The organism is Shinella sp. WSC3-e (assembly GCF_945994535.1).
Taxonomy (GTDB): domain Bacteria; phylum Pseudomonadota; class Alphaproteobacteria; order Rhizobiales; family Rhizobiaceae; genus Shinella; species Shinella yambaruensis.
Genome location: NZ_OZ000535.1, coordinates 283,489 through 341,159, shown reverse-complemented (window position 1 = coordinate 341,159; position 57,671 = coordinate 283,489). Strand labels below are relative to the sequence as shown.

General features: G+C 67.6%; 45 protein-coding genes and 1 pseudogene (2 of these 46 only partly in view). 28 read left to right on the top strand and 18 right to left on the bottom strand.

From position 1 onward, the window contains the following. The 6 genes from AABF56_RS33875 to AABF56_RS33850 form a co-directional block, all read left to right on the top strand. On the top strand, positions 1 to 1,146 hold the 3' portion of the coding sequence (locus AABF56_RS33875) for a hydantoinase B/oxoprolinase family protein (protein ID WP_272809005.1). It extends 1,047 nt beyond the left edge of the window; 1,146 of the gene's 2,193 nt are visible here — the last part of the coding sequence; its start codon lies off the left edge, out of view; the stop codon is at positions 1,144 to 1,146. A gap of 3 nt (positions 1,147 to 1,149) precedes the next feature. Further along, positions 1,150 to 1,659 (top strand): acetone carboxylase subunit gamma, encoded by a 510-nt coding sequence (locus AABF56_RS33870; protein WP_272809004.1) that lies wholly within the window; start codon positions 1,150 to 1,152, stop codon positions 1,657 to 1,659. Further along, the gene (locus AABF56_RS33865; RefSeq protein WP_272809003.1) at positions 1,656 to 2,486 is read left to right on the top strand and encodes an SDR family NAD(P)-dependent oxidoreductase; all 831 of its coding nucleotides are present in this window, start codon (positions 1,656 to 1,658) and stop codon (positions 2,484 to 2,486) included. Before AABF56_RS33870 ends, AABF56_RS33865 begins: the two co-directional genes overlap by 4 nt. Before the next feature lie 46 nt (positions 2,487 to 2,532). Then, positions 2,533 to 3,495, top strand: a complete 963-nt coding sequence (locus tag AABF56_RS33860; protein ID WP_443021281.1) for a choline ABC transporter substrate-binding protein — start codon at positions 2,533 to 2,535, stop codon at positions 3,493 to 3,495. Positions 3,496 to 3,620: 125 nt separating this feature from the next. Continuing rightward, the gene (locus tag AABF56_RS33855) at positions 3,621 to 3,962 is read left to right on the top strand and encodes a helix-turn-helix domain-containing protein (RefSeq protein ID WP_272809002.1); all 342 of its coding nucleotides are present in this window, start codon (positions 3,621 to 3,623) and stop codon (positions 3,960 to 3,962) included. Continuing rightward, positions 3,962 to 5,242 (top strand): type II toxin-antitoxin system HipA family toxin, encoded by a 1,281-nt coding sequence (locus AABF56_RS33850; RefSeq protein ID WP_272809001.1) that lies wholly within the window; start codon positions 3,962 to 3,964, stop codon positions 5,240 to 5,242. Before AABF56_RS33855 ends, AABF56_RS33850 begins: the two co-directional genes overlap by 1 nt. A 52-nt stretch (positions 5,243 to 5,294) precedes the next feature. On the opposite strand, the gene AABF56_RS33845 is transcribed toward AABF56_RS33850, so the two are convergent. The 4 genes from AABF56_RS33845 to AABF56_RS33830 form a co-directional block, all read right to left on the bottom strand. After that, entirely contained in the window at positions 5,295 to 5,930 is a 636-nt protein-coding gene (locus tag AABF56_RS33845) for an RBBP9/YdeN family alpha/beta hydrolase (RefSeq protein ID WP_272809000.1), read from the bottom strand. Between the two features lie 270 nt (positions 5,931 to 6,200). Further along, positions 6,201 to 7,214: an NAD-dependent epimerase gene (locus AABF56_RS33840; RefSeq protein ID WP_272808999.1), complete on the bottom strand. Its 1,014-nt coding sequence runs from the start codon at positions 7,212 to 7,214 to the stop codon at positions 6,201 to 6,203. Continuing rightward, positions 7,211 to 8,554: a UDP-glucose dehydrogenase family protein gene (locus AABF56_RS33835; protein WP_244768984.1), complete on the bottom strand. Its 1,344-nt coding sequence runs from the start codon at positions 8,552 to 8,554 to the stop codon at positions 7,211 to 7,213. Before AABF56_RS33835 ends, AABF56_RS33840 begins: the two co-directional genes overlap by 4 nt. A gap of 425 nt (positions 8,555 to 8,979) precedes the next feature. After that, positions 8,980 to 9,942 carry a glycosyltransferase family 32 protein gene (locus tag AABF56_RS33830; RefSeq protein ID WP_272808998.1) on the bottom strand — a complete coding sequence of 321 codons (963 nt, stop codon included), beginning with the start codon at positions 9,940 to 9,942 and terminating at the stop codon, positions 8,980 to 8,982. 246 nt (positions 9,943 to 10,188) lie between these two features. On the opposite strand from AABF56_RS33830, the gene AABF56_RS33825 reads away from it, so the two are divergent. The 9 genes and pseudogenes from AABF56_RS33825 to AABF56_RS33785 all read left to right on the top strand — a co-directional run bounded on the left by AABF56_RS33825 (position 10,189) and on the right by AABF56_RS33785 (position 23,523). Further along, positions 10,189 to 12,099 carry an ABC transporter ATP-binding protein gene (locus AABF56_RS33825; protein WP_272808997.1) on the top strand — a complete coding sequence of 637 codons (1,911 nt, stop codon included), beginning with the start codon at positions 10,189 to 10,191 and terminating at the stop codon, positions 12,097 to 12,099. Beyond that, positions 12,096 to 14,000: an ABC transporter substrate-binding protein gene (locus tag AABF56_RS33820; RefSeq protein WP_272808996.1), complete on the top strand. Its 1,905-nt coding sequence runs from the start codon at positions 12,096 to 12,098 to the stop codon at positions 13,998 to 14,000. Before AABF56_RS33825 ends, AABF56_RS33820 begins: the two co-directional genes overlap by 4 nt. A gap of 241 nt (positions 14,001 to 14,241) precedes the next feature. Beyond that, the gene (locus tag AABF56_RS33815) at positions 14,242 to 15,240 is read left to right on the top strand and encodes an ABC transporter permease (RefSeq protein ID WP_244768980.1); all 999 of its coding nucleotides are present in this window, start codon (positions 14,242 to 14,244) and stop codon (positions 15,238 to 15,240) included. Then, positions 15,237 to 16,412, top strand: a complete 1,176-nt coding sequence (locus tag AABF56_RS33810) for an ABC transporter permease (RefSeq protein ID WP_272808995.1) — start codon at positions 15,237 to 15,239, stop codon at positions 16,410 to 16,412. The genes AABF56_RS33815 and AABF56_RS33810 overlap by 4 nt, the downstream gene beginning before the upstream one ends. 73 nt (positions 16,413 to 16,485) lie before the next feature. Beyond that, positions 16,486 to 17,688, top strand: coding sequence for a glycosyltransferase family protein (locus AABF56_RS33805; RefSeq protein WP_272808994.1), 1,203 nt, complete (start codon positions 16,486 to 16,488; stop codon positions 17,686 to 17,688). Positions 17,689 to 18,445: 757 nt separating this feature from the next. Beyond that, positions 18,446 to 19,126, top strand: a pseudogene (locus tag AABF56_RS37850) (glycosyltransferase); the annotation flags it as partial. Next, complete coding sequence (locus AABF56_RS33795) at positions 19,123 to 20,274, top strand: glycosyltransferase family protein (RefSeq protein ID WP_272808992.1); 1,152 nt, start codon at positions 19,123 to 19,125, stop codon at positions 20,272 to 20,274. The pseudogene AABF56_RS37850 and the gene AABF56_RS33795, both read left to right, overlap by 4 nt. Before the next feature lie 70 nt (positions 20,275 to 20,344). Continuing rightward, complete coding sequence (locus tag AABF56_RS33790; protein ID WP_272808991.1) at positions 20,345 to 23,056, top strand: ABC transporter transmembrane domain-containing protein; 2,712 nt, start codon at positions 20,345 to 20,347, stop codon at positions 23,054 to 23,056. Positions 23,057 to 23,103: 47 nt separating this feature from the next. Next, positions 23,104 to 23,523 (top strand): cyclic nucleotide-binding domain-containing protein, encoded by a 420-nt coding sequence (locus tag AABF56_RS33785; RefSeq protein WP_023512973.1) that lies wholly within the window; start codon positions 23,104 to 23,106, stop codon positions 23,521 to 23,523. A gap of 646 nt (positions 23,524 to 24,169) precedes the next feature. Here the strand turns inward: AABF56_RS33785 and AABF56_RS33780 are convergent. After that, entirely contained in the window at positions 24,170 to 24,904 is a 735-nt protein-coding gene (locus AABF56_RS33780; RefSeq protein ID WP_272808990.1) for a polysaccharide deacetylase family protein, read from the bottom strand. Then, positions 24,901 to 25,998: a glycosyltransferase family 4 protein gene (locus AABF56_RS33775; RefSeq protein ID WP_272809012.1), complete on the bottom strand. Its 1,098-nt coding sequence runs from the start codon at positions 25,996 to 25,998 to the stop codon at positions 24,901 to 24,903. Before AABF56_RS33775 ends, AABF56_RS33780 begins: the two co-directional genes overlap by 4 nt. A gap of 166 nt (positions 25,999 to 26,164) precedes the next feature. On the opposite strand from AABF56_RS33775, the gene AABF56_RS33770 reads away from it, so the two are divergent. From AABF56_RS33770 to AABF56_RS33735, 8 genes are all read left to right on the top strand, one after another. Continuing rightward, positions 26,165 to 27,508 carry a nucleotide sugar dehydrogenase gene (locus AABF56_RS33770; RefSeq protein ID WP_272808989.1) on the top strand — a complete coding sequence of 448 codons (1,344 nt, stop codon included), beginning with the start codon at positions 26,165 to 26,167 and terminating at the stop codon, positions 27,506 to 27,508. Positions 27,509 to 27,516: 8 nt separating this feature from the next. Then, complete coding sequence (locus AABF56_RS33765; protein ID WP_272808988.1) at positions 27,517 to 28,002, top strand: class I SAM-dependent methyltransferase; 486 nt, start codon at positions 27,517 to 27,519, stop codon at positions 28,000 to 28,002. A gap of 5 nt (positions 28,003 to 28,007) precedes the next feature. Next, on the top strand, positions 28,008 to 29,633 hold the full coding sequence (locus AABF56_RS33760) for a metallophosphoesterase family protein (protein ID WP_272808987.1): 1,626 nt from the start codon (positions 28,008 to 28,010) through the stop codon (positions 29,631 to 29,633). Between the two features lie 329 nt (positions 29,634 to 29,962). Further along, entirely contained in the window at positions 29,963 to 30,907 is a 945-nt protein-coding gene (locus tag AABF56_RS33755; RefSeq protein ID WP_272808986.1) for a hypothetical protein, read from the top strand. Further along, positions 30,904 to 31,776 carry a ThiF family adenylyltransferase gene (locus AABF56_RS33750; protein ID WP_272808985.1) on the top strand — a complete coding sequence of 291 codons (873 nt, stop codon included), beginning with the start codon at positions 30,904 to 30,906 and terminating at the stop codon, positions 31,774 to 31,776. Before AABF56_RS33755 ends, AABF56_RS33750 begins: the two co-directional genes overlap by 4 nt. Continuing rightward, a complete protein-coding gene (locus AABF56_RS33745; protein ID WP_272808984.1) occupies positions 31,773 to 32,975 on the top strand; it encodes a hypothetical protein in 1,203 nt (400 codons plus the stop codon). Before AABF56_RS33750 ends, AABF56_RS33745 begins: the two co-directional genes overlap by 4 nt. Next, positions 32,959 to 34,062, top strand: coding sequence for a GNAT family N-acetyltransferase (locus AABF56_RS33740; protein WP_272808983.1), 1,104 nt, complete (start codon positions 32,959 to 32,961; stop codon positions 34,060 to 34,062). The genes AABF56_RS33745 and AABF56_RS33740 overlap by 17 nt, the downstream gene beginning before the upstream one ends. Then, a complete protein-coding gene (locus tag AABF56_RS33735) occupies positions 34,059 to 35,057 on the top strand; it encodes a hypothetical protein (RefSeq protein WP_272808982.1) in 999 nt (332 codons plus the stop codon). Before AABF56_RS33740 ends, AABF56_RS33735 begins: the two co-directional genes overlap by 4 nt. A 198-nt stretch (positions 35,058 to 35,255) precedes the next feature. Here the strand turns inward: AABF56_RS33735 and AABF56_RS33730 are convergent, their stop codons facing one another. The 3 genes from AABF56_RS33730 to AABF56_RS33720 all read right to left on the bottom strand — a co-directional run bounded on the left by AABF56_RS33730 (position 35,256) and on the right by AABF56_RS33720 (position 39,807). After that, positions 35,256 to 38,654, bottom strand: a complete 3,399-nt coding sequence (locus AABF56_RS33730) for an acyl-[ACP]--phospholipid O-acyltransferase (protein ID WP_272808981.1) — start codon at positions 38,652 to 38,654, stop codon at positions 35,256 to 35,258. A gap of 175 nt (positions 38,655 to 38,829) precedes the next feature. Continuing rightward, entirely contained in the window at positions 38,830 to 39,108 is a 279-nt protein-coding gene (locus AABF56_RS33725) for a YiaA/YiaB family inner membrane protein (protein ID WP_244768964.1), read from the bottom strand. 21 nt (positions 39,109 to 39,129) lie between these two features. Further along, complete coding sequence (locus AABF56_RS33720) at positions 39,130 to 39,807, bottom strand: PspA/IM30 family protein (RefSeq protein WP_272808980.1); 678 nt, start codon at positions 39,805 to 39,807, stop codon at positions 39,130 to 39,132. A gap of 106 nt (positions 39,808 to 39,913) precedes the next feature. Between AABF56_RS33720 and AABF56_RS33715 the strand changes: the two genes are divergently transcribed. Continuing rightward, positions 39,914 to 40,510, top strand: a complete 597-nt coding sequence (locus AABF56_RS33715; RefSeq protein WP_272808979.1) for a TetR/AcrR family transcriptional regulator — start codon at positions 39,914 to 39,916, stop codon at positions 40,508 to 40,510. A 3-nt stretch (positions 40,511 to 40,513) separates the two neighbouring features. Here the strand turns inward: AABF56_RS33715 and AABF56_RS33710 are convergent, their stop codons facing one another. The 5 genes from AABF56_RS33710 to cyoA form a co-directional block, all read right to left on the bottom strand. Next, positions 40,514 to 41,233: an SURF1 family protein gene (locus AABF56_RS33710; RefSeq protein ID WP_272808978.1), complete on the bottom strand. Its 720-nt coding sequence runs from the start codon at positions 41,231 to 41,233 to the stop codon at positions 40,514 to 40,516. Positions 41,234 to 41,538: 305 nt separating this feature from the next. After that, a complete protein-coding gene (gene cyoD / locus AABF56_RS33705; protein WP_244768960.1) occupies positions 41,539 to 41,937 on the bottom strand; it encodes a cytochrome o ubiquinol oxidase subunit IV in 399 nt (132 codons plus the stop codon). Then, positions 41,934 to 42,557, bottom strand: a complete 624-nt coding sequence (cyoC, locus tag AABF56_RS33700; RefSeq protein ID WP_244768959.1) for a cytochrome o ubiquinol oxidase subunit III — start codon at positions 42,555 to 42,557, stop codon at positions 41,934 to 41,936. The genes cyoD and cyoC overlap by 4 nt, the downstream gene beginning before the upstream one ends. Before the next feature lie 4 nt (positions 42,558 to 42,561). Further along, the gene (gene cyoB / locus AABF56_RS33695) at positions 42,562 to 44,565 is read right to left on the bottom strand and encodes a cytochrome o ubiquinol oxidase subunit I (RefSeq protein ID WP_272808977.1); all 2,004 of its coding nucleotides are present in this window, start codon (positions 44,563 to 44,565) and stop codon (positions 42,562 to 42,564) included. 84 nt (positions 44,566 to 44,649) lie between these two features. Further along, positions 44,650 to 45,744, bottom strand: coding sequence for a ubiquinol oxidase subunit II (gene cyoA / locus AABF56_RS33690; RefSeq protein WP_244768957.1), 1,095 nt, complete (start codon positions 45,742 to 45,744; stop codon positions 44,650 to 44,652). A gap of 296 nt (positions 45,745 to 46,040) precedes the next feature. Here cyoA and AABF56_RS33685 point away from each other — a divergent pair, with 296 nt between their 5' ends. Beyond that, on the top strand, positions 46,041 to 47,366 hold the full coding sequence (locus AABF56_RS33685) for an MFS transporter (RefSeq protein ID WP_272808976.1): 1,326 nt from the start codon (positions 46,041 to 46,043) through the stop codon (positions 47,364 to 47,366). Positions 47,367 to 47,791: 425 nt separating this feature from the next. Here AABF56_RS33685 and AABF56_RS33680 read toward each other — a convergent pair whose 3' ends face one another. Beyond that, a complete protein-coding gene (locus tag AABF56_RS33680; RefSeq protein ID WP_272808975.1) occupies positions 47,792 to 48,730 on the bottom strand; it encodes a LysR family transcriptional regulator in 939 nt (312 codons plus the stop codon). 141 nt (positions 48,731 to 48,871) lie between these two features. Between AABF56_RS33680 and AABF56_RS33675 the strand changes: the two genes are divergently transcribed. The 3 genes from AABF56_RS33675 to AABF56_RS33665 all read left to right on the top strand — a co-directional run bounded on the left by AABF56_RS33675 (position 48,872) and on the right by AABF56_RS33665 (position 54,430). After that, entirely contained in the window at positions 48,872 to 49,693 is an 822-nt protein-coding gene (locus tag AABF56_RS33675) for an alpha/beta hydrolase fold domain-containing protein (protein ID WP_244768954.1), read from the top strand. Positions 49,694 to 49,738: 45 nt separating this feature from the next. Beyond that, complete coding sequence (locus AABF56_RS33670; RefSeq protein WP_272808974.1) at positions 49,739 to 50,929, top strand: efflux RND transporter periplasmic adaptor subunit; 1,191 nt, start codon at positions 49,739 to 49,741, stop codon at positions 50,927 to 50,929. A gap of 318 nt (positions 50,930 to 51,247) precedes the next feature. Next, positions 51,248 to 54,430, top strand: a complete 3,183-nt coding sequence (locus AABF56_RS33665; protein ID WP_244768952.1) for an efflux RND transporter permease subunit — start codon at positions 51,248 to 51,250, stop codon at positions 54,428 to 54,430. A gap of 322 nt (positions 54,431 to 54,752) precedes the next feature. On the opposite strand, the gene AABF56_RS33660 is transcribed toward AABF56_RS33665, so the two are convergent. The 3 genes in view from AABF56_RS33660 to AABF56_RS33650 are tightly spaced (at most 14 nt apart) and all read right to left on the bottom strand, a layout consistent with a single transcriptional unit that may run on beyond the window. Next, a complete protein-coding gene (locus tag AABF56_RS33660; RefSeq protein WP_244768951.1) occupies positions 54,753 to 56,372 on the bottom strand; it encodes a dihydroxyacetone kinase subunit DhaK in 1,620 nt (539 codons plus the stop codon). A 14-nt stretch (positions 56,373 to 56,386) separates the two neighbouring features. Beyond that, positions 56,387 to 57,382, bottom strand: a complete 996-nt coding sequence (locus AABF56_RS33655; protein WP_244768950.1) for an ABC transporter ATP-binding protein — start codon at positions 57,380 to 57,382, stop codon at positions 56,387 to 56,389. After that, positions 57,375 to 57,671, bottom strand: the 3' portion of a protein-coding gene (locus AABF56_RS33650; protein ID WP_272808973.1) for an ABC transporter ATP-binding protein. 801 nt of this gene lie beyond the right edge of the window; only the last 297 of its 1,098 coding nucleotides appear in the window; its start codon lies beyond the right edge, outside the window; it ends in the stop codon at positions 57,375 to 57,377. The genes AABF56_RS33655 and AABF56_RS33650 overlap by 8 nt, the downstream gene beginning before the upstream one ends.

Here is a 57,671-nt window from a genome sequence, read left to right as displayed (position 1 = left end):
GAAGGCCTCGTCAATGACGGCGCCTGGATGGCGACCGAGATCAACATCCCGCACGGCACCTGGACCAACCCCGACAACGAGATGGCGGCGACCGCCACCTCCTGGGCGCTGCTGCTGCCGGCCTACGGCGTCTTCCAGCGGCTCCTGTCGCGCGGCTTCATCGCCCGCGGCTTCGTGGAGGAGGCCTTCGTCGGGCAGGTGAACTCGCCGATGATCGAGATGGGCGGCATCAGCCAGTACGGCACGCAGTTCGGCATGGCGCATTTCGAATGCGCGGCCGCCGGCTCCGGCGCGCTCGCCATCAAGGACGGGCTCGACACGGCCTATGTCGGCTGGAACCCGGAATCCGACATGGGCAATATCGAGATCTGGGAACAGAACATGCCGATGGTCTATATCGGCCGCTCGATCGTGCCCAATTCCGGGGGCGCGGGCAAATATCGCGGCGGCTGCGCCTTCTCCTCGACCTGGCTGATCAACAAAACGGAGCACCTGCGGCTCGTCACCTCGGAACATTCCTCCCGCGTCTTCGACAATGGCGGCCTGTGCGGCGGCTATCCGGCGCCGACCTGCGAGAAGCACCATGCCGTGCGCGGCTCGGACATCTTCGAGAAGGCCGCGCGCGGCGAGGCGCTGGCGCACGGGCCGGGCACCGATCCCGTCACCTCGGATTTCGAGCGCGCCTACAAGGGCGAGCAGGTCTTCGAGGAGGGGCCCTACATCACCCGGCCGCACAAGTCGGGCGACATCTTCAGCCATGCCTACAATGGCGGCGGCGGCTTCGGCGACGTGCTGGAGCGCGATCCGGTGAAGACGGCCCTGGACGTGGAAAACGGCTTCCTCACCCGCGAGGCGGCGGAGACGGTCTTCGGCATCATCCTCAGGGACGACGCGGAAGGCTATCCGCAGGCCGATATCGACGCCACCGTCGCGCGGCGGGCCGAAATGCGCAAGGCGCGGCTGGAAAAGGCCATTCCCGTATCCGACTGGATCGCCGGGGAGGCCGCGCGCGTGAAGCGGCAGGACTTTGCGCCGGAGGTCACCAGGATGTATCGCAGCGCGATGCAGCTTTCACCGAGATTCGCCAGCGAATTCAAAAGCTTCTGGGGTCTCGACGCCGATTATGCCTTTGCCGGGGAGACGTGAGCCATGAGTGCCTATTCCAAGGATGTCATCCGCGAGCTGGTCGAGGGCACCTTGCCCTGGCCGCAGACCCGCCGGATCATGAGCGCCTACAAGGACGACGACAGATTCGATAAATATATCAGTGTGTTGCAGGACCGTGTGGCATGGGACGACACGATCCTGCTACCCATCGGCGACCGGCTGTTCATCTGCGACGGCGGGGAGGGGCGGGTGACCCGCTGCGAATGCGGCCATTCCTTCGGCGACTACCGGGAGAACTGGAAGCTGAAGGCCGTGATCAACGTGCGCAACACCGAGGCGAGCCTGCGCGAGATCTATCCCAATTCCGACCTGCCGGACCCGGACTGGATGGAAATCCGCGAGTTCTTCTGCCCTGCCTGCGCCCATCTGCACGAGGTGGAGGCGGCCGCGCCCGGCTATCCCATCGTGCACGACTTCCAGCCGGACCTCGAGGGCTTCTACCGCGACTGGCTTGGAAAACCCCTGGGCAAACCGCTGAAGGAGACGGCATGACGGACCATCTTGCGGGCCGCAGCGCGGTCATCACCGGCGGGCTGACGGGGCAGGGGCTGGCGATCGCCGAGGCCCTTGCCGGGGCGGGCGCCAATGTCGCGGTCGGCTCCTTCGTGCGCGAGGCGGCGGGGCGGCAGGGCGATGCCGCCGCCTATCCGGACCCCGGGGAGATCCTCGCCGTGCGGGAGAGGCTGGAGCGCTTCGGCACGAAGGTCCATGCCGGCCATCTCGACGTGCGCGACGCGGCGGGTATCGCCGGTTTCGCGGCGGCGGCGGAGGCCGCCTGCGGGCCGGCGGACATCCTCGTCAACGCCGCCGGCACGACGGCCGAGCAGCCGGTCAGCGGCCATTCGGACGAGCTGTGGCTGAAGATCATCGACACCAACCTCAACGGCGCCTTCCGCATGATCCGGACCTACCTGCCGGGCATGATGGCGCGCGGCTGGGGCAGGGTGATCAATATCGGCTCGACGGCGGCAACGGTCGGCTGGAAGGACAACCCGGCCTACTGCGCCTCGAAGGCCGGCCTGCTCGGGCTCACCCGCTGCGTGGCGCTGGAGGGCGCGCCGCACGGCGTGACGGCGGTGATGATCAGCCCGACCTGGGTGGAGACGGAGCTGATGCGCCGCAACGTGCAGCAGGTCATCGACCGGGAGGGCGGCGGGCGCGCGCTGGAGGACGCCATGGCCGACATCGCCCGGCAGAACCCGCAGAACCGCATCATCCAGCCGAGCGAAATCGCCGCCCTTGCCGTCTTCCTCTCGGGGGAGGGGGCCAGGGGCATCACCATGGAGAACATACAGATCTCGGGCGGCGCACTCTGGTGAGCCGCCCTTTCGCATGAAACGGAGAAAACAAGAAAGGGAACAGCAGATGTACAGACTGAGGACAATGACGCTTGCCCGACTGACCCTCGCCATGGCCGCCGGCCTGCTTGCGCCCCTCGGCGCGGCCGAGGCGGCCGATCCGGAAAGCTGCAAGGCGGTGCGCTTCTCCGATGTCGGCTGGACCGACATCACCTCGACGACCGCCGTCGCCTCGGCGATCCTGGAAGCGCTCGGCTATGCGCCGGAGAGCAAGCTGCTCTCCATCCCCGTCACCTATACCAGCATGAAGAACAAGGACATCGACGTCTATCTCGGCGACTGGCAGCCGAGTATGGAGGCCGACCGCAAGCCCTTCCTCGAGGACAAGTCGATCGAGGTCTTCGGCCCGAACCTGACGGGCGCCAAATACACCTTCGCCGTGCCGAAATACGTCGCCGATGCCGGCGTCAGGGATTTTGCCGACCTGCAGAAATTCGCCGAGAAGTTCGGCAGCAAGATCTTCGGCATCGAGCCCGGCAACAACGGCAACCGCATGATCACCGAGATGATCGAGAAGAAGGCCTTCGGCCTCGGCGGCTGGGAGCTCGTCGAGAGCTCGGAGCAGGGCATGCTGGCCGAGGTCGGCCGGGCGATCGGCGAGAAGCAGTGGATCGTCTTCCTCGGCTGGGCGCCGCATCCGATGAACTCGGTCTACGCCATCGACTATCTTTCCGGCGGCGACGACTATTTCGGCCCCAATTACGGCGGCGCCGACATCTACACCAATATCCGTGCCGGCTACGCGCAGGAATGCCCGAACGCCGCGCGGTTCGTGACCAACCTGCGCTTCACGCTCGACATGGAAAACGAGATCATGGGCGCCATCCTGAACGACGGCAAGGACGCCAAGGACGCCGCCACCGAATGGCTGAAGGCCCATCCCGACGCGGTGAAGCCCTGGCTCGACGGCGTGACCACGCTGGACGGCCGGCCTGCGGCGGAGGCGGTGAACGGGTTGCTGAACGGATAGAAAACGCCCAAGGGCATGCGGAATTCCGCTCTTTTTGTATCAGGAAGCGGAATTCCGCTTCTGCGGCGACTTTTTTCATGATATGCGGAATTCCGCTTGTTCTTAGAAAAAGAGCGCTTTTCCGCATGAAGCCACCGATAGCAGAACAACTGGGCGCGCAGCTGCGCCGGGCCCGCAAGGGCCGCGACCTCACCCAGCCGGCGCTGGCGGCGCGGCTGGGACGGGACAGGGCGCGCATTTCGGAGCTGGAGCGCGACCTCCTGCAGGCCCGCCGCGGGCGCGACCGGCTGGCGCTGCTCCTGGAGATCTGCGACGCGCTGGATCTTGCGCCCGTACTGGTGCCGGCCGAAAGGCTGGCGGCCGTGCAGGCGCTGCTTGCGCCCGCCGGGGCGGGGGAGGGCGCGGCGGCCCCCGGCGGCACCGCCTTCGACGACGTCTTCGTCGATCTTTCCGACGGAGAGGCGTGATGGCGCGCGCGGCGGTGCTCGGGGTGCATCTCCTCGATTTTGCAGGCCTGCCCCGGCGGGTCGGCACGCTGACGCGCGACGGGGAGGGGGCGACGGCCTTCCTTATCGACGAGGCCTATCTGCGCGATCCGGCGCGGCCGGTGCTGAGCCTCGGCTGGCAGGTGCCGGGCGACGCGGCGGCGACGCGCGGCCGGCTTGCCGCGCGCGGCGACAAGATCGGCCTCAACGGCCACCTGCCGCCCTGGTTTGCCGGGCTCTTGCCGGAAGGGGCGCTGCGCGACCTCGTGCTCGCCGAGATGGGGCCGGGCCGGCACGACCAGTTCGACCTCCTGACGCGGCTCGGCGCGGACCTGCCCGGCGCCGTGCTGGTGACGCCCGAGACGGCCCTGCCCGAAACCGCCGGCCCGCTCCATCTCGAACGGCTCGCCGGGCTCGACCTGCCGCAGCCGGAGGGGCTGATAAAATTCTCACTGGCCGGCGTGCAGCTGAAATTCTCCGCCGCCCCCGCCGGCGCGCGGCTGACCGTGCCGGCGCGGGGAGGGGAGGGGAGGGCGATCCTCAAGGTGCCGGCGGCGCGCTATCCCGGCCTGCCAGAGGCCGAATTCGCCGCCATGACGCTCTGCCGGATGATCGGCGTGACGGCGGCCGACTGCCGGCTGGTGCCGGTGAACGCGATCGACGGCCTGCCGGCGGGCTTCCTCCCGGGCGGGGCGATGGCGCTTTCCGTCGACCGCTTCGACCGGCCGGGGGAGGGCAGGCGCCTGCACATGGAGGATGCCGGCCAGGTGGTGGGCGCCGTCGGCGAGCGCAAATACACGATGGCGACCTACGAGACGATCCTCAACATGATCCGCCGCTTCAGCACCGACTGGCGCGCCGACGTGCTGGAGGGCATCCGCCGCATCGTCGCCGACGTGCTCGTCGGCAATGGCGACAACCACCTGAAGAACTGGTCCTTCCTGTTTCCCGGCGGCGGGGCGGTGCGCCTGTCGCCGGCCTACGACATCGTGCCGACCGTGCTCTTCGCGCCGGCCGACCAGCTGGCGCTGCGCTTCGTCGGCACCCATGCCTTCGCCGCCGTCACGCTGCATCGCTTTCGCCGCGTCGCCGCGTTTCTCGGGCTCGATCCGGACTGGATCGAGCGGGAGGTGCGGGAGACCGTGCTCCTGGCGCTCGACCTCTGGCCGGCGGCCGCGCACGACCATCTCGGCGCCGCGCGGGCGGAGCGCCTGATCACGCGGCTCGAAACGCTGGCGCTGGTGCGCGAGGCGCGGGACTGAGGCGCGCCGCTGCGCACTTTTGCGCGGCATGCGTCAAGGCCGCACGCGCCGTTCAGTGGGGAACCGGCCCGCTGCCGGCAAGGGCCGCGGGGGAGGGGCGGGGAAGGGGAATGCGGCCGAAGTCCGCGTCGCTCGCCCGCGTCTTCAGGAGGTCGAGGAAATCGTAGCCGGCCGTCCAGCGGCCGAAACCGCTGGCGATGTTGATATGGCCGGCATGGCCGATATCGACGAGGTCGCTGCCCCAGGCGCGCGCCGTCTGGCGCAGCCGCTCGACCGGCATGTAGGGATCGTCGAGGCTGCCGACGACGAGCGAGGGAAAGGGCAGCCGCCGCGCCGGCATGGCGCCGAACCTGACGATACAGGGATGCAGCGCCTCCGTCGTCTCAAGGTCGCAGGGCGCCACCAGCAGCGCGCCGCGAATGCGCCCGGCCAGCCGGCTTTCGGCGAAATGCGCCGCCAGGACGCAGCCGAGGCTGTGGGCGACCAGCCAGACGTCGTTGCCGACCATCTCCACCACCCGCTCCAGCCGCACGAGCCAGTCCCGCTGCTCCGGGCAGGACCAGTCATGCTGCTCGACGACGCGGCTTTCCAGGTTGTCGCGCGCCCAGTGACGCTGCCAGTGCGCCTCCGGCGAGCCGTTGAGGCCCGGCAGGATGAGCGTATCGACGGGAATATCGAGCGACGGCATGGCGGCCTCCTTAGCCTTTCCAGGCGCCACGGCGGGGATCGCCGCAGGCGACGGCATATCGGGAGGATACAGCGTCCCGCCACCGGGCATAGGAATTCTATCATCTATATAGACTAATTTCGAAAAAGCCTTTTCCCGCCGCCAGCCGGGCTTGCCGGGACGATAAGGACCTGGCGGCGGGCAAGTTCCATAAATCGCCTTATGCAACCCGTGACCGGGCCGGGCGGCGTCCCGTTCGACGGGCGGCCTGCGGCAACGGGCGGTGCGGCGCTACCGGGCCCGCCACTCCAGATACCAGGCCGCGAAGGCCGCGATGCCCTCCTCCAGCGTCACGCGCGGGGAAAAGCCGGTGAGATGGGCGAGGATCTCGGTGGAGGCGAAGGTGCGGGGCACGTCGCCGGGCTGCATCGGCAGGTAGTTGCGCAGGGCGGGCCGGCCGAGCGCCCTCTCGATCGTCTCGATGAAGGTCATCAGCCCGACCGGCTGGCCGCCGCCGATATTGACGGTGCGGAAGGGCGCGCCGGCCGAGAGCGTGTCGAGGATGCCGGGCGCCGTGACGCGGCTTTCCTCCCGCGGCACGACGTCGACGAGCCGCACGATCGCCTCGACGATGTCGTCGACATAGGTGAAGTCACGGCTCATCTTCCCCTCGCCGTAGACGTCGATCGGGCGGCCGGAGAGGATGGCGTCGGAGAACTTGATCGGCGCCATGTCGGGCCGGCCCCAGGGGCCGTAGACCGTGAAGAAGCGGAAGGCCGTCGTCGGCACCGCGTAGAGGTGGGCGTAGGAATGCGCCATCAGCTCCATGGATTTCTTCGAGGCGGCATAGAGCGTCATCGGCTCGTCGGCGCGGTCGGCCTCGGCGAAGGGGATCTTCTCGTTGGCGCCGTAGATCGACGAGGTCGAGGCGAGCAGCAGGTGTTTCGGCTGCAGGGCCCTTGCCAGTTCCAGCACGTTCCACGAGCCGACGAGGTTGGAGTCCACATAGGCGCCGGGATTTTCCAGGCTGTAGCGCACGCCGGCCTGCGCGGCGAGGTGGAGGATGACGTCGGGCGCCTTCAGCGCGGCCGCGGCATCGAGCGCGGCGCGGTCCTCCAGCCGGCCCGTGACCTGGCGGAAGCCCGCATGGGGCGTGAGCAGCGCGAGGCGCTGTTCCTTCAGCGTGACGTCGTAATAGGGCGTCATGCCGTCGAAGCCGGTGACCGTGTGGCCGTCCGCAAGCAGGCGCCGCGCGAGGTGGAAGCCGATGAAGCCCGCGGTGCCGGTGACGAGGAAATGCGTCATTCCGCCGCCTCGCAGACCGGCGCGACCATGGCGCATGTGCCGCGGCCGATGCTCGAATAGGCAAAGCCGTGGCGGGCCACCTCCTCCGGCTTGTAGACATTGCGCAGGTCCACCAGGACGGGCCTTGCCATGCTCGCCTTCAGCCGCTGGAAATCGAGCGCGCGGAACTGGTTCCATTCCGTGACGATGACCAGCGCCTCCGCGCCCTCGGCGATGTCGTAGGGCGAGGCGCCGTAGGTCACGTCGTCGAGCACGGCCCTCGAGGCCTCCATGCCCTCGGGATCGTAGGCGAAGATCTTCGCGCCGCCGTCCTGCAGGGCCTGGATGATGGAGATCGACGGGGCGTCGCGCATGTCGTCGGTCTCCGGCTTGAAGGTGAGGCCGAGCACGGCGATCTTCTTGCCGCGCACCTCGCCGCCGAGCGCCGCGACGACCTTGCGGGCCATGGCGCGCTTGCGCGTGTCGTTGATGGCGATGGTGGTCTCGATCAGCCGCACGGGGCTGTCATTGTCCTGCGCGGTCTTGACCAGCGCCAGCGTGTCCTTGGGGAAGCACGAGCCGCCATAGCCGGGGCCGGCATGCAGGAACTTCGCGCCGATGCGCCCGTCGAGGCCGATGCCGCGCGAGATCTGCTGCACGTCCGCGCCGACCTTCTCGCACAGGTCCGCGATCTCGTTGATGAAGGTGATCTTCATGGCGAGGAAGGCGTTGGCGGCGTATTTGATCAGCTCGGAGGTGCGGCGGGTGGTGAAGAGCAGCGGCGACTGGTTGAGATAGAGCGGCCGGTAGACCTCGGTCATCACCTCGCGCGCCCGCTCGTCCTCGATGCCGACGACGATGCGGTCCGGCCGCTTGAAATCGCCGATCGCCGCGCCCTCGCGCAGGAATTCCGGGTTCGACACGACGGCGATGTCCGCCTCGGGGCGGGTCTCGCGCAGGATGCGCTCCACCTCGTCGCCGGTGCCGACGGGCACGGTCGATTTCGTCACGACGACGGTGAAGCCCTTGACCGACCGGGCGATCTCGCGGGCGGCGGCGTAGACGTAGGAAAGGTCCGCATGGCCATCGCCGCGCCGCGAGGGCGTGCCGACCGCGATGAAGACGACGTCGGCCTCGCCGACAGGCCCCGCGAACTCGGTGGTGAAGGAGAGCCGCCCCGCCTTGACGTTCTCCGCCACCAGCGCCTCCAGGCCCGGCTCGAAGATCGGCATCTCGCCGCGCTTCAACGCCTCGATCTTCGCCTCGGCCTTGTCGATGCACACGACGGTGTGGCCGAAATCGGCAAAACAGGCGCCCGATACCAGGCCGACATAACCCGAACCGATCATCGCGATCTTCATGGTGCTTCTTCTCCGGATGGGACCTTTGTCGCGGCTGTCCTGGCCGTCATTCGTCACAGATGGAACATGGTGCCGGGCAAAGCACGGAACAGGGCCGGCTTCAAGGGCAATGCGGGCGGTTATCTAGGAAGAGGCCCCGGCCTTTGCCACCCCTTCTGGCCTGCCGGCCATCTCCCCTTGAAGACAGGTATAGGGGCAGGACGATGCCGCAATCCCTTCTCCCCCCGGGGGAGAAGGTGGCCCGAAGGGTCGGATGAGGGGGTGAGGCAGGCGGGATATTGCAATCATTTACGCCTTCGGTCTCCCCCTCATCCGCCTGCCGGCACCTTCTCCCCCCGGGGGGAGAAGGGGTTGGGGCAACGGTTTCCGTCCACAGGCAAGTACCCTGCCCCCCAGGGAAGATATCCGGCAGGCCAGAAAATGCCTCACCACGACTTCCACGCCAGCAACAACCCGCCATCATCACGCTCGGCCGCCCGGCAGGCCGCCTCGACATCGGCAGGCGGCGCGCCGCGCGGCAGGGTGCCGGCGACCAGCCCGGCATCGGCGAGCGTGACGGCGCCGCCGCGGGCGACGACGGTGAAGATCAGCGGGCCGGTGGACCACCAGGCGGGCGCCCCGGGCATCGCCGCGACGACCTCGGGCAGCACGGCGTTGAGGCGCACCAAGACCGGGTGATGGGCCGGCGCTGCCAGGAAGGAATTGGCGAGCAGCAGGCTGCCGCGGCCGGTCTTGCGCGGAATGTCCTCCGCCATGGCGGTCAGCCCGGTCATCGGCAGGAGATCGTGGAAGCTGATGTCGGCGCGGGCGGGATACCAGTCGCAGTCGAGGTAGACGCCGCCCTCCTGCTCGACGAGCAGGTAGCGCGCGATATCGACGGCGCCGGGATAGTCCCCCCGCTCCAGCATGGCGCGGAACGCCGTGTTCTCATGGATGCCGGCCTCTTCCAGGTCCTTTTCCCGCCAGAGGAAATGGCCGTAGCCATGGGCCTTGGCGTGCTGCTCCCAGGCCTTGGCCGCGGGCGGCACGGCCCCTTCCCCGATCCAGACCTGGTGGATGACGGGCGGGATCGCGGCGCGGTTCGCCTCGGCGATCGCCCGCCGCTCGGCCGAGGAGAAGCGTCCGTGCGCGGACAGCAGGTCCGGGTCGGGCACGAGGTGATACTGGTAGCCGATGCGCTCGAGGGGATCGCCTTCCGCCTTCGCGAGCTTGAGGAAGGCCGAATGCAGGCGGCGCGGCAGGCCGAGCGCCGTTTCCGGCCCGAGGGCGGCCCGCTCGGGATCGATGGAGACCTCTTCCAGCACCTGCCAGGCGGCGCCGAAATCGCCGGCCTCGCGATATTCGGCGGCTTTTTCCAGTTGTTCGTTCAATCGTTGCTTGGCTGACATCAAGCTGTCCTAGAGGAAGTCCGGCAAAAGTGCGACGCGGTTTTGCATCCGGCGCCGGGGGCAAGGCAAGAGCGAGGTCGCCCGCCGGAGACGTTCCTTCATATTCGGCCCCGGCCGAAGCAACGACAACCCCCAACCTTGCCCGGAGTAAGGCGTGGACAGAAAAAAGTGCGCGCGCTAGTGTCACTGTGGGGAACATCAAGAAAAGGCCGCGTGGATAAAAATCCGTCAGGCGAGAAAGCACATATGAACTCGAATGCGAGGCGCCGGCCGAGGGACCTGCTGCGGATCGAAGACCTGCACGTCTCCTTCTCCCTGATGGGCGCGAGGATCACCGCCGTCAGGGGCGCAAGTCTCAGGGTGTTGCCCGGAAAGGTGACCGCCCTGGTGGGCGAATCCGGCTCCGGCAAGTCCGTCATCAGCCAGACCGCCATGGGCCTGCAGCCGCCGACCGCGCGCGTTTCCGGCAGGATCCTCTTCGACGACCCGCTCTCCGACGAAGGCCCCATCGACATCCTGCCCCTGCCGCGCGACGGCAGGAAGATCCGCTCCATCCGCGGCGGGCGCATGGGCATGATCTTCCAGGAGCCGATGACCTCGTTTTCGCCGCTGCACACGATCGGCGACCAGATCAGCGAGTCCCTTGCCATCCACAGCGGCCTTGCCGGCGCGGAGATGCGCGAGCGCTGCGAGGACATGCTGTCCCGCGTCGGCTTTGCCGACCCGCGCAAGGTCTACGACATGTACTCCTTCGAGCTGTCGGGCGGCATGCGCCAGCGCGCGATGATCGCCATGGCGCTCGTCTGCGGCCCGGCGCTCCTCATCGCCGACGAGCCGACCACGGCGCTCGACGTGACCATCCAGGCGCAGATCCTCAAACTGCTGCGCGACCTGCAGCAGCAGATGGACATGGCCGTGCTGCTCGTCACGCACGATCTCGGCGTCGTCGCCAACATCGCCGACGAGGTGGTGGTGATCTACCAGGGCGAGATCATGGAAGCGGGGCCGGTCGAGACGATCTTCCACCGGCCCGCCCATCCCTATCTCAAGGGCCTGATGGCGGCGATCCCGCATTTCGGCATGCAGCGCGGCGACCGGCTGAAGCCGCTGCGCGAGATCGAGGTCGACCAGGACAGCCTGCTCTCCAAGAAATACCAGGCCCGCACCGGGCCGGATATCATCCTGTCGGTCCGCGACCTCAGCAAGACCTTCGCGACCCGCAAGGACAACTGGGGCCTGCCGGGCCGGCACAAGGAAAAGCCCCGGCCCGCCGTCGACGGCGTCAGCTTCGACATCCGGCGCGGCGAATGTCTCGGCCTCGTCGGCGAAAGCGGCTGCGGCAAGACCACCGTCAGCAAGATCCTGATGCGCGCCATAAAGCCGGATGCCGGCTCCGTGCTGTTCGACGACGGCAAGGGGCCGGTCGACGTCTTGAACGCCAGCGGCGCGGAGCTGCAATCGCTGCGCACGCGCATGCAGATGGTGTTCCAGGACCCGCAATCCTCGCTCTCGCCGCGCATGACGGTCGGCGACATCCTGCGCGAGCCCCTCGACATCCACGACTATGGCGATGCGGCCAAGCGCAGGATGGCCTCCAAGGCGCTGATCCGCGCCATCGGCCTCGACGAGGCCTCGCTGAAGCGCTACCCGCACAGCTTTTCCGGCGGCCAGCGCCAGCGCATCGGCATCGCCCGGGCGCTGGCGCTGGGGCCCAGCATGATCATCTGCGACGAGCCGGTCTCCGCGCTCGACGTCTCCGTGCAGGCGCAGATCCTCAATCTCCTCAAGGACCTGCAGAAGGATCTCGGGCTTACCTATCTCTTCATCTCGCACAACCTCGCCGTGGTCGACTACATGGCCGACCGGGTCGCCGTGATGTGGGCCGGGCGCATCGTCGAGATCGCGCCGCGCGAGATCATCATGACCGCGCCGGTGCATCCCTATACGCGGGCGCTGCTCGACGCCGTGCCCTTCCCCGACCTCGAACGCCCCTTGAACTTCGAGACGGCCGGCCGGACCAGCGCCGTCTCGCGCGAGAGCTGGGCGCGCGTCTTCCGCGACGAGGAGGGCAGCGAGGGCCTGGCGCCGGCCGATCTCGGCGGCGGCCATTTCGTGCTCGCCCGCAGGAATGCCGACATGCGGGAACTCTCCTCGTGATCACGCGCCGCGCCACCCTCGGCCTCCTGGCCACCGCCTTCGTTCCGGGCCTTGCCCGCAGCGCCGCCGCCGGCGACACCGCCTATTTCAAGGAGAAGATCGCGGCGGGCGAGCTGCCGCCGGTCGCCGAGCGGCTGCCGAAGGTGCCGCGCGTCATCAACACCGCCGCGCTCGGCGGCGCCCCCGGCACCCAGGGCGGCAGGCTGCGCATCCTGATCGGCGGCCAGCGCGACGTGCGCCTCGTGCCGATCAACAGCTATTCGCGCCTCGTCGGCTACGACCGGGACCTGAAGCTCCAGGCGGACATCCTCGAGAGCTTCACGGTGGAGGAGGAGCGCATCTTCACCTTCCGCCTGCGCGAAGGGCACAGATGGTCGAGCGGCGATCCCTTCACGGCGGAGGATTTCCGCTATTGCTGGGAGGAGGTCATCCTCAACCGCGAGCTCCTGAAGGGCGGCCCGCCGACCGACCTGCTCGTCGAGGGCAAGCCGCCGGCCTTCGAGGTGATCGACCCCGTCACGGTGCGCTACACCTGGGAAAAGCCGATCCCGGACTTCCTGCCGAAGCTCGCCTCGCCCATTCCGCTGGTGCTGGCGCTGCCGTCCGCCTACATGCGGCAGTTCCACAAGAAGTTCCAGACCGCGGAGGAGCTGGAAAAGCACATCAAGACGCAGCGCGTCGACGACTGGCGCGGCCTGCACATCAAGATGTCGCGCCAGACGCGCCCGGAAAACCCGGACCTGCCGACGCTGGAGGCCTGGCGGCCGCGCACCGCACCGCCGGCCGAGCAGTTCATCTTCGAGCGCAATCCGTTCTTCCACCGGGTCGACGAGAACGGGACGCAGCTGCCCTATGTCGACCGGCTGGTGCTGAACGTCTCCTCGCCGGACCTCATCTCGGCCAAGACGGCGACGGGCGAGAGCGACCTCCAGCTCGCCAATCTCGACTTCACCGACTACACGCTGCTGAAGAACGCCGAGACGATGTATCCGATCAAGGTGATGCTGTGGAAGCGCACGCTCGGTTCGCGCGTCGCCCTGATCCCCAATCTCAACTGCGGCGACAAGGGCTGGCGCGACATGCTGCGCGACGTGCGCGTGCGCCGGGCGATGTCACTCGCCATCAACCGCACGGAGATCAACAAGGCCGTGTTCTACGGCCTCGGCCAGGAAAGCGCCAACACGGTGCTGCCGGAAAGCCCCCTCTTCAAGCCGGACTATGCCAGGGCCTATGCCGGCTATGACCCGGAGGAAGCCAACCGCCTGCTCGACGCGGCCGGCCTCGACAAGCGCGACGAGGAAGGCACGCGCCTTCTGCCGGACGGCCGCCCCGCCCATGTCGTCATCGAGAGCGCCGGGGAGAGCACGCTGGAAACGGACGTGCTGGAGCTCGTCACCGACTATTTCCGCGAGATCGGCCTCGGCCTCTTCGTGCGCGTCTCCCAGCGCGACATCTTCCGCAGCCGCGCCATCGGCGGCGAGGTGGTGATGTCCGTCTGGTACGGGCTCGACAACGGCGTGCCGACGCCGGAAATGTCGCCCGCCGAGCTCGCCCCGAGCGCCGACGACCAGTACCAGTGGCCGGTCTGGGGCATGTATTACGCGACCGTCAAGACCAAGGGCGAGCCGCCGGACATGCCCGAGGTGCAATATCTCGTCGACAAGCTCGCCGCCTGGGAAATGACGACGACGGAGGAGGAACGCGCGGCGATCTGGCACGACATGCTCGCCCACCACGCCGACCAGGTCTTCACCATCGGCACCGTCAACGGCATCTCGCAGCCCGTCGTGCGGTCGCGCCGGCTGCGCAACATGCCGGAAAAGGCCCTCTGCGGCTTCCAGCCGACCAGCTTCCTCGGCGTCTACATGCCGGACACGTTCTGGTACGAGGAGGAGGCGTGATGGGGCCGATGATCTTCCATGCACGGTCGTCGGCCGGCCGGATGCCCCTCATCCGCCTGCCGGCACCTTCTCCCCGCAAGCGGGGAGAAGGGATTTGCGGCACGGGCGCGGCCCATGCAGGCACCTGGCACAACAGCGCCACATCCTCCTTCTCCCCGTTCACGGGGAGAAGGTGCCGGCAGGCGGATGAGGGGCGGCCGGGAACGAAGCCCCATCGGCCCCATCCCCAGGAGCCCGCCCGATGATCCGCTACATCCTCTGGCGCATCGCCGTCATGGTTCCGACGCTGGCGCTCATCTCGGTGCTGGTCTTCACCATCATCGAACTGCCGCCGGGCGACTATTTCGAGAGCTACATCGCCGAGCTGCGCGCCATGGGCGAGGCCACCGACATGGCCGAGATCGAGGAGCTGCGCGAGCGCTACGGCTTCGACAAGCCGCCGGCGCTGCGCTATGTCTACTGGGTCGGCGGCATGCTCACCGGCGATTTCGGCTATTCCTTCGAATACCGCCTGCCCGTCTCCGAGGTGGTGGGCGACCGGCTCTGGCTGACGGTGCTGGTCTCGTTCGTCACGATCATCTTCACCTGGCTCATCGCCTTCCCGATCGGCATCTACTCCGCCACCCACCAGTACAGCTGGGGCGACTACGGCCTGACGCTCGCCGGCCTCATCGGCATCGCCGTGCCGAACTTCATGCTGGCGCTGGTCGTCATGTATTTCGCCAATATCTGGTTCGGCGTCTCGATCGGCGGGCTGATGGACCGCCAGTTCCTCGGCGCGCCGATGAGCTGGGAAAAGTTCCGCTCCATCCTCTCGCATATCTGGATCCCGGTCATCATCATCGGCACGGCGGGCACGGCGGCGATGGTGCGGCGCCTGCGCGCCAACCTGCTCGACGAGCTCAACAAGCAATATGTGGTGACCGCGCGGTCCAAGGGCCTGCATCCGATGCGGGTCCTCACCAAATATCCGCTGCGCATGTCGCTCAACTTCTTCATCTCCGACATCGGCTCCATCCTGCCCTCGATCATCTCCGGCGCGGAGGTGACCGCCATCGTGCTGTCGCTCGAGACGACCGGTCCCATGCTGATCAAGGCCCTGCAGACACAGGACATGTATCTCGCCGGCTCCTTCCTGATGTTCCTCGCCTTCCTGACCGTCATCGGCGTGCTGGTCTCCGATATCGCGCTCGCCATCCTCGACCCGCGCATCCGGCTCGGCGGAGGCGCCCGCAAGTGAAGACGCCCCTTCCCGAACCCGGCGCCCCGCTCGGCCATTTCGTCTCGGACAAGCCGTTCGATCCCTATGCCGCCGAGCGCAAGACCGAGGAGCTGAAGAAGGTCGCCCAGGCCTCGCAGTTCCAGCTGATGTGGTGGCAGTTCCGCCGCCACCGGATGGCGCTGGTCTCCGGCATCTTCCTCATCGTCATCTACCTGATGATCGCCGTCAGCGAGTTCCTGGCGCCCTACAACCTGCACACCCGCAACATCGACTTCATCTATTCCCCGCCGCAGACCCTGCGCTTCATGCATGAGGGCCAGTTCGTCGGTCCCTTCGTCTACGGCCAGAAGATGACGCTCGACATGGACAACCTCCGGCGCGTCTACACCGACGACAGGACGGACGTGCAGAAGCTGCGCTTCTTCTGCCGCGGCGACAGGTACAGGTTCTGGGGCCTCTTCACCTCCGACGTCCACCTCGTCTGCCCGGCGAAAGACGGCCAGTTCTTCTTCCTCGGCACCGACCGGCTGGGGCGCGACATGCTCTCGCGCATCCTCTACGGCGCGCGCATTTCGCTCACCATCGGCGCGCTCGGCGTTGCCATGAGCTTCGTGCTGGGCATCGTCATCGGCGGGCTTGCCGGCTATCACGGCGGCGTCTTCGACCTCATCGTGCAGCGCGTCATCGAGGTGTTGCAATCGATCCCCAGTATTCCGCTGTGGATGGCGCTCGCCGCGATCATCCCCGTCACCTGGAGCCCCATTCTCGTCTATATCGGCATTACGATCATCCTCGGCATGCTCGACTGGACCGGACTTGCGCGCGCCGTGCGCTCGAAACTTCTTGCCTTGCGCGAGGAAGATTATGTATTGGCGGCCCAGGTCATGGGCGCGGGCAGCGCCCGCATCATCCGCCGCCATCTCATACCCGGCTTCATGTCCCACCTGATCGCCAGCGCGACGCTGACCATTCCGGGCATGATCCTCGGGGAGACGGCACTGAGTTTCCTCGGGCTCGGCCTCAGGCCGCCCATCACCAGTTGGGGCATCCTGCTGACGGAAGCCCGCAGCATCAACATTATCGCTCTCTATCCTTGGCTGCTCTTTCCGGTGGTACCCGTCGTTTTGGTCATTCTGGCTTTCAACTTCCTTGGCGATGGACTGCGTGATGCGGCTGACCCCTATAAGTGAAATCGGGATTACGAATGCAGAAGAATCGCCCCTCCTCGACGGCGGGCCCGGCGGATACCGGGAGGTCGTGCCCTTGAGCCGCAGTTTCGAGCACGCCCGCATCCTCATGTACAGCCACGACACGTTCGGCCTCGGGCACCTGCGCCGCTGCCGCACGATCGCCCATGCGCTGGTGGAGGAATATCGCGGCCTCAACGTCCTCATCATCTCCGGCGCGACGATCGCCGGCGCCTTCGATTATCGCGCCCGCGTCGATTTCGTGAAGATCCCCAGCGTCATCAAGCTGCGCAACGGCGAATACACCTCGCTGGAGCGCCATATCGACCTGGAGGACACGCTGACCATGCGCCGGTCGATCATCCGCCACACGGCCGAGACGTTCAATCCGGACATCTTCATCATCGACAAGGAGCCGATGGGCCTTTCCGGCGAGGTGGAGGAGACGCTCGCCTACCTCAAGGGCTGCGGCACGCGGCTGATCCTCGGCCTGCGCGAGGTGATGGATTCCCCGCACCTGCTCGACGCCGAGTGGAAGCGCAAGGACGTCATGCACAAGATCGCGCGGTTCTACGACGACATCTGGGTCTACGGCCCGCCGGATTTCTACGATCCGCTGGTCGGCCTCGACGTGCCGCAAAGCGTGCGCGACAGGCTGAACTTCGTCGGCTTCCTGCAGCGCAACGCGCTGAAGATGGACCGCGCCCAGTACCAGCCGTCGGGCGACTACATCCTGGTGACCACCGGCGGCGGCGGCGACGGGGCGGAGCTGGTGGAGGACGTGCTGCGCGCCTACCGGCACGATGCCGGCCTCACCCACCGCGCCCTCATCGTGCTCGGCCCCTACATGCCGCAGGGCGAGCGCACCAAGCTGACGCAGGAAGCCGCGAAGATCCCCTATGTCGAGGTGATCGAGTTCGATTCACGCATGGAGGATCTCGTCGCCGGCGCGAAGGCGGTGGTGGCGATGGGCGGCTACAACACCTATTGCGAGATCCTCTCCTTCGACAAGCCGGCGCTCATCGTGCCGCGCGTGCAGCCGCGCGAGGAACAGCTCATCCGCGCCACCCGCGCCGCCGAGCTCGGCCTCGTCGACATGCTGCTGCCGGAGGAATCGGCCGATCCCGCACGCCTTGCCGCCGCGCTGAGGACCCTGCCGGAACGCCGCCCGCCCTCCAGCGGCAACCCGGAGCTCCGGCTCGAAGGCCTGCGCAACATCGCCCGCATCGTCGGCGAGGAGCTTTCCGCGCGGGAGCTCACCCCGCCCTCCGTCGCTTGAAGAGGCCACGCCCGCCGTGTCGCTGCCGCATAAGATCGTCGTGCTGCTGAAGGGCTATCCGCGCCTTTCGGAAACCTTCATCGCCCAGGAACTGCTCGGGCTGGAGCGCGCCGGGCTCGACCTCGTGCTCGTCTCGCTCCGTCGCCCGACGGACAAGAAACGCCATCCCGTGCACGACGAGATCAAGGCCCCGGTGTCCTACCTGCCGGAATACCTGCATGAAGAGCCTTTTCGCGTGCTGCGCGGCCTGTTCAAGAGTCTTCGCGCCCCCGGCTTCGGCGCGGCCATCCGCCAGTTCCTGAAGGACCTGCCGCGCGATTTCAGCCGCAACCGGTTCCGCCGCTTCGGCCAGGCGGCGGTGCTCGTCGGTGAATTTCCCGAGGCCGGCGGCTGGCTGCACGCCCATTTCATCCACACGCCCGCCTCCGTCGCCAATTACGCGGCCCGCATGCTCGCCCTGCCCTTCTCCGTCTCGGCCCATGCCAAGGACATCTGGACGTCGAAGGACTGGGAACTCGCCGACAAGCTCTCGACCGCCGACTGGGCGGTGACCTGCACCAAATCCGGCCACGCCCACCTCCAGGCGCTCGCCGGCCCGAACCGCGACCGGGTGCATCTCAGCTACCACGGCCTCGATCTCGACCGCTTTCCGCCGCTGGAGGACGGGGCCTACCCCCCTCTGGCCTGCCGGCCATCTCCCCCTCAGGGGGGGAGATTGGCTGGGAGTGAAACCCTTGCTCAATCGGCAACGTCGGAGGGGGAGATGGCCGGCAGGCCAGAGGGGGGTGACGCACGCCACGCCCCGCATCCGGAAGCCTGCGACTGCGCCGGGGCCGCAAACCCCCGCCCGCCCCGCGACGGCTCCGACCCGGAAAATCCCGTCACCATCATCAGCGTCGGGCGCGCGGTGCCGAAGAAAGGCTATGACGTCCTGCTGGAGGCTCTCGCCCGGCTTCCCGGGGATTTGCAGTGGCGTTTCGTCCATGCCGGCGACGGCGGGGAGCGGGCGAAGCTGCAAAAACTCGCCGACGAACTCGGCATCGCGCAAAAGATCACCTGGCTCGGCGCGGTCGACCAGAAGGACGTGCTCGCCGCCTATCGCCGCGCCGATATCTTCGCGCTCGCCTGCCGCATCACGCCGGACGGCGACCGCGACGGCCTGCCGAACGTGCTGGTGGAGGCGGCAAGCCAGCAGCTCGCCTGCGTGGCGACCGACATTTCCGGCATTCCCGAGCTTTTCGAGACCGAGGAGAACGGCCTGCTCGTGCCCTCCGAGGATGCGGCGGCGTTTTCCCGCGCGCTGGAGCGGGCGATCCGCGATCCCGCCCTTCGCCACAGGCTCGGCGCGGCCGCCGAGGCGAAGGTGCGCGGGAGCTTCGACCACCATACCAGCATCGCGCAGCTGAAGGCGCTATTTACGACCGGAGCCCGCCGATGAGCGGCCCGCGCGTCCTCTTCTACGTCCAGCACCTGCTCGGCATCGGCCATCTCGCCCGCGCCAGCCGCATCGTGCGCGCGCTCGTCGACGACGGCTTTGCCGTCACCCTCGTCACCGGCGGCATGCCGGTCGACGGCTTTCCCGGCCCCGGCATCGACCATGTCGCCCTGCCGGCCATCGCGGTGGGCGACGGCGGTTTTTCCGCGCTCGTCGACGCGAACGGCACGGTCATCGACGAGGTCTTCAAGGCCGCGCGGCGCGACCGGCTGCTCGCCGCCTATCACGCCATGCGGCCCGACATCGTCATCGTCGAGGCCTTCCCCTTCGGCCGCCGCCAGGTGCGCTTCGAGCTCCTGCCGCTGATCGCGGCGATCGAAGCGAGCACGCCGCGTCCCCTCCTCCTCACCTCGCTGCGCGACATCCTGCAGGAGCGCGCCAAGCCGGGCCGCGACGAGGAGACGATCGACCTCGTGCTGCGCCATTTCGACGGGGTTCTCGTGCATGGCGACCCCGCCTTCGTGCGCCTGGAGGACACCTTTCCGCTAGCCGATGCCATTGCCGGACGCGTGGTCTATACCGGCCTCGTCGGCAGCCCGGCGGCAGGACCCGCCGCGGAACGCTACGACGTCGTCGTCTCGGCCGGCGGCGGGGCGGTGGGCGCCGGCCTCGTGGAGGCCGCGCTCGCGGCATCCGGCCGTCGCACCGGCAGCGGCCGCTGGCTGGTCATCACCGGTCCCAACCTGCCGCAGGCCGATTTCGCGCGGCTGTCCGCCGCGCGCCCCGCGCATGTCGATCTCGTGCGCTTCCGCACCGACTTCCGCAACCTGCTGGCGGCGGCAAGGCTCTCGGTCTCGCAGGCCGGCTACAACACGGTCTGCGACGTGCTGCAGGCCGGCTGCGGCGCGGTGCTGGTGCCCTTCGCCTCGGGCGGCGAGAGCGAGCAGACGGCGCGCGCCGAGCGGCTGGAACGGCTCGGCCGGGCGGTCGTGCTGCGCGAGGACATTCTTTCCGGGGAAACGCTGGCGGACGCAATCTTGCGGGCCGAAGAGGCCGGGACGGAGAAAAATGTGCCTGTTTTGCAACTGGATGGCGCCAATCGTACCGCGAAAATCCTGAGGGACCTACTAAAACGGCGGGTGACTTCCTAGCTCTTGCGGTATTGCGGCTGTCTTATAATCTTCACACGCGACAGCGGCCGTTCACGCACAGAAGCTCTTCATGGAAAAAAGTCTCGCCCGGTACATTTGGGATCACACCCGGCCGCAGCAGCTCTTCATCCTGCTGATCGTCGCCCTGTCCATGATCCCCTACTACATGGCCTTCGATCTGCCCAAGCAGATCGTCAACGGCCCGATCCAGGGAACGGGGTTCGAGCAGCCCGGCAATACCCAGCTCTTCATGCCGATCGCCTTCGACCTGCCGTTCTTCGGCCATGTCGAGCTTTTCGCCGGCCTGCCGCTGGAGCGCATGCCCTCGCTGCTCGCCCTCAGCCTGACGTTCCTCGTGCTCGTCATCATCAACGGCCTGTTCAAGTATTTCATCAACACCTACAAGGGGCGTCTCGGCGAGCGGCTGCTGCGGCGCATCCGCTACGAGCTGGTCGACCGCATCCTTCGCTTCCCGCCGCGCTACTTCAAGCACATCAAGGCCGGCGAGGTCTCCTCGATGGTCAAGGACGAGGTGGAGCCGCTCGGCGGCTTCACCGCGGATGCCTTCGTGCAGCCGGCGCTGCTCGGCGGCCAGGCGCTGACGGCGCTGGTCTTCATCTTCATCCAGCATTTCTGGCTCGGCTTCATCGCCTTCGCCATGGCCGCCATCCAGGTCGGCATCATCCCGCGCATGCGCCGCCGGCTCATCGAGCTCGGCCGCGAGCGCCAGCTCACCGCCCGCCAACTCGCCGGCCGCGTGGCGGAGATCGTCGACGGCATCGGCACGATCCACGCCTACGACACCTCCAACTACGAGCGCGCCGACATCGCCGCCCGCCTCGGCCGCATCTTCAAGATCCGCTACGACATCTACCAGTGGAAATTCCTGGTCAAGTTCCTCAACAACTTCCTCGCCCAGCTGACGCCGTTCCTGTTCTACTGCATCGGCGGCTACCTCACGATCGTCGGCAAGCTGGACGTCGGCCAGCTCGTCGCCGTCATCAACGCCTACAAGGAACTGCCCGGCCCGCTGAAGGAGCTGATCGACTGGGAGCTGGTGCGCCAGGACGTGCAGGTCAAATACGAGCAGGTCGTCGAGCAGTTCGAGGCCGACGAGATGATCGCGCCCGAGATCCAGGCCATCGACGCGGGGAACGAGCCGGTGCTGCACCATCCGCTCAGCACCACGAACCTGCTGGTCGACGACGATATCGGCGGGCGGGCCTTGGAGCATGTGACGGTGAAGATCGCCCCCGGCGAGACCGTCGCCATCATCGGCACGGCGGCCAGCGGCGGCGATCGCCTCGCCGAGGCGCTGGCGCGCGTCGTCTGGCCGGCCGGCGGCAAGGTGACGGCGGGCGACGACGACCTCTTCGCCCTGCCGGAGGCGGTGACCGGCCGGCGCATCTCCTATGCCTCGCCCGAGGCCTATTTCTTCCACGGCAGCCTGAAGGACAACCTGCTCTACGGCCTCAAGCACGCGCCGATCGAGCCGGCCGCCTACAAGGGCCAGGCCGCCGACCAGCGCAAATGGGACGTGCTGGAGGCGCGCCGCTCCGGCAATCCGGACTTCGACCTCAACGGCAACTGGATCGACCTCGCCACGCTCAATGCCAACGGCAAGGACGGGCTCTTCGGCGCGATGATGGCCGTGCTGGACGTGGTGGAACTGTCCGACGACGTGCTGCAGCTGGCGCTGCATTCCTCGATCGCGGTCAACAACGACCCGGACGTCGCCGCCCAGATCGTCGAGATGCGCCATGACCTGCGCGAGGAGCTGGACCGCCGCGACCTCAACAGCCTCATCGTGCCGTTCCGCGACAACGAGTACAACACCGAGGCGCCGGTCGCCGAGAACCTGTTCTTCGGCATGATGCCCGACCCGAAGGCCTCCACCAAGGCGATCGTCAAGACGCCCTATTTCCGCAACATCATGCGCGAGAGCGGCCTCGGCACGGCGCTGTTCGAAATGGGCAAGGCCATCGCCGAGAGCACGGTGGAACTCTTCAAGGACCTGCCGCCCGACCACCCGTTCTTCGAGCAGCTGACCTTCATGCGGGCGGAGGAGATCCCGACCTATCAGCACCTGCTGCAGAAGCTGCGGCACAATGCCGCACCGAGCGAGGAGGACCGGATCGCGCTGATCAAGCTCAGCTTCTTCTATGTCGAGCCGCGGCACCGTTTCGGCGTGCTCGACGAGAAGCTGATGCGCAAGATCGTCGAGGTGCGCCACCAGTTCCACGCGAACCTGCCGGTCGAACTCCAGGCCCACATTGAACGTTACAATCCGGATGCCTATCTGACATCGGGAACGCTGGTGGACAATATCGTGTTCGGCAAGCTCAACCATCGCTTCAGCGACGCGATTTCCAAGCTGAGGGAGATCGGCGGGGAGCTTCTGGCCAAGCGGCCGGAACTCTACCGCGCGTTGATGGCGCTGGGGTTGGAATCGAATATCGGGGCCGGCGGCCGGCGATTGAACAACCTGCAGCGCCTGAAGCTGGGCCTGGCCCGCGCCCTCATCCGCCGCTCGGACTACTACATCTTCAACCGTGCGTTCTCGGGCGTCGACCACCACCTGCAGGAGCACATCGTGGAGGCCGCCCTTGCGTTCCTGGCCAAGAGCGGTGATAATCCGGCTGTTGTCTGGGTTTTGTCAAATACCCCGCTTGCAAAACACTTTAAAAGGGTGCTTGCTTTTGATGGCGGAAGTTTGGTGGAAGACGGAACCTACGACACGATCGTCGAAAGCGGTACGGTATACAAGCAACTGATAGCATGACTGGTATGAAGTGATCAGATAACCGGAATTCGAGGCGGTTGACTGTTATGATCTTGAACGACGAAGTGCAGATGTTACGACGGGTCCCGCTGTTCTCGGGCATCGATGCAGGCAAGCTGAAACTGCTCGCCTTCGCTTCGGACCGGGTGAGCTACCGTGAAGGCCAGGAACTCTTCCACCAGGGCGATGAGGGCGACGCCGCCTATGTCGTCCTTTCGGGCGTCGTCGACGTCTACAAGGAAGGGCCCTCGGGAGACGAGAAGATCGCATCGACCGGCAGCTGCTCGGTCGTCGGCGAGATCGCCATCCTTTGCGGCACGACCCGCAATGCCACCGTCAAGGCCTCCACGGTCGTGGAAGCACTGCGCATCCGCAAGGACTGCTTCCTCAAGGTCCTCTCGTCCTGCCCCCGCAGCATGGCCGAAACCATGCGCGTGATGGGCGAACGGCTCGCCACCGCGCACTGAGGACCGCTCCGTCGGCCTTTACTGCCGGCATCTCCTGAACGTCCCTTTCGGGCCGACAGGACGGCTGCTGCGTGCGGCCTCTTTCCTCATCCTTTTCCGAAAGCCTTTTCGCGCGCTGCAAAGGCGTTACGTTGCCGGATTTTCCGCCGTTGCGGCGGGAGGACCCCGTTCCGCGAAGCAGCGAAGCACCTTGCGGCGCCGGCTGGATTTGCCAAGGAATTGCGGCAGAAACAAGGGACTAGCCGCCTTCGCCACGCTCTTGCGCCTTCATATTTCTGTGATCATCCGCTCGCTGCCTGCGAAGGCTGCGATCTGGGCATGTAGCGCAATGCAGGAACGGTGGGTTACTTGCGGGGGTCGTTTCCTGCGGCGCGACAAGCGGCGGGCACCCCCCTCTGCCCTGCCGGGCATCTCCCCCTCAAGGGGGGAGATTGGATGGAGAGCCGTTTCGCCCTTTCCAGCGCTGCTGATGAAGCGAGGCTTTCACCTCTTGCCGATCTCCCCCCTTGAGGGGGAGATGCCCGGCAGGGCAGAGGGGGGTGGTCATGGCGCCCTCGCTTCTTTCCTGCACGGCCAACCCACCGCCCTTGCAAGCAGCGCCAGAAGGGCAAAGCGGCGCTGGAGGAGGCCCCCGCAAACCGCCGCCCTACCCGACCAGATCCTCCGCACGCTCCCAGACGCACCCCGCGTGCCCGGCCGTCGCCTCGAAAATCAGCGCCATCAGCGCCCAGGCCGCCGTGTCGTGCACGAGGTGGTGGGTGAGGAGGCCGATCGGGCCGTCATGGGTCTGCGAGACGCGCACGAGATCGGCGATCACCGCCTCGGCCGGCCGGGCACCCCGCGTGCCGCGCCAGTCGATGATGTCGACATGGGTGTTGCACACGGCGAGCGGCGCGGGCTTTTCCGGGCCGAAGACGGAGAGCACCTTGAAGCCAAGGGACGGCAGGCCGTCGACGACGGCCGGCGCGATGCGGTTCCACGGCGGCACCAGCATGGGCACGAAGCGCCCGGCATGGAGCGCGGAAAGCCGTTCGAAGCCTTGGCCGAGCTCGGCAAGCACCGCCTCCGCCGGCCGGTGGGCGCCGAGCTCCTGGCTCTTCTCGCCGGGTCCCGCATGGTTCTCATGCGCCCAGCCGTGCACCGCCACGCGCGCCAGCGGGGCCTCGGCCAGCCGCACCGCCAGCGCCGCGCCGGTGAAGGCCGGGATGACGGCGATGAGCACGGGTACCGCGTGGCGCGCGGTCAGCGCCAGAAGCGTGTCGAGCGCCGCGGTCGGCGCCACCGCATCGTCGTCGCGCAGCCACAGCCGGAGCGGTCTGCCCGCCGCGGCCCGGCGGGCGATCTCCTCCGTAAGGGGTCTTGCGCAGGCAGGCAGCGTCATCCCGTCTCTCCAACAGTGTTCCGCAGGACGGCATCCAGCACCGCGGCGGCGGCCGGCAGCGAATGCTCGGCCAGCACGCGGGCGCGGGCCTTTTCCGCAAGGCGCCGGCGCTCCGCCGTATCGTCCAGGAGGGCCGCGATGGCCGCCGCATAGGCGGCGGGATCGCCCGGCGCGGTAAGGCGCCCCGTCTCGCCGTCCTCGACCACTTCCGGAACGCCCGCCGTTTGCCAGGCGACGACCGGAAGGCCGGCGGCCTGGGCCTCCAGATAGGCGAGCCCATAGGCTTCGCCGCAGCCCGGCCAGACATAGAGCGCGCCCCCGGCCAGGACCTCCGCCACCGCGGCCTGCGGCTTCTGCCCGAGCCAGGTGATGCGCCCGTCGCCAAAACCGGAAAACAGCGCCTCCACCTCGGCCCTGAGCGGCCCGTCGCCCACCACCGAAAGGCGCCAGGGCCGGTCCTCGATCAGTCGCAACGCCGCAGAGAGCGCGCGAAAACTCTCCAGCTTGTCGCCGGCCCGCATCATCGCCACGGTGACGAGGTGGCCCGGCTCCGGCCGTGCGGCCTGCCCGGTGAACGGCGCCGCGTCGATGAAGGGTTTCAGCGCCGCAATGACCGCATCCGGCGCAGCGGCGGCAAGGCCCGCCCGGTCGCGGGCGGTGAGCCCGATATTGACGGCCGCGCCGCGCACCGCCTCCAGCACCCGCGCCTGCATGTCGCGCCAGATGCCGACATTGCGGCGCCCGGAATAGGAGGCCTCCGCCGTGGCATAGGCGACGCCGAAGCGCTCGCAGAGCGGAGGGCCGATCAGGTCCGGCGCCTTGTAATAGGGATGGTAGCAGAACCAGAGGTCCGGCACGCGCTCCGCCCGCCAGAGTGCCGAAAGCCGCTCGACCTCCGCCGCCGCCCGCGCGCCGAGCGCGGCATAGGCCGCCGCATCGTCGCTGTCGCCGCAAAAGGCGCGCAGCTGCGAGGCGAGCGTGACCGCATGGCCGGCATGCCTCAGGCAGTCCATAAGCTGGCGGGCCATCAGCCGGTCGCCCGAGGGCACGGCATGGTCCGGCGATTTCAGCGGGGCGTAGAACGCGATCTTCATGCTCGCCCGCAGGCCCTTTCTCATCGTCGCCCTGGCGCCGCGAGCCGCGGCACGGCTTTGCGGCCCACCATGCTGCGCGCCCGGCGAGGCCGGACGGCAAGGGTTGACAGGCCGGCCAAACTCTCCCATCTCAACGCGCGGTCCTGTATATGTGCGCGGAGTGCCGATGCCAACTGCCTTGCTTTCCCACGAGACGCTGCTGGCCCGAATAACGTCTCGTGAAGCGCGCGTCGGCGTCATCGGCCTCGGCTATGTCGGCCTGCCGCTCGCCATCACCGCCGCCCGCGCCGGCTTTGCCGTGACGGGTTTCGACACCGATCCCGGCAAGATCACCGCGATCGAGGCCGGGCGCAGCTATATCGAGGCGGTGCCGAGCGATATCCTTGCCGCCGAGCACCGCGCCGGCCGCTTTGCCGCGACGAGCGATTTCTCCCGGCTCGGCGCATGCGACGTCATCGCCATCTGCGTGCCGACGCCGCTGACGCGCCACCGCGACCCCGACATGCGCTATGTGGAGCAGACCTGCCGCGACATCGCCGCGACGCTGCGCCCCGGCCAGCTCGTCGTCCTGGAATCGACCACCTATCCCGGCACGACCGACGGCCTGGTGCGCCGCACGCTGGAGGCCGGAGGCCTGACGTCCGGCACGGATTTCTTCCTCGGCTTCTCGCCGGAGCGCGAGGACCCCGGCAACCGCCAGTTCCAGACCTCGACCATCCCGAAGGTCGTCGCCGGCGACGGCGCGGCGGCGCAGGCGCTCGTCACCGCCTTCTACGGCGCGGTGGTCAAGACGGTCGTACCCGTCTCCTCCACCGCCACGGCCGAAGCGGTGAAGCTGACGGAGAACATTTTCCGCGCGGTGAACATCGCCCTGGTGAACGAGCTGAAGGTCGTCTACGAGGCCATGGGCATCGACATCTGGGAGGTGATCGACGCCGCAAGCTCAAAACCCTTCGGCTACATGCCCTTCTATCCCGGCCCGGGCCTCGGCGGCCATTGCATCCCGATCGATCCCTTCTACCTCACCTGGGCCTCGCGCGCCCACGAGCTGCCGACCCGTTTCATCGAGCTCGCCGGCGAGATCAACTCTTCCATGCCCCGCCATGTGGTGGGCAGGCTGGCCGAGGCGCTCGACCGGCGCGCCGGCAAGGCGCTGAGCCGCTCGAAGGTGCTGGTGATCGGCCTTGCCTACAAGAAGAACGTGCCCGACATCCGCGAAAGCCCGTCGCTGAAGCTGATCGAGCTGATCGAGGAGCGCGGCGGCGCGGCGAGCTACTACGATCCGCATGTGCCGGAAATCCCGCCGACCCGCGAATACGGCGCCTTCCGCGGTCGCCCGTCGGTCGCCTGGGACGAGGCGGATATCCGCGCCTTCGACGCGATCCTGATCGCTACCGACCATGACGATGTCGACTATGCGGCGCTGGCCGAATGGGGCGCGCTGATCGTCGACACGCGCAACGTCTTCGCCCGGCGCGGCATCGCCGCCGACACGATCCTCAAGGCCTGAGATCCCGCATGAGCCGCCTCGAAAGCTTCATCCGCCGCATGTCCGCCCAGCGCGACGTCATCGACCATGTCGCGCAGGCCCTGCACCTGCCAGAGGACGGCGCGATCCTCGAGATCGGCCTCGGCAACGGCCGGACCTTCGATCACCTGCGCGAGAAATTCCCCGGCCGGCGCATCGTCGCCTTCGACCGGGCGCTCGGCGCGCATTCCTCCTCCACGCCGCCGCCGGGCGACCTGGTGCTCGGCGAGATCGTCGAGACGGCAAGGGCCTTTGCCGGCACGGATGCCGCGCTCGTCCACGCCGATATCGGCACCGGCTATGACGACAGGGACGCGGTCACGCTGACCTGGCTGCCCGACATCGTCGCCCGCGCGCTCGGCGCCGGCGGCATCGCCATCAGCGGCCTGCCGCTCGACCACGCGGCGCTGGAGCCCCTGGCGCTGCCCGCCACCGTCGACAGCAAGCGCTACTTCCTCTACCGCAGGCGGGCCTGAGCCCCATGGCCCGCGTCGCCGTCATCGCGGACGCCCATTTCCACGATATCGAAGGCGACTACGATTTTCCCGGCATCGTCGTGAACGGGCGCAGGCTGACGGTGCGCACCTTCGCCGACACCGTCCGCTCCACCCGCGTCTTCAACGAGAGTTTTACCGCCCTCCCCGCGGCGCTCGACCGGATCGTCGCCATGGGCATCCGCCACGTCGTCCTGCTCGGCGACTATACCGACGACGGCCAGCGCGGCACGGTGGCGAGCCTCGTGCGGCTGCTTGCCGCCTATCGCGACCGCCACGGCCTCAACTTCTACGCCACACCGGGCAACCACGACGTCTTCGGCCCGCTCGGCAAGCACCGCGACACCCGCTATGTGCATGCCGGGGGCGGCACGGTGCTGGTGACGAGCGATGCGGAGAAGGCCGCGGAGGATCCGGGCCATCCGGTCGTGACGGAGAAGATGTATTGCGACGGCGTGCCGGCGGGCATCCGCGCGCTCGGCGAGTTCGGCTATTTCCGCCGCCCCGGCGACCTTCTTTTCGAAACGCCCTTCGGCGCCGATGACGCGCCCGCCGCGCGCGAGCAGGACCTGCGCTCCGCCGACGGCGGCACCGTGCGGCGGCTGATGGACGCCTCCTACCTGGTCGAGCCGGAGGACGGCCTGTGGCTCCTGATGATCGACGCCAATGTCTTCGAGCCGCGCAACGGCCGGCGCGACATCGCCCGCAAGAAGGCCTTCCTCGACAGTTCCGATGCCGGCTGGAACGCGCTCCTGCGCGTCAAACCCTATCTCCTCGCCTGGATCGCCGATGTCGCGGCGCGGGCGGCGCGCAAGGGCAAGACGCTCCTCGCCTTCTCCCACTATCCCGTGCTCGATCCCTTCGAGGACGAGACGGACAGCGAGCGGGCGCTCTTCGGCGAAACGACCGTCGCGAAGCGCACGCCCCGGCCGCTCGTCGCCGAAACGCTTGCCGCCGCCGGCCTGTCGCTGCATTTCAGCGGGCACCTGCATGTCGAGGCCCGCTCGTGCCACGATGCCGGTGGCCGCCGCCTCGTCAACATCGCCGTGCCCTCGCTCGTCGCCTTTCCCGCCGGCTTCGTCGTGATCGGGACGGGGGATGGGGCGCCGTCCGTCGAGACCGTCTCCCTTGCCGAAACGCCGCTCGATGACGATCTCCTCGCGCTCTACCGGGCCGAGCAGGCCCGTGCCGGCCATGCCCCGGACCCGGCGCTCGCCGCCCGCGACTACGGCGACTTCCTGCACCGCCACATGCGCGCCCTCGTCGTCCACCGCTTCCTGCCGAAGGAGTGGCCGGCGGACATGGCGGACATGGCGCGGCGCATGACGCTCGCCGATCTCTCCCGGCTGATGGCGGACGGCACGCCGCCGGGCAGCCTCGATACGGGCCTGCTGGAGGCCATCCCCCTCCTCGATCTCGTCGTCGACTGGTATTGCCTGCGCCAGTCCCCCGCGGCGGCTCCCGCCTATGTCGCCCCCGGCAGGCTCGCCTGCTACCGGTCCCTTGCCGCGCATTTCGGCGACCTCACGCCGGCGGCCGAGGACGGGCCGAGGCGGTTCTTCGCCATCTTCCTCGGCGTCCTCGGCCGCAACCTCGCGCGGGCGTCGAGGTAGGCGGGCGTTCTGCCCGATAGGGGCGTGGTGCACGCTGATACCCCCCTCTGCCCTGCCGGGCATCTCCCCCTCAAGGGGGGAGAATGGATGGAGCACCGTTTCGCCCATCTCCAGTGTTGCCGATCGGGCAAGGCTCTTGCCTCCTGCCGATCTCCCCCTTGTGGGGGAGATGCCCGGCAGGGCAGAGGGGGGTGCAGCCGTGCACCCGCTCCATGCGTTTCACACAATACCCCCTTACAAACCACCTACCCGCCGCGTTAAACCAAATCTTACCTCTCGGCCGCCACACTGCGCGGCCAGCGCGTGCCCTCGTTCATCGGATCGGTCCCTTGTACAATCTCATCTCGGTCGTCCTGAAGAAGCGCCTCGACCTCGATTTCAAGACCTCGTCCGATTTTCGCGCCCGGATCGTCGAGTTCCCCGGCCTGTGGATGAGCGAGCGGGAGATCGCCGGGCTGCGGGCGGAGCTGCGCAAGGTGGCGGGGCGGGCGGTGCCGGGCGGCGATCTCGACTACGGCGTCTTCTCCGAGCGCGAGGACGTGCTCCAGCGCACCATCGTCACGCTCGTCTACCGCGTTTCCGACGGCACGCCCGTCGCCTTCAATGCGCTGCCGGTCATCTCGCTCTCGCTGTCGGGAAAGCCGGTCGAGGTGCTGCATCTCGGCCTCGTCATGATCGACCCCGCCGTGCGAAGCCAGGGCCTTTCCTGGGTGCTCTACGGCCTCACCTGCTTCCTGCTCTTCCTGCGCAACCAGCTGCGCCCGCTCTGGATTTCCAACGTCACCCAGGTGCCCGCCGTCGCCGGCATGGTGGCCGAGACCTTCTCCGACGTCTTTCCGTCGCCCACCCGCGGCGCGCGGCGCTCGCTGCGCCAGCAATTGATCGCGACGGAGATCATGGCCGGCCATCGCCATGTCTTCGGCGTCGGCAAGGACGCCGGCTTCGATGCCGACCGCTTCGTCATCACCGATGCCTATACCGGCGGCTCGGACAACCTGAAGAAGACATTCGAGGCGGCGCCGAAACACCGCAAGGCCGAGTACAACGATTTCTGCGCCGCCGAACTCGACTACGACCGCGGCGACGACCTCCTGCAGATCGGCCAGCTCGATCTCAACGCCGCCCAGCGCTACCTCCTCGAAAGCGTGCCGCGCAATGCGCTCGGCCGGCTCGCGGTGGCAAGCTTCGTCATCCTCGTGCAGCGGCTGGTGCTGCCCCTCATGCACTGGGCGGACGGCCGCCGCCAATGGGGCATCCTGAGGCCTTCCCGATGAGCTTTTCCTACGAGACCTTCACCACCCGCAACATCGGCTTCGTCAGCGCGGCGGAGCAGCGCCGGCTGCAGGGCGCCACCGTCTTTATCTGCGGCACCGGCGGCATGGGCGGCGCGGCCATCCAGGCCCTCGCGCGCGCCGGCATCGGCCGCCTGGTGCTTGCCGATATCGACCGTTTCGAAGTGTCCAACCTCAACCGGCAGGTCTTCTGCTTCACCGACACGGTCGGCCAGCCGAAGGCCGAGGCGACGCGCGACCTGTGCCTCAAGATCAATCCCGCGCTCGCCATCACCGTCTTCGGCCCCGACTGGACGGAGCATGCGGAAGAAATCGTGTCCGGCGCCGACGTGGTGATCAACGGCACGGACGATCTCGGCGCGAGCCTGCTCCTCTACCGCACCGCCCGCCGCCACGAAAAGACGGTGATCGACGCCTATGCCGCGCCGCTGCCCTCCGTCTATGTGACGCGCCCCGCGGACCCGATGCCGGAGGAGCGCCTCGGCTACCCGACGACGGGAACCGCCTGGAACGCGCTCACGCCCGACCAGCGCGCGCAGGCCTTCCTGCGCGAGGCGGAGCATGTGATGGTGCATTCCTCCTCCCGCCACCATGTCGACCTCAAGCTTGCCGGCGAGGTGGTGGCCGGCACGCGCAGCCGCATGTCCTTCGCGCCCATGGTCATCTCGACGGGCATGCTGATGGCCTATGAGGCGATCAACGCCGTGCTCGGCAGGAAGCACGGCGCCGATTGCCGCGGCTGGTTCTTCAATCCTTATGCCGGCCGCGTCGAGCGTCCGCGGAGCGCCCTTATCGCCGTGCTCCTGCGCCCCCTGGTGCGGCGCTTCCTCAACCGGCTCGCCGCGCCATGATCGCGCCGACCGTCGCCGACACGTTCATCTCGCTCGCCGCCTTTCTGGGGCTCGTCGTGCTGATCCGCGCCATCCGCACCTTCGATGCCGGAAGCCCGCTGACGCGCCGCTTCCTCTTCGGCCTCAAGGTGCTCGCCGCGCTGATGATCGGCCGCGTCCTTGCCTGGTGGACCGGCCTCTTCCTCTTCGAGGCCGCGACGATCATCGCCGCCGGCCTCGTGCCGCTCGCCACGGTGCTCGTCGCCGAGGGCCTGATGCGCCGCCACGCCCCGCGCCTCACCAAATGGATCGCCGCGGGCGGCGCGGCCGCCTTCGCCGTCCTCGCCTTCCTGCCCGCCTCCCTTGCCGATCCCTGGCGGCTGGTGGGCCTCTTCCTCTACCAGCTCGTCACCTTCGCGCTCGCCGGCCACATGGCCGTCACGCGCGACCGAAAGAGCCTTTCCCGGGCGGAAAACCAGGCGGTGGACCGCATCGCCCTGTCGCTGCTGCTCATCCTGCCGCTGCTCGTCACGGATTTCCGCTCGGCTTATGTGGACCTGCCGGTGCGGCTCGGCGGTCTCGCCATCCTCTTCCTCTGCTGGCTGCTGATCAGCCTCGGCCAGCGCGCCGTCGGCCACCGCGACACGGTCGTCTCCTTCGTCATCCTCACCGCCGTCGCCCTCATCGCCGCGCTTGCCATCGGCATCGAGAACGACCTTGACGCCGCCGCGCTCGCCCGCACCGCCAGCGTCGTCACGGCGGCGGCGCTGCTCGGCGTCATCTGGAAGGACGGCATCGGCCTCAGAACCGAGCAGCGCCGCCAGAGCCTCATCCGCCACCTTGCCGAGGACCGCATCGACGACACGCTGGGCTTCCTGAAGGAGCTGCAGAACCATCCGCTGGTCGAGGGGGCGCTCCTGCTCGAGGAGGCGGAGCTCGCCGATCTCGACCTTGCCGGCCTGAAGGAACTCACCGCCGCCCGCCCGCTGCTGCGCGCCACGGAGACATCCGGCCTTTCGGAAGCGGACGCCGAGCAGCTCGCCTGGCTGACCGAGAAATACGAGGCGACCCATGTGATGCTGGTCTCGCGAAAGCCCTTCCGGCTGATCGCGCTCAACATGCCCTCCGTCTCCGCCACGCCGGGCGCCGAGGCGGAACTGAAGGTCGTCCAGCGCATGGCGCTCCTGATTTCGGAGAGAACGCATGATCGAGATCCGTGAGGGCGATATCGACGCCTTCTTCGCCGCGCCCTTCGCGGTCTATGCGGGCACGCCCTATGTCTCGCCGATGCGGAGCGACCTCAAGCGCTTCCTGTCGGCAAGGACGAACCCGCTCTTCGAAGCGCCGGATGATTTCGCCGTCTTCACCGCCCATGAGAACGGCGCGGTGCGCGGCCGCATCACCGCCCATGTGCATCGCGCCGCCAATGCCCGCTTCGGCCTGAAACGCGGCTACTTCGGCTATTTCGACTGCGCCGCCGACGAACGCGTCGCCGCCGCCCTCCTCGAACGGGCGGAGGATTGGGCGCGGCAGAGGGGCTTTTCCGAGATCCTCGGCAATTTCAACCTCACGGCCATGCAGCAGGTCGGCATCATGACCGGCGGCTTCGAGCACGCGCCCTATACGGACCAGGTCTGGGGACCGCCGCACCTGCCGCGTCTTCTGGAAAAGCGCGGCTACTCGCCGTCCTTTCCCATGACCACCTTCGAGATCGACATCCGCGCCGCGCCGCTCGGCGGCATTCTCGACGGCGCGGAGATGCGGGCGCTGCGCGCCGACGGTTTCTCCTTCTCGCCGATCCGGCGGAAAACGCTGGACCGCCGACTGGAGGATTCGCGGCTCATCCTCAACGAGAGCTTTGCCGGCAACCCGATGTTCGTGCCCGTCAGCCGCGCGGAATACGAATTCCAGGCGAAGGAGATGAAGTGGATCATGGACCCGCGCATCTCCGCCGTCGCGGAAAAGGACGGCGCGCCGGCGGGCGCGGTCATCGCCATTCCCGATGTCAACCCGATGCTGACGGCGATGGGGTCGCGCCTCGGCCTTTCCGCGCCCTGGCATCTCCTCAAGCATCGCCTCCGGCGGCGCCGCGCCGTCGTCATCTTCCAGGGCGTCAAGCCGGCCTATCAGGGCCGCGGCCTCAACCCGCTGATGCTCGCCCACATCCTCGGCGAAATGAAAGCCGCCGGTTATGAGACCGCCGGCGGCACCTGGATCGCCGATGCCAATGCCGCGAGCCTGCGCCAGGCCGAAAAGGCCGGCGCCCGCCCGCTGCACCGGCTGCACCTTTTCGGGAGGACGCTGTGATCGACCGCACCATGCTGACAACCCTCGCCGCCGAGGCGAACCGCGCGCCCTCCACGCACAACACCCAGCCGGCGCGCTTTGCGCTGGACGCGGAGGGCCGCATCCTCGTCCTCGCCGATCTTTCCCGGCGCCTCGCCGTCGGCGATCCGACGAACCGCGACATGGGCCTTTCCTGCGGCGCGGCGCTGGAGGGGCTGGTGATGGCGCTCGCCGGGCGCGGTCTCGGGGCCGCGGTGGAGGATTTTTGGGCGGAAGACGCCCAATGGCGCCCCGGCTACCGGCTGGCCGCCCGCGTCACCCCGGGCGGGGACGCGGCGCCCTCGCCGCTCGCCGCGTGGACGGAGAAACGCTTCACCTGGCGCGGCGCCTTCTCGCCCGCACCGCCGGAGACGCCGGCAAGCCTCGAGGGCTGGGCAGGGCGGAAGGACGACGTGGCCTTCGCCGGCGGAAAGGACACCCTCGCCTTCATCGCCGCGCTCAACGACGAGGCGAGCCTGACCGTCATGCGCGGGCGCGCCTTCCGCGACGAACTCGTCCTCTGGATGCGCCTTTCGCCGCGCCACCCCGCCTATGCCCTCGACGGCCTCAATCTCGAGGCCCTGCGCATGGGCCGGCTGGAGGGCGCCGTGGCGGGCACGGTGCTCGCCTCGCCGCTCTTCGCCCTCGCCGACCGCCTCGGCCTTGCCAGGACGCTGGTTTCCGAGGCCGGCAGGACGATGACCGCGGCGGCCTGCCTGCTGTTCCACCGCCCGCAAGGCGAAAGCCCGGTCGCGACGGGCCGGGCCTTCTATCGGTTCTGGCTGGATTTCACCCGCTTCGGCCTTGCCGGCTGGCCGATGGCGGTTCTCGCCGACGTGCCCGGGGCCGCCGAGACCCTGCGCCGGCGTTTCGCGCTGCCGGCGAACCACCGGCTGGTCAACGTGCTGCGCGTCGGCCCGGCGCCTGTCATGCTGCCGAAATATCGCTTGCCGGCGGGGGAGCTTGTGGTGGATTAACCGCCGTAAAGAGGCGGTTCTGTTTTCGAAGCCCCTCCCCTCACCCACCAGCGTCATCCTCGGGCTTGCCCCGAGGATCCACGCGGCACCCGCGGCCTGTGGATGGTCGGGCTTTACAGCAAGCCCGACCATGACGGCGGAGCGGGTTGCGGATCTCTCTGCCGGAATCCGCCTGGGCTGGGCCCGACCGCCGAAGCCTCAGGCCGCCGCTTCCGCCTTCGCCCGTTCCGCCAGCAGCTTCTGCGCCGTCACGAAATCCACCTTGCCGGAGCCGAGCACCGGCACCGGGCCGACCGTCACCTCCGAAGGCACCATCATGTCCATCGCGCCCTTCTCCTTGGCGAAGCGCAGGAAGGCGGCGCGGGTGGCGTCGGGGGCGTCGGTGAGGAGGACCAGGCGCTCGCCCTTCTTGGCATCCGGCAGGGAGACGACGACGGAGAGCCTTCCCGGCCAGAGTTCGCCGGCCAGCGCCTCGACGGCGGCGAGCGAGACCATTTCCCCGCCGATCTTGGCAAAGCGCTTGGCGCGGCCGCGGATGGTGATGAAGCCCTCCTCGTCGACCGTCACGATGTCGCCGGTGTCGTGCCAGCCGTCCGGCGTCGGCTCCAGAACGCCGGGGTTTTCGGCGCGCAGATAGCCGGCCATGACATTGGCGCCGCGCACGAAGAGGCGGCCGCCTTCCTCGACGCCGGGAACGGGATCGAGCCGGTATTCCATGCCGGGCATGATCTTGCCGACGCTGCCGGCCTTGTTGAACATCGGCGTGTTGAGCGCGATGACCGGGGCCGCCTCGGTGACGCCGTAGCCTTCCAGGATGCGCACGCCGAACTTCTCCATGTAGAGCGCGCGCGTGGTGGCGCGCACCGGCTCGGCGCCGGCGAAGCAGTAGCGGATCGAGCGGAAATCGTAGGGATGCGCGGTGCGGGCATAACCGTTGAGGAAGGTGTCCGTGCCGAAGATGATGGTGGCGTTGGAGGAATAGATCAGCTCCGGGATGATCCGGTAGTGCAGCGGCGAGGGATAGAAATAGACCGGCACGCCGGAGACGAGCGGCAGGATGGTGCCCGCCGTCAGCCCGAAGGAATGGAAGACCGGCAGGATGTTGAACACCTTGTCGCCCGAATGGAAATCGATGCGGGAGGCGGCCTGCGCGGCGTTGGAGAGGATGTTGCGGTGGGTCAGCACCACGCCCTTCGGCGTGCCCTCCGAGCCGGAGGTGAAGAGGATGACGGCCGGGTCGTCCGCCTTGCGCCTGGCGAGCGGCCGGCCCCTGCGCAGGAAACCGAGCGCCTTGTCCCTGACGCCGATGGTCTGGCGCAGGTCGTCCAGCCAGACGATCTCCACCGCCTTGGCCAGCTCCTCGACGACGGGGCCGAGCTTGGCCTGGGTGACGAAGGCGCGGGAGGTGAGCACGCGGCGCACCTCGGCGGCCCTGCAGGCCGAGAGGATGTTCGTCGCGCCGGCCGTGAAGTTCAGCATGGCCGGCACCTTGCCCGCGGACATGACGCCGAGGAGGGTGGCGACCGAGCCGTTGGCGTTGGGCAGCAGCACGCCGAGGGTCTTGTCCTGCGGGTAGAGCGCCCTGAATTTCGCGCCCAGCACGGCGGCGCCGATCAAAAGCTTGCCATAGGTGAGCGAGCCGGTGACGGGATCCTGCACGGCAAGGCGCCGCATGCCGCGTTCCTTCGCCGTCTCGATGACCTTTTCGAGCACGGTGGTGTCGGTGTCCGTGGTGCTGAACATCAGCATGGACATGACCTGGTAGAGCTCGGCGCCCGCCGCCATGCGGCGCTTGCGGCCCTTCAGCTCGGCCGGCACGGAAAGGCGCACCGGCGGCAGGATCGTCACCTTGACCTTGGGGAACAGCCGGCGGCGCACATGCAGCGAGGAGAGGCGGGAGAAATAGCTCTTCTCCAGCCCGTCGATGCGCACGGGCACGACCATCGCGCCGGTCTTGTCGGCCACCATGGCGGCGCCGTCATAGACCTTCATCAGCGCGCCCGTGACGGTGATGCGGCCTTCCGGGAAGATGACCAGCGGCTCGCCGTTGTTGACCGTCTTGATCAGCGTGCGCGTCGCCATCGGCTTGGAAGGGTCGAGCGGCAGGAAGTTGCACATCTTGAGGAAGGGCTTCACCCACCAGGCCTTGGCGATGGTGTAGTCGACGGCGAAGGTCGGCTCCTCGTCGGTGAGGGCCAAAGCCAGCGCGCCGTCGAGGAAGGAGACGTGGTTGAGCGCGATGATCGGCGCCTTGCCGGCCTTCTTCAGGTTGTCGAGGCCGTCCACCTCCAGCCGCAGGAAGGCGCGGAAGAGGATGGAGATGAAATCGCGGAAGGCATTGGTCGGTAGCGTACGCAGCATGATCCAGGCGGCGGCGATATTGGCGAGCGCGAGGCCGGCGAGCAGCATCGGCGTCGAGGCGCCCGCCGCCTGCAGGGCCGCGACGAGGCCGCCGCCGACCGTCATGAAGCCGGCGGAGAGCACGTTGGCCGCGCCGATGACGCGGGAGCGCTGGTCCTCCTCCGCCCAGGCCTGCAGCGCGGCGAAGGTGGGCACGACGAGGAAGGCGCCGGCGATCGCCATGCCGGCAAGGTCGATGGCGATGCGGATCGCATAGGGGCCGGAAAAGAAGGCGGCGAGCGTTTCGGCCGGGGCGGCGGCGCCGGCATGGCCGACGCTCCAGGCGAGATCGAGGCCGAACAGCGCCATGATCAGCGTGCCGAGCGGGGCCGGAAGGAGCACGATGCGGCCGGCCGACATCCAGGCGGCGATGGCCGAGCCGATGCCGACGGCGACGGCGAAGACGGCGAGATAGGCGGTGATGGCCGTCTCGCTGCCACCGAGATTGCCCTTCACCATGGGCGGCAGCAGCGAGAGCACGATGGCGCCGACCAGCCAGAACCAGGCGGCCATCAGCGCCGCGCGCCACAGCCGCTTGTCGCCGCGCAGCGCATTGACGAGGCGGCCGGTGGAGCGGAAGACGTTGCGCTCGACGGCAAGGTCCGGGGCCTTCGCGCCGACGCGGGGGATGAAGCGGCTCGATAGCCAGCAGGCGAGCGCCAGGCCCAGCATCATCGGCCCGAAGAGCCAGGGGTTGACGCCGTCGGCGGCGGCAAGGCCGGCGACCAGCGTGCCGCCGAGGATGGCGATGAAGGTCGCGCCCTCGATCCAGGCATTGGCGCGCGGCAGCTCCCTGCGCTCCAGATGATCGGGCAGGATGCCGTATTTGACCGGGCCGAACAAGGCGGAGATGACGCCGAAGAGGAAGAGCGCCACCATCAGCACCGCGACGGAGTGGAAGGCGAGGCCGACGACCGCGACGCCGGCGGCGGCGAGCTCCACCCGCTTCAGCCGCTCGGCCATGACGGCCTTGTCGAACTTGTCGGCAAGCTCGCCACCGAGGGCGGAGAACAGCAGGAACGGCGCCATGAAGACGGCGCCGGCAAGCGTTACCAGCGATCCCGCCTCCTCCGCCGCCATCGTCGCGAGAATGAGGAAGACCAGCGTGTTCTTCAGGAAGTTGTCGTTGAAGGCCGACAGGAACTGGGTCCAGAAGAGCGGCGCGAAGCGCCGGGAGGTCATGAGGTTCTGTTGCACGGCGTGTCTCCCATCCTGCGGGATTTCTCGCGCATTTCCGCTTTCGCGAAAACGCCCTGTCTGTTTGTCTTACGCAATTCCGGACGCAAACCGCTGCGCGCTTTTGCTGGAACTGCTCTAGGGAAAAAGCCTTGCCGCTTCGTTCATCGATCGGGCGGCAGGGCCGATTTTCCGGTCAAGCCTCGTCGCTCTTGATGCCGAGCAGCAGCTTTTCCGTCTTGGCGTCGTCGATGCGGCGCAGCAGCTTCTCGGCTTCCTGGTTGTCGCGCAGGGTTTTCGTGACGTTCACCGTCGTCTGCACCAGCATCAGGATGCCCATGGCGAGATAGCCCTTGCCCCAGAGATCGAGCGGCATGAGATAGAGGCCGAGCGCCAGCATGAAGGCGGCAAGGCCGAAGCTGGCATAGGAAAAGGTCGTCCAGGCGGGCGAATGTTTCATCAGGCTGTCGTTCATGGCAGTGGTCCCTTCCGTTTGTCAGTGGGCGTTCATGCGGCTGCGCAGGCGCTGGAGCACTTCGTCGGCGCTTGTCACCAGCGGGCGGCCGCAGCCGGCGGCGGCGAGCTTTTCGGCGAGCGCGGCCGGGTCCGGGCCGGTCTCCAGCGTGCCGAGGGCCTCGGCGGTCAGTTCCGCCTCGCGCTGGCGCCGCTCCAGCCGGGCAAGCGTCGCCTCGGCATCGGCAAGCGTGTTTTCACCCGGCGCGTCGTGGGCGAGGCGGCGGGTGCGGTCGCGCGCCAAGGCGAGCCGCTCGCCGCGGCGCAGCGCCGAAAGCCGCATCTCGCTCTGCCGCACCGCCTGTCTCAGACGGTCGATGCCGCCGGAAAATTCGGCCTCGACCTGGCGGGCATTCTGCAATTCGGTCTCCAGGCGGGCGATCGAGCCGGCGGCTTCGATGGCAAGGTCCTCGCGGCCCTTCTCGAGCGCGGCGATGGCGCGGGCTTCGAGATCCTTTATGCGGGCGGCGAGGCGTTCGGCGTTCTCCGCCTCCAACCGGTTCTGCGCGATGGCGACGGCCACCGCCCGGCGCGCCGCCTCGACGCCGCGGGCCGCGTCGCGGATCTGCTGGGCAAGGACGGGAAGGGCATGGCGGTCGCCGAAGGCTTCCTCCGCCTCGTGCGCGCGGCCGCGCACCAATGTCAGGATCTGTTTGAACATTTTTCTCTCTCCCTGTATGAACAATGTTCAATAATCTTGTCGCATAAAAATGAACGATGTTCAATATAGAAAATGAACAACGTTCAAAAATAGGAGAACGGGATCGATGGCGGCGAAGCGGCAGGCGAAGAAGGAGGACTTGCGCACGCGGCTGGTCACGGCCGGGACGCAACTGATCCGCGACCAGGGCCTGAAGGGCCTGCGCGCCCGCGACATCGCCGAACGGGCGGGCGCGGCGCTCGGCGGGCTCTATACGGTGTTCGACGATCTCGACGGGCTGATCCTCGCCGTGAACTCCGGCACGCTGAAGCGGCTGGAGGCGGCGCTGGAACGCGCGATCCCGCCGGACGCCACCGTCGAGCAGACCTTCCTCAGTCTCTCGCTTGCCTATCTCGGCTTCGCGCAGGCCGAGAAGAACCTCTGGGCCGCCCTCTTCGAGCACCGCATGCCGGAGGGCGTGCCCGTGCCGGACTGGCACCTTGCCGAACATGCCTTCCTGATCGGCCTCATCGCCGGGCCGCTCGCCGGCCGCATGCCGGGTGCGACCGCCGAGGACATCGCCATCCGCGCCCGCACCTTCTTCTCCGCCGTGCACGGCGTCATCGCCGTCAGCCTGGAAGGCCGTTTCGTGGGGATCACGCCGGAGCGCCTGGAAAGGGAGGTCGCCGCCCTCGCCCGCATCCTGGCGAAAAGCCTGGACTGAGCGTCAGCCGAGCCTTCGGCGATGGACGGCCCAGGCGCCGGCCGCGCTCATCGCCGCCAGCGCATACCAGGTGAGCGCGTAGACGAGGTGGCTGTTGCGGAAGGCGACGACCGTCAGCCCGCCGACCGGCAGGCCGCCGGGATTGGGCGTCGCATCCGCATCGATGAAATAGGGCGCCGCGCCGGAAAGGCCCTTCGCGGCGGTAATCGCAGCGACATCGCGGGAGAACCAGCGGTCGGCGGCCGGATCGTTGGCGCGCAGGAACGCGCCGCCGGGTTCGCTGAGGCGCAGCAGCCCCGTCACCGTGACGGGACCGGCGGCCAGTTCGCTTGCCACGCGCGCGGCCGGATCGCGCCGGTCCGCCGGCACGAAGCCGCGGTTGACCAGCACGGCCGTCTCATCCGGCAGCAGGAGCGGCGTCAGCACCCAGAAACCGGCGCCGCGCTCCGTCACGGCCTGCACCAAAACCGTCTTGTCGTGCCGGAAGAGGCCGGTGGCGGTGACGCGGCGGTACTCGTCCTTCTCCCGGCTGACGGCCGGCCATTCGGCACGGGCGGGAGCCGGCACGGCGTCGGCGTGGACGCGGCTTTCGACACGGGCGATGAGGTCGAGCTTCCAGAACAGGCGCTGCACCTGCCAGGTGCCGAGCGCGAGGAAGACGGCGACGAGGACAAGGAGGAAACCGGTGAGGAGGCGCCGGGCGCGGGCGGAGGGCTCGGACATGGGCTAGGCCGCCCCCTTCTGCCCTGCCGGGCATCTCTCCCAAGAGGGGGGAAAATGGATGGGGAATGCGACGTTGCCGCTCCTCCCCTTCTCCCCCGCGGGGAGAAGGTGGCCCGAAGGGTCGGATGAGGGGGTGATGCGGATAGAGTCTCTCGATGCGTTTACCTTTGGCACCCCCTCATCCGCCTGCCGGCACCTTCTCCCCGTCGGGGAGAAGGGGATGGGGCACCGTTTCATCCATCTTCCATGCTGCTCTGCAGGGCAGAGGGGGGTGATCACCGCCGCGCTCATTCCCGTCACCCCGGTCAGGGCATGGTCTTCATCATCTCGTGGGTCATCGGCATCATGTTCGTGTTGAGGTGATGCATGACCCAGAGCGAGCCGGCAATGGCGATGCCGACGATGATGAGGGTGAAGATCAGCGCCATCAGCGTCCAGCCGCCTTCCGAACGCGGGTTCATGTGCAGGAAGTAGACCATGTGCACGACGATCTGCACCACGCCGATGCCCATGACCAGCACGGCGGTGAAGAGCTTGCTGTCGATGACGTCGCCCATGACCAGCCAGAAGGGAATGGCCGTCAGGACGATCGAGAGCACGAAGCCGATCATGTAGCCCCTGAACGAGCCGTGGCCGGCATCGTGGCCATGGCTATGGGCGTGGTGGGCCTCGGCGGCGTTTTCGTGGGCGGGGTGGGCGCTCATCCGAGGACTCCCAGGAGATAGACGAAGGAGAAGACGCCGATCCAGATGACGTCGAGGAAGTGCCAGAACATGGAAAGGCACATCAGCCGGCGGCGGTTTTCATGGGTGAGGCCGTGCTTCCTGACCTGCACCATCAGCGTGACCAGCCAGATGATGCCGAAGGTGACGTGCAGGCCGTGCGTACCGACCAGCGTGAAGAAGGACGACAGGAAGGCCGAGCGCGTCGGCCCGGCGCCCTCATGGATCAGGTGGTAGAACTCGTAGAGCTCCAGCGCCAGGAAGGCCGCGCCGAAGACGCCGGTGATGCCGAGCCAGACGAGCGTCTCCATCTTGGCGTTGCGCTCCATCTGGAGCATCGCGAAGCCGTAGGTGATGGAGGAGAGGAGCAGCATCGCCGTGTTGATGGCGACGAGCGACAGGTCAAAGAGATCGGCCGGCGACGGCCCTGCCGCATAGTTGCGGCCGAGCACGCCATGCGTTGCGAAGAGCACGGCGAAGATCAGGCAGTCGCTCATCAGGTAGAGCCAGAAACCCAGCATGGTGCTGTTTTCCGGATGATGGTCTTCCGTCAGGTAGAAGGTCGGCTTTTCGCCGGTATCGTGGACTTGGGTCGCGCTCATGGGCTCAGGTCCGTTCCGCAAGCAGTTTCGTGCGCGCGTCCTCGGTCGCCGTCACGGTCTCGGCGGGGATGAAGAAGTCGCGGTCGTAGTTGAAGGTGTGGGCGATCGACACCGCGACGAGCGCGATGAAGGAGAGCGCCGCCAGCCACCAGATGTACCAGATCAGCGCGAAGGCGAGCACGACGCTGATGGCCGACAGGACGACGCCCGTGCCGGTGTTCTTCGGCATGTGGATCGGCTTGAAGCCTTCCAGCGGGCGCTCGTAGCCGCGGCTCTTCATGTCGTACCAGCTGTCATGGTCGTGCACGACGGGGGTGAAGGCGAAGTTGTAGTCCGGCGGCGGCGAGGAGGTCGACCATTCCAGCGTGCGCCCGTCCCAGGGATCGCCGGAGGTGACGCGCAGCTCGTCGCGCTTGAAGAAGCTGACGACGAGCTGGATGACGAAGGAGGCGATGCCGAGCGCGATCAGCGCCGCGCCGAAGGCGGCGATGACGAACCAGATCTGCAGGGACGGGTCCTCGAACTGGCTGACGCGGCGGGTGACGCCCATGAGGCCGAGCACGTAGAGCGGCATGAAGGCGAAGAAGAAGCCGATCTGCCAGAACCAGAAGCTCATCTTGCCCCAGAAGGGATCGAGCTTGTAGCCGAAGGCCTTGGGGAACCAGTAGACGACGCCGGCCATCAGCCCGAACAGCACGCCGCCGATGATGACATTGTGGAAATGGGCGATGAGGAAGAGCGAATTGTGCAGCACGAAATCGGCCGGCGGGATGGCGAGCATCACGCCCGTCATGCCGCCGATGACGAAGGTCACCATGAAGCCGACCGTCCACAGCATGGGCACCTCGTAGCGGATGCGGCCGCGATACATGGTGAACAGCCAGTTGAACATCTTCGCGCCCGTCGGGATCGAGATGATCATCGTCGTGATGCCGAAGAAGGCGTTCACCGAGGCGCCCGAGCCCATGGTGAAGAAGTGGTGCAGCCAGACGATGTAGGAGAGGATCATGATCACGCAGGTCGCGTAGACCATGGAGGTGTAGCCGAAGAGCCGCTTGCCGCAGAAGGTGGCAACGACCTCGGAGAAGATGCCGAAGGCCGGCAGAACGAGGATGTAGACCTCCGGATGGCCCCAGATCCAGATGAGGTTGATGTACATCATCGGGTTGCCGCCGAGATCGTTCGTGAAGAAGTTCGTGCCGACATAGCGGTCGAGCGACAGGAGGGCGAGCGTGGCCGTCAGGATCGGGAAGGTCGCGACGATCAGGATGTTGGTGCACAGCGACGTCCAGGTGAAGACCGGCATCTTCATGAAGGTCATGCCCGGCGCGCGCATCTTCACGATGGTCGCGATGAGGTTGATGCCCGACAGCGTCGTGCCGACGCCGGCGACCTGCAGCCCCCAGATGTAATAATCGACGCCGACGCCGGGACTGTAGTCCGCGCCCGAGAGCGGCGGATAGGCGAGCCAGCCGGTGCGGGCGAACTCGCCGACGAACAGCGACATCATGATGATGACCGCCCCGCCCGTCGTCATCCAGAAGGAGAAGTTGTTGAGGAAGGGGAAGGAGACGTCGCGCGCGCCGATCTGCAGCGGAACGACATAGTTCATGAAGCCGGTGACGAAGGGCATCGCCACGAAGAAGATCATGATCACGCCGTGCGCGGTGAAGATCTGGTCGTAGTGGTGCGGGTTGAGGTAGCCCTCGTTGCCGCCGAAGGCGATCGCCTGCTGGATGCGCATCATGATGGCGTCGGCGAAGCCGCGCAGCAGCATGATGATGGCGAGGATGATGTACATGATGCCGATCTTCTTGTGATCGACGGATGTGAACCATTCGTGCCAGAGATAGCCCCAGAGCTTGAATTTGGTGATCAGGCCGAGAAGCGCGATGCCGCCCAGCGCAACGACCGCGAAGGTCACGACGAGGATGGGCTCGTGGTAGGGGATTGCCTCCCAGGTAAGCCGTCCGAAGAGGAATTGCGTGAGGCTGATGTCGCCGAACATGGGATCGTCCAATATCGTTTCGTAGGCGGCCCGGTGCATTCGAGGGCCTTGCGCGCCCGCCGCGGCCGGCGGGCGCAATGAAAGCTAGTGCGACTGGTGCGCGTCGTGGTTCATCGTGGCCGGGTTCTCCTCCACGCCCTCGGCCGGTTCCTCGCTGCGCGCGGGATTGCCGGTCTCGGGGAAGGTGGCGGCGGGCGCCTCGTCCTTCGCATGGCGGTTGTCGTGCTCGAGTTTCGCCTTGTTTTCGTGGCTCTCCTTGCCCGCCCCGCCCGTCATGTCGATATGCATCATGTCTTTCATGCACATCTGGCCTTCGCGCACGCACATGTTGAGCACGGCCTCGTAGAGCCCGTCGTCGACGGTGGCATAGTAGCGCACGGGCTCCTTCGCGCTCGGCTTTTCGAGCTTCAGGTAGGCGTCGCGGTTGAGCGCCGTGCCGTTCTGCTTCACCCGCGCGATCCAGGCGTCGAAACCGGCCTGGTCGAGCCCGTGGAACTTGAAGCGCATGTGCGAGAAGCCGTCACCGCTGTAGTTGGACGACAGGCCCTCGTATTCGCCCTGCCTGTTGATGACGGCGTGCAGCTTCGTCTCCATGCCGGGCATGGTATAGATCATGCCGGCGAGCGCCGGCACGTAGAAGGAGTTCATCACGGAGGAGGCCGTGAGCTTGAAGTTGATCGGCACGTCGACGGGGGCGGCCATCTCGTTGACCGTGGCGATGCCGTAGTCCGGGTAGAAGAACAGCCATTTCCAATCGAGCGCCACCACCTCGACGGTGATCGGCTTCATCTCCTCCGTCACCGGCCGCGCCGCGTCGAGCCGTTCCAGCGGCCGGTACGGATCGAGCTTGTGGGTGCTGACCCAGGTGATCGCGCCGAGCGCGATGATGATGGCGAGCGGGGCCGACCAGATGGCGACTTCCAGGCCCGTCGAGTGGTGCCACTCCGGATCATATTTCGCCGCCGTGTTCGACTGGCGGTAATGCCAGGCAAAATAGAGCGTCATGGCGATCACCGGGATGATGATGACCAGCATGAGGATGGTGGAGATGACGATCAGGTCCCGTTGCTGCGTGGCGATGTCCCCGGAAGGCGACATGACGACCATGTTGCATCCGGAAAGCAGGACCAGCATCAGGGGGAGGATCGAGACTCGGGCTAAACTGAATGGCTTCGGCATTGCGGCCTCAACTTGCGTTCTGTCTAGTCGGCAATAAGCGGGCATCGTCGCGCTTGGAAGTGAGGTGCTTCGTCGCAGCGCAGCATTCTGTCGCAGTGCGGTAGAAACTTTTGGGCTGTCCGCCGCCGCAAAATTGATCTAGCGCAATAATCGTCGCGGGTCTCGCACACCCGCTGCGTCGGGTCGAAGGTTCGGACGCAACCCTGCCGCAGCGCGCACGTTTCGCCTAATTCTTGATATTGGACGCCGAATAGTCAACACTCTAACGACATGGCGCACATCGCTCGGAGAAATTCATGAGTTCGGTCGCTAACCCTTCGTCCTCGGGCCTCGAGCGGGACGCCCGCCGCATGCATGCGGACGACAAGCCGCTTTCGCCCGGCAGCGTCGCCATCGGCGTGGTGATCGGGCGCACCTCCGAATTCTTCGATTTCTTCGTCTACGGCCTCGGCTCCATCCTGGTCTTCCCGAAGCTGATCTTCCCCTTCGCCGGCAGCGCGGTCGCCGCGACGCTGATGTCCTTCGCGCTCTTCCCGCTCGCCTTCCTCGCCCGCCCGGTCGGCTCCTTCGTCTTCATGTGGATCGACCGCAACTACGGCCGCGGCACCAAGCTGACGGTGGCGCTGGTCATCCTCGGCGGCTCGACCGCCTCCATCGCCTTCCTGCCGGGCTACGAGACGATCGGCTACTGGGCCGTCGCGCTGCTCGCGCTCTTCCGGCTGGGCCAGGGTTTTGCGCTCGGCGGCGCCTGGGACGGGCTTGCCTCGCTGCTCAACCTCAGCGCGCCGGAGAACCGCCGCGGCTGGTACGCCATGATCCCGCAGCTCGGGGCGCCCATCGGCTTCGCGCTCGCCAGCGTCCTCTTCGCCTATTTCGTCACCAGCCTGTCCGAAGCGGATTTCCTCGCCTGGGGCTGGCGCTATCCGTTCTTCGTCGCCTTCGCCATCAATGTGGTGGCGCTCTTCGCGCGCCTGCGCATCGTCGCCAGCAAGGAGTTCGGCGCGGCCATGGAGGCGCAGGAGCTGCAGGCCCGGCCGGTCTTCGAAATGCTGAGCAAGCACGCCATGGACGTGGTGCTCGGCGCCTTCGTGCCGCTCGCAAGCTTCGCCATGTTCCATCTCGTCACCATCTTCCCGCTGTCCTGGATCACGCTCACCGGCGGCCAGTCGGTGCAGGAATTCCTCTGGGTGCAGGTGGCGGGCGCGGCCGTCGGCGCGGTCGGCATCGTGCTGTCGGGCGTCATCGCCGACCGGATCGGCCGGCGCAACCAGCTTATGGCCGGCGCCATCCTCATCGCGATCTTCTCCTTCTCCGCGCCCTTCCTGCTGGATGCCGGCGGCAAGGGGCAGGATGCCTATATCCTGATCGGCTTCTTCATCCTCGGCCTCACCTTCGGCCAGTCGTCCGGCGCCGTCTCCTCGCGCTTCACGCAGCATTACCGCTACACCGGCGCGGCGCTGACCTCGGACCTCGCCTGGCTCGTCGGCGCGGGCTTCGCGCCCCTCGTGGCGCTCGGCCTTGCCACCAGCTTCGGCATCGTCTTCATCGGCGGCTACCTGATCTCCGGCGCCATCTGCACCATCGCCGCCCTCGCCCTGACACGGGTGCTCGACCAGCACTGAGGCGTTGCGGGAGAGCGGCGGCGGGCTACGGCTACACCCCCCTCTGCCCTGCCGGGCATCTCCCCCTCAAGGGGGAAGATCGGCAAGATGCGAAAACTTGCTCAAACCGCAACGCTGGTGAGGGGCAAAACGTTTCTCCATCCAATCTCCCCCTTGAGGGCAGGCGAACTGCAGCACGCTGCTGCTTTCCCCTTCTCCCCCGCGGGGAGAAGGTGGCCCGAAGGGTCGGATGAGGGGGCTTGCACACCGTCTGACGTCTGCGCCGCCCCCTCATCCCGCTGCCGCGACCTTCTCCCCGCGGGGGAGAAGGGGCAAGACGCGTCGTCTCATTCCATATGCAACTCGCCTGCCTTGAGGGGGAGATGCCCGGCAGGGCAGAGGGGGGTAGTCCCCGCGCACCACAAGCCTGCTTCAAGCCCGCAGGATCACCCCTTCATCCGCCCCGCAGCCCTTGCCGGCGCGCCGAGCTCGGCGTCGGCGAGAAGCCGCACCAGCCAGTCGACGAAGACGCGGACCTTGTTGGAGAGGTGCCGGTTCGGCGGATAGACGATATAGAGCGGGATCGGCTCGCAGCGCCAGCCCGGCAGCACCGGCACGAGCGCACCGCTCGCCAGCGCCTCCGTCGCCATGAACCGCGGCAGCGGCGCGACGCCCAGGCCGGAGAGCGCCGCGGCAAGATAGCTGCGCGCGTCGTTGACCGAGACGATGTAGCGGCCGTTGACCTCGACCTTCTCGCCATCCTTCTCGAAAGCGAAGGGCATGATGCGATTGGCCTGCGCCAGGAAATAGTTGACGCAATGGTGCTCCCCGCCGAGGTCCAGCGGATGGTCCGGCGCCCCGAACGCCTCGAGATAGGCAGGGGCGGCGCAGGTCACGACGTCGATCTCGGCGACGCGCCGGGCGATCAGCGACTGGTCGCCCGGCGCCCCGCCGCGCAGCGCGCAGTCGACATTCTCCGCCAGGTAATCCACCATCCGGTCGCCGACGCCGAGGTCGATATGGATGTCGGGGTACTTCCTGTGGAAATCGCCGAGCCGCGGGATGACCAGCAGGTCGGCGAAGGCCCCCGCCATCTCGACGCGCAGGCGCCCGCGCGGGCTTGCATGGGAATGGGAAAGGCTGCCGTCCAGTTCGTCGATCTCCGCGACGATCTGGATCGCCCGTTCGTAATAGAGCGCCCCGTCCGTCGTCACCACGACCCGGCGCGTCGTGCGGTTGAGCAGCTTGGTCTGGAGGTGGGTCTCGAGGTTCTGGATGAGATTGCTCACCGTCGCCTTGGGCATGCCGAGCGCAGCGGAGGCCCGGGTGAAGTTGCCGGTCTCCACCACGCGGAGGAAGGCACGCATTGCGGAAAGCTGATCCATGGAACATTCCCACGTTGGAAGCTGCTATTGTTCGAAAATCTGGATAGTGAAGTCAATTTTAGCGCACTTATATCGCAGAGATCAGGCACGATATAAATGGTGAGGCCCCATCCTAATTCCAGGGGGTCCGAGGACACGGCAATGTCGGTAGAGATCAAGGATATGACGTTCGACAAGGTGGCCATCGGCCCCGTGTCCGCGCGCGTCTATCAGGGAGCGGAGTTCGCCAAGGGCGCGCCGATCCTCCTCTACTTCCATGGCGGCGCGTTCCTGGAAGAGGGCCTTCGCCCCTCCCCCGTCGCCGAGGCCATCGCCTCCACGGGCGCCATCGTCGCGGTGCTGGATTATGGCGCGCCGGGCGGCGGTGTCTTTCCCAAGCCGCTCGAAGTCGGCTTTTCGATGTTTTCCTATCTCGCCAAGAAGCGCGCCGGCCTCGGCGACCGCAAGTCGCCGCTCATCATCGGCGGCGAGGAGGCCGGCGGCAACATCGCCGCCGGCGTCGCGCTGAAGGCCCGCGACCATTTCGCCAACGAGCTGGACGGCCAGGTGCTGTTCTCGCCGCTGCTCGATCCCTTCATGGGCACCGCCTCCTTTCGCGAGTCCGAGGCGCTCGGCATGCGCCAGCGCTGGGCGGACGGCTGGAGCCACTATCTCAGCGGCGGCGTCTGCCATCCCTATGCGGCGCCCTGCCTCTGTTCGCGGCTTGCAGGCGTCGCACCCGCCCTCGTCATGTCGGCAGAGGACGATCCGCTGCGCGACGAAGCCCTCGGTTACGCCGACTGCCTCAGGGCGGCGGGCGTGAAGGTTCGCCAGCATGTGCTTCCCGCCGGAGCAGGCTGGCCGGAGATTTACGGCGGGAGCGAAGGCGAAACCCCCGGCTGGTCTCCCAACCGGCCCTCCCCCTGGCAAGAGGAGGTCGGCCGCCAGTTTTCGGGTTTTGTTCAGGATATAAGCATTCACTAATTTAATTTGAACCCGCGGCCCAGGGGGCCGCAAGGAGAACGAGAAATGACGTCGAAGCGCAAACGCTGGGCCCTGACGGGCGCCGGCCTGGGACTGGCTGTGTCCTTTTCCGCCGCAGCCCTCTATTTCCAACTGCCGGGCAATGTCGCCCAGGCCGAAGCCACCGTGACGGCGGAAGTGCCCGCCGTTCCGGTGACGGTCGCGGTCGTGGAAAACCGCGACGTGGTGACCTGGCAGGAATTTTCCGGCCGCCTGGAGGCGATCGACCGTGTGCAGATCCGCTCGCGCGTCGCCGGCGCCATCGAGGCGGTGAACTTTCGCGAAGGCGCGCTGGTGAAGGCGGGCGACCTGCTCTTCACCATCGACCAGGAGCCCTTCAGGACCGCGGTGACGCAGGCGGAAGGCCAGTACGCCTCGGCCGAGGCCCGGGTCAAGCTCGCCACGACCGAGCTTGAGCGCGGCCAGCGCCTCGCCAGGAGCAACAGCATCTCGCAAAGCGAGGTGGACACGCGCCTGAACGCGCTGGCCGAGGCCCGCGCCGCGCTGAAGACGGCAGAGGCCACGCTGCACGCCGCCAAGCTGGAGCTCGGCTATACGGAAGTGCGCGCGCCGGTTTCCGGCCGCGTCGGCAAGGTGGAGATCACCACCGGCAACCTCGTCGCCGCCGGCTCGACCTCGCCGGCGCTGACGACGCTCGTCTCGGTCGACCCGATCTATGCCGGCTTCAATGTCAGCGAGGAGACGGTCGCGAGAGCCCTTGCCGCCCTGCCGGCCTCCACGGACGCGCTGCCGCCGATCGACCAGATCCCGGTCGAGGTGGGCACGCTCGCCGACGAGGGCACGCCGATCCGCGGCAAGCTCCAGCTCATCGGCAACGAGGTGGACGCGGCGAGCGGCACGATCACCGTGCGCGCCGTCTTCGACAATCCCGGCGGCAGGCTGATCCCCGGCCAGTTCGTGCGCATCCGCATGGGCGAGCCGAAGGCCGAGAGCAAGATCCTCGTCAGCGAAAAGGCGATCGGCACCGACCAGGACAAGAAGTTCGTCTTCGTCGTCGACAAGGACAACAAGGTCGCCTACCGGCCGGTCGTGCTCGGCAGCCTGTCCGGCAACGAGCGTGTCGTGGAAAGCGGCCTTTCCGGCGGCGACCGCATCGTCGTCAACGGTCTGCAGCGCATCCGCCCCGGCGTCGTCGTCGAGCCGCAGGTGCAGGAGAACGTCGCCTCGGCGAAGTAGACGGGCCGCCGCAGCCGCGGCGTCTCATAAGCATATTCCAACGGTGCCGTGACACCCCCCTCTGGCCTGCCGGCCATCTCCCCCTCAAGGGGGGAGATTGGCAGGAGGCAAGAACCCCGCTCAATCCGCGACGTCGGAGATGGGCGAGAGGCTGCTCCATCCGATCTCCCCCCTTGAGGGGGAGATGGCCGGCAGGCCAGAGGGGGGTGCTACGGCAAACGGCCAAGATTAGAGGCCGCCAATACCAACAATCCCATACCCGCCGGCGGCGCATCGCCCGCCGGATGGGCCCGTTCGTCCCTGGAGAGGGGTATTGCCATGAACATCTCCCGTTTCTTCATCGATCGCCCGGTCTTCGCCGGGGTGCTGTCGATCCTCATCGTCGTCGCCGGCCTGATCGGCATGCGCGCCCTGCCGATCTCCGAATATCCGGAGGTCGTGCCGCCCTCGATCGTCGTGCGCGCCACCTATCCCGGCGCAAACCCGGTCGTCATTTCCGAAACCGTCGCGACACCGCTCGAAGAGCAGATCAACGGCGTCGAGGACATGCTCTACATGAACAGCCAGGCGACCTCCGACGGCGTCCTGACGCTGACGGTCACCTTCAAGCTCGGCACCGATCCGGACAAAGCCCAGCAGCTCGTGCAGAACCGCGTGTCGCAGGCCGAACCCCGCCTGCCGGCCGAAGTGCGCGCGCTCGGCGTCACCACGGTCAAGAGCTCGCCGGACTTCATCATGGTGGTGAACCTCGTCTCGAAGACCGACCGCTACGACATCACCTATCTGCGCAACTACGCCACGCTGAACATCAAGGACCGCCTCGCCCGCATCGAGGGCGTCGGCCAGGTCCAGGTGTTCGGCGCGGGCGACTATGCGATGCGTGTCTGGATCGATCCGCAGAAGGCGGCGGAGCATGCGCTCGCCGCCAGCGACATTTCCAACGCCATCCGCGAGCAGAACGTGCAGGCCGCCGCCGGCATCATCGGCGCCTCGCCCACCGCCAACGACGTCAACCTCCAGCTCAACGTCAATGCGCAGGGGCGCCTGCGCACGCCGGAGGAATTCGGCAACATCATCGTCAAGACCGGCGCGGAGGGCCAGATCACCCGCCTGCGCGACGTTGCCCGCATCGAGATGGGCGCGGCCGACTATTCGCTGCGCTCGCTGCTCGACGGCGAGCCGGCCGTCGCCGTCGCCGTGCTCCAGGCGCCGGGCTCCAACGCCATCGAGATCGCCGACAACGTCCGCGCCACGATGGACCAGCTCCAGATCGCCATGCCCGAGGGCGTGAAATACGAGATCGTCTACGACACGACGGAATTCGTGCGCGCCTCGATCGACAAGGTCGTCGACACGCTGCTCGAGGCCGTGGCGCTCGTCGTGCTCGTCGTCATCATCTTCCTCCAGACTTGGCGCGCCTCGATCATCCCGCTGCTCGCCGTCCCGGTCTCCATCATCGGCACCTTCGCCGTGATGTATGCCTTCGGCTTCTCGGTGAACGCGCTGACGCTCTTCGGCCTGGTGCTCGCCATCGGCATCGTGGTGGACGATGCGATCGTCGTCGTCGAGAACGTCGAGCGCAACATCGAGAACGGCCTTTCGCCGCGCGAAGCGACCTACCGGGCCATGCGCGAGGTCTCCGGCCCGATCATCGCCATCGCGCTGGTGCTCGTCGCCGTCTTCGTGCCGCTCGCCTTCATCAGCGGCCTCTCCGGCCAGTTCTACCGCCAGTTCGCGCTGACCATCGCGATCTCGACGGTCATCTCCGCCATCAACTCGCTGACGCTCTCCCCGGCGCTCGCCGCCCTTCTCCTGAAGGATCACCATGCGCCGAAGGATTGGCTGACGCGCGTGATGGACGGCCTGTTCGGCTGGTTCTTCCGCGGCTTCAACCGCGCCTTCAGCGCCGCCGGCAACGGCTACGGCCGCAGCGTCGGCGGGCTCGTCACGCGCAAGTCCCTGGTGATGGCGGTCTATCTCGCCCTGGTCGGCGCGACCTATGCGGTGTTCAACGCCGTGCCGGGCGGCTTCGTGCCGGCGCAGGACAAGCAGTACCTCATCGGCTTCGCCCAGCTTCCGGACGGCGCGACGCTCGACCGCACGGAAGAGGTCATCAAGAAGATGAGCGAGATCGCGCTGGAGCAGCCGGGCGTCGAGCACGCCATCGCCTTCCCGGGCCTGTCGATCAACGGCTTCACCATCGGCTCGAATTCCGGCATCGTCTTCGCCTCGCTCGCCCCCTTCGAGGAGCGCACGACGCCGGAGCTTTCCGGCGGGGCGATCGCCATGCAGCTGAACCAGAAGTTCGGCGCCATCCAGGATGCCTTCATCGCCATGTTCCCGCCCCCGCCGGTCAACGGCCTCGGCACGACGGGCGGCTTCAAGCTGCAGATCGAGGACCGCGCCGGCCTCGGCTACGGGCCGCTCAACGAGGCGACGCAGGCGTTCCTGGCGAAAGCCTACCAGACGCCGGAGCTGGCGGGCCTGTTCTCCAGCTTCCAGATCAACGTGCCGCAGCTCTACGCCGACCTCGACCGCTCCAAGGCCCAGCAGCTCGGCGTGCGCGTGACCGACGTGTTCGAGACGCTGCAGATCTATCTCGGCTCGCTCTACGTCAACGACTTCAACGCGTTCGGCCGCACCTACTCCGTGCGCGTCCAGGCGGACTCCGCCTTCCGCGCCAAGCCGGAGGATATCGGCCAGCTGAAAGTGCGCTCGCAGACGGGCGAGATGATCCCGCTCGCCGCCCTCCTCAAGGTGGACGCGACGACCGGGCCGGAGCGCACCACGCGCTACAACGGCTTCCTCGCCGCCGACATCAACGGCGGCCCGGCCCCCGGCTTCTCCTCCGGCCAGGCGCAGGAAGCCGTCGAGAAGATCGCGGCCGAGACGCTGCCCCCCGGCATCGACTTCGAGTGGACGGACCTCACCTACCAGCAGATCCTCGCCGGCAATTCGAGCATCGTCGTCTTCCCGCTGGCGCTGCTCCTGGTCTACCTGGTGCTCGCCGCGCAATATGAAAGCCTGACGCTGCCGATCGCCATCATCCTGATCGTGCCGATGGGCGTGCTCGCCGCGCTCGCCGGGGTCTGGTACACGGGCGGCGACAACAACGTCTTCACCCAGATCGGCCTCGTGGTGCTGGTGGGCCTGTCGGCGAAGAACGCCATCCTGATCGTCGAATTCGCGCGCGAGCTGGAATTCGAGGGCAGGACGCCGATCAAGGCCGCGATCGAGGCGAGCCGCCTGCGCCTGCGCCCGATCCTGATGACCTCGATGGCCTTCATCATGGGCGTCGTGCCGCTGGTCCTGTCCACCGGCGCGGGCGCGGAAATGCGCGCCGCCATGGGCCTTGCCGTCTTCTCCGGCATGATCGGCGTCACCTTCTTCGGCATCTTCATGACGCCGGTCTTCTACGTGCTGCTGCGGCGTTTGGCGGGCAACCGTCCTTTGGTGCAGCATGGCAAGTCGACGATGGAGGGAGAGACGCAGGCGGTGTAAAGCGGAAGGCCCCTGCCCACAAGGGCAGGCGAATTGCATATGGCAGCACGCTGCTGCTTTCCCCTTCTCCCCCGCGGGGAGAAGGTGGCCCGAAGGGCCGGATGAGGGGGCTTGCACACCGTCCGACATCTGCGCCACCCCCTCATCCCGCTGCCGCGACCTTCTCCCCGCGGGGGAGAAGGGGCAAGACGCGTCGCCTCATTCCATATGCAACTCGCCTGCCCTCAAGGGGAGATGCCGGCAGGCAGAGGGGGTCTTCACCGCAAACGAAAAGGCCGGAGCGGCACCATCGCCGCCCCAGCCTTGATTTTTTCGACGCCCCTCAAGCCGCCAGATGCTCGAACAGCCGGGCGACCGCCTCCGCGCCGGGATCGACATGCCCCTCAAGCTGCTTCGCGTTGATATAGGCCGCCCGCCCCGCCTTCGCGCGCGTCAGCGTCGCGGTGAAGTTCGCGCCCTCGCGCGCCGCGCCGGCGGCTGCCGCCACGCTCTCACCGAGCGCTTCGAGGGCGGGGGAGAGGGCGTCCACCATGGTGCGGTCGCCGATGCTGGCGCCGCCGATCTCCTGCATACGGGCGAGCCCGGCGCGCAGGGCCTCGCGCATCGGCAGGCCGCTGGAGGCGCCGTCGCCGGCGGCGGCGAAGAAGATGGCGAGCAGCACGCCGGAGGAGCCGCCCATCGTCTGGCTCAGCTCCTGGCCGATGGCGCGCAGGAGCTGCGTGTGGTCGGAGAGCGGCAGGCGGTCGATGGCGTTGATCAGCGCGCGGGCGGCGCCCGCCAGCGTCGAGCCGGTGTCGCCGTCGCCGGATTTGGCATCGAGCGCGTTGAGGTCCTGTTCGGCGGCGATCAGCACGTTGCAGCAGTTGATGACGAAGGCACGGGTCGCCTCGTGGTTCGAGGGCATCGGCGTGATCGGCGTCAGGCCGTCCGGCAGGGCCGCGACCGCGATCGGCCGGACTTCCGAGACGCCGGGCCAGGCGGCGATCGGCACGGGGGTTTTCAGGAGCTCCAGCTCGGCCGCGTCGGCGGGGAAGACGGAGATGGAAAGGCCCTGCATGTCGAGCGAGGTCATCAGCGGCGCGGGGCCGATGGCATGGGTGATCCGTGCGCCGACCGAGGAGCCGAGCAGGTCATGGGCGAGCACCGACATTTCCAAGACGGACGCGCCGCCGAGATTGTTGATCAGCGCGACATGCGGTCCCTCGCCCATGACGGCGGCGAGCCGCTCGACCATGGTGGCGACCGAGGCGCGCGCGCCGGCGAAGTCAATTTGCTCGACGCCCGCCTCGCCATGGATGCCGAGGCCGAGCTCGGCCTTGCCCTCGGGAATGCGGTCCTCCTTCGGCGAGCCGGGCACGCGGCAGGTGTCGAGCGACATGCCGATGGAGCGCGTGCCGGCGATGACGTTCCTGGCGGCCGCCGTGACCGTGTCGAGGTCGGCGCCCCGTTCGGCGAGCGCGCCGGCGATCTTGTGCACGAAGAGCGTTCCGGCGACGCCGCGGGCCTGCGGCAGGTCGGGCAGGGCGATGTCGTCACCGACGATGACCATCGAGACATTGAGGCCGAAGGCACGCGCCCGCTCGGCGGCGAGGCCGAAATTGAGGCGGTCGCCGGTATAGTTCTTGACGATGAGGAGACATCCGGCAGGACCGGTCACCGCGAGGATGCCGGCGAGCACGGCATCGACACTCGGCGAGGCGAAGACGTCGCCGCACACGGCGGCGGTCAGCATGCCCTTGCCGACGAAGCCGACATGGGCGGGCTCATGGCCGGAGCCGCCGCCGGAGACGAGCGCCACCTTCGACTTGTCCCAGTCGCTGCGCTTGACGACGCGGATATGCGGATAGCCGTCGAGCCGGGTCAGCGCGCCGCCCGAAAGGGCGAGCACTCCGTCGATCGCCTCGGTGACGACGTCTTCGCGCTTGTTGATGAATTGCGCCATGGTTGTTGTTCTCCCTAAGCTAAACGCATGCCGGCCGCGTCGAAATAGAGCGGCCGCGACGGTTGGATGCGGATGGTCTCGCCGCCCTTCAGCGGCGTGTGGGCGTCGGTGACGGTGATGAGGTCGTGCCGCTTGAAGGAAAGGTGCAGGCGCGTCTGGTCGCCGAGATGCTCGACGCGCTTGACCAGCGCCTCCTCCCCCTCCCCTTGCGCGATGTGCTCGGGGCGAAGGCCGATGCTTTTCGCCCCCGCCGGCGCGCCGGCGAAGAGGTCGGCCGGCAGCACGTTGATGCGCGGCTGGCCGAGGCGGGTCGCGGCATAGACGCTGACGGGCTCCTCGTAGACTTCGCGCGGCGAGCCGAACTGCACCAGTTTGCCCTCATTGAGCACGCCGACATGGGTCGCCATGGTCATCGCCTCGATCTGGTCGTGGGTGACGTAGAGCAGTGTCGCGCCGGATTTCGCCTGGATGCGCTTCAATTCGATGCGCAGGTCCGCCCGGAGCTTCGCGTCGAGCGAGCTCAGCGGCTCGTCCATCAGGAAGATCTCGGGATTGCGCACCAGCGCGCGGCCGATGGAGACGCGTTGCATCTCGCCGCCCGAAAGCGCCGTCGCCTTGTTCTCCAGCTTGTGGGCGATCTGCAGCACCTCCGCGACCTCCTGGACCTTCCGGTCGATCGCCGCCTTCGGCGTCTTCAGGAGCGGGGATTTCAGGGGGAACTCCAGATTCTGGCGGACGGTGAGGTGCGGATAGAGCGAATATTGCTGGAAGACCATGGCGACATTGCGCTCGGCCGGCGACAGGCCCTTCATCGGCCGGCCGCCGATGAAGACCTCGCCGCCGTCGGGCGCATCGAGGCCGGAGACCATGCGCAGCACCGTCGTCTTGCCCGCGCCTGTCGGGCCGAGCAGCACGACGAAGGAGCCGTCCGGCACCGTCAGCGAGACGTTGTCGAGCGCGACGGTGCCGCCGAAGCGTTTCGTGACGTTTTCAAGCACGACCTCAGCCATGTCCGAGCACTCCTTCATTGCCTTCCGAGAGGAGGGCCTTGCCGCTTTCCGCATCGAAGAGCGAGAGGGTCCGCGCGTCGAAATCGAGGCCGACAAGCTCCTCCTCTCGCACCAGCTGCGCCGAGGAGATGCGGGCTTTCACCTCGCCGTGTTCCGTCGAAAGGGTGACGATCTGCGTCGTGCCGAGATATTCGACGGCGCTGACACGGCCGCGATAGGCGGCATCGTCGCGGAACTTCACATGTTCCGGCCGGACGCCGAGCGTCAGGCGGCCGTCGCGGCCTTCGCG

Bases quoted from the DNA above. Each gene is read 5' to 3' on its own strand.
- cyoC (WP_244768959.1), bottom strand. From the start codon at position 42,557: ATGAGCGCGACCCAAGTCCACGATACCGGCGAAAAGCCGACCTTCTAC.
- AABF56_RS33860 (WP_443021281.1), top strand. From the start codon at position 2,533: ATGTACAGACTGAGGACAATGACGCTTGCCCGACTGACCCTCGCCATG.
- AABF56_RS33710 (WP_272808978.1), bottom strand. From the start codon at position 41,233: ATGTCCGAGCCCTCCGCCCGCGCCCGGCGCCTCCTCACCGGTTTCCTC.
- AABF56_RS33780 (WP_272808990.1), bottom strand. From the start codon at position 24,904: ATGACGCTGCCTGCCTGCGCAAGACCCCTTACGGAGGAGATCGCCCGC.
- AABF56_RS33815 (WP_244768980.1), top strand. From the start codon at position 14,242: ATGATCCGCTACATCCTCTGGCGCATCGCCGTCATGGTTCCGACGCTG.
- AABF56_RS33665 (WP_244768952.1), top strand. From the start codon at position 51,248: ATGAACATCTCCCGTTTCTTCATCGATCGCCCGGTCTTCGCCGGGGTG.
- cyoB (WP_272808977.1), bottom strand. From the start codon at position 44,565: ATGTTCGGCGACATCAGCCTCACGCAATTCCTCTTCGGACGGCTTACC.
- AABF56_RS33685 (WP_272808976.1), top strand. From the start codon at position 46,041: ATGAGTTCGGTCGCTAACCCTTCGTCCTCGGGCCTCGAGCGGGACGCC.
- cyoA (WP_244768957.1), bottom strand. From the start codon at position 45,744: ATGCCGAAGCCATTCAGTTTAGCCCGAGTCTCGATCCTCCCCCTGATG.
- AABF56_RS33655 (WP_244768950.1), bottom strand. From the start codon at position 57,382: ATGGCTGAGGTCGTGCTTGAAAACGTCACGAAACGCTTCGGCGGCACC.
- AABF56_RS33750 (WP_272808985.1), top strand. From the start codon at position 30,904: ATGAGCTTTTCCTACGAGACCTTCACCACCCGCAACATCGGCTTCGTC.
- AABF56_RS33870 (WP_272809004.1), top strand. From the start codon at position 1,150: ATGAGTGCCTATTCCAAGGATGTCATCCGCGAGCTGGTCGAGGGCACC.
- AABF56_RS33850 (WP_272809001.1), top strand. From the start codon at position 3,962: ATGGCGCGCGCGGCGGTGCTCGGGGTGCATCTCCTCGATTTTGCAGGC.
- AABF56_RS33835 (WP_244768984.1), bottom strand. From the start codon at position 8,554: ATGAAGATCGCGATGATCGGTTCGGGTTATGTCGGCCTGGTATCGGGC.
- AABF56_RS33680 (WP_272808975.1), bottom strand. From the start codon at position 48,730: ATGGATCAGCTTTCCGCAATGCGTGCCTTCCTCCGCGTGGTGGAGACC.
- AABF56_RS33840 (WP_272808999.1), bottom strand. From the start codon at position 7,214: ATGACGCATTTCCTCGTCACCGGCACCGCGGGCTTCATCGGCTTCCAC.
- AABF56_RS33845 (WP_272809000.1), bottom strand. From the start codon at position 5,930: ATGCCGTCGCTCGATATTCCCGTCGATACGCTCATCCTGCCGGGCCTC.
- AABF56_RS33825 (WP_272808997.1), top strand. From the start codon at position 10,189: ATGAACTCGAATGCGAGGCGCCGGCCGAGGGACCTGCTGCGGATCGAA.
- AABF56_RS33765 (WP_272808988.1), top strand. From the start codon at position 27,517: ATGAGCCGCCTCGAAAGCTTCATCCGCCGCATGTCCGCCCAGCGCGAC.
- AABF56_RS33675 (WP_244768954.1), top strand. From the start codon at position 48,872: ATGTCGGTAGAGATCAAGGATATGACGTTCGACAAGGTGGCCATCGGC.
- AABF56_RS33790 (WP_272808991.1), top strand. From the start codon at position 20,345: ATGGAAAAAAGTCTCGCCCGGTACATTTGGGATCACACCCGGCCGCAG.
- AABF56_RS33720 (WP_272808980.1), bottom strand. From the start codon at position 39,807: ATGTTCAAACAGATCCTGACATTGGTGCGCGGCCGCGCGCACGAGGCG.
- cyoD (WP_244768960.1), bottom strand. From the start codon at position 41,937: ATGAGCGCCCACCCCGCCCACGAAAACGCCGCCGAGGCCCACCACGCC.
- AABF56_RS33725 (WP_244768964.1), bottom strand. From the start codon at position 39,108: ATGAACGACAGCCTGATGAAACATTCGCCCGCCTGGACGACCTTTTCC.
- AABF56_RS33740 (WP_272808983.1), top strand. From the start codon at position 32,959: ATGATCGAGATCCGTGAGGGCGATATCGACGCCTTCTTCGCCGCGCCC.
- AABF56_RS33775 (WP_272809012.1), bottom strand. From the start codon at position 25,998: ATGAAGATCGCGTTCTACGCCCCGCTGAAATCGCCGGACCATGCCGTG.
- AABF56_RS33865 (WP_272809003.1), top strand. From the start codon at position 1,656: ATGACGGACCATCTTGCGGGCCGCAGCGCGGTCATCACCGGCGGGCTG.
- AABF56_RS33745 (WP_272808984.1), top strand. From the start codon at position 31,773: ATGATCGCGCCGACCGTCGCCGACACGTTCATCTCGCTCGCCGCCTTT.
- AABF56_RS33670 (WP_272808974.1), top strand. From the start codon at position 49,739: ATGACGTCGAAGCGCAAACGCTGGGCCCTGACGGGCGCCGGCCTGGGA.
- AABF56_RS33830 (WP_272808998.1), bottom strand. From the start codon at position 9,942: ATGTCAGCCAAGCAACGATTGAACGAACAACTGGAAAAAGCCGCCGAA.
- AABF56_RS33795 (WP_272808992.1), top strand. From the start codon at position 19,123: ATGAGCGGCCCGCGCGTCCTCTTCTACGTCCAGCACCTGCTCGGCATC.
- AABF56_RS33660 (WP_244768951.1), bottom strand. From the start codon at position 56,372: ATGGCGCAATTCATCAACAAGCGCGAAGACGTCGTCACCGAGGCGATC.
- AABF56_RS33770 (WP_272808989.1), top strand. From the start codon at position 26,165: ATGCCAACTGCCTTGCTTTCCCACGAGACGCTGCTGGCCCGAATAACG.
- AABF56_RS33760 (WP_272808987.1), top strand. From the start codon at position 28,008: ATGGCCCGCGTCGCCGTCATCGCGGACGCCCATTTCCACGATATCGAA.
- AABF56_RS33855 (WP_272809002.1), top strand. From the start codon at position 3,621: ATGAAGCCACCGATAGCAGAACAACTGGGCGCGCAGCTGCGCCGGGCC.
- AABF56_RS33785 (WP_023512973.1), top strand. From the start codon at position 23,104: ATGATCTTGAACGACGAAGTGCAGATGTTACGACGGGTCCCGCTGTTC.
- AABF56_RS33715 (WP_272808979.1), top strand. From the start codon at position 39,914: ATGGCGGCGAAGCGGCAGGCGAAGAAGGAGGACTTGCGCACGCGGCTG.